Here is a 56,277-nt window from a genome sequence, read left to right as displayed (position 1 = left end):
GTCACGGCCGATATCGCGGTGGACGATCCCCTTGCGGATGTCGTCGCGAAGCTTGCCCACGACGAGCGGCAGACGCTCGCCGACACCGCCGCCGCCCTGGACACCATCCAGCTCGGCGCCGTGGTCACCGCCGCCGCCACGGCCCGCAGGATCGATATATACGGCGCCGGGGCCTCGTCCCTCGTCGGCATGGACCTGGCCCAGAAGTTCCTGCGCATCGGCCTGATAGCGCACGCGCACACCGACCCGCATCTCGCGGTCACCAACGCCGTGCAGCTGCGCGCGGGCGATCTGGCCATAGCGATAACGCACTCCGGGGCCACCGGCGATGTCCTGGAGCCGCTCCGGGCCGCCTTCGACCACGGTGCGACGACGGTCGCGATCACCGGGCGGCCCGACGGTCCGATAGCGCAGTACGCGGACCACGTCCTGACGACGTCCGCAGCGCGCGAGAGCGAGCTGCGCCCGGCGGCCATGTCGAGCCGTACGAGCCAGTTGCTCGTCATCGACTGCCTGTTCATAGGCGTCGCGCAGCGTACGTACGAGACGGCGGCCCCGGCCCTCTCCGCGTCGTACGAGGCGCTCGCGCACCGCCACAGCCCACGCGCGCCCCGCTGACGACCCACTCCAACTGTCCCGATCCCCACCCGAGAAAGAGCCGCCCCTCCATGAAGTCCCCGTACGGCGATCTCCGCGCGCAGCTCGACACCCTCGGCACCGAGGCGTTCCGTCCTGAGCTGGCCGAGATCGATCAGCTGCCCACCCTGGACATCGCCCGGATCATGAACGGCGAGGACACCACCGTCCCGGCCGCTGTCGCCGCGCAGCTCCCCCGGATCGCGGCGGCCATCGACGCCATCGCCGAGCGGATGGCCCACGGAGGCCGGCTGGTCTACGCGGGCGCCGGTACGGCGGGACGGCTCGGGGTGCTGGACGCCAGTGAGTGCCCGCCCACCTTCAACACCGATCCGGCGGACGTCGTCGGCCTGATCGCGGGCGGCTCCGGAGCGCTGGTGACCTCCATGGAAGGTGCCGAGGACTCCAAGGAACTGGCTGCCGCCGATCTGGCCGGCATCCGGCTCACCCGGGCGGACACGGTGGTCGGGATCTCCGCCTCCGGCCGCACGCCGTACGCGATCGGCGCCGTCGAGCACGCGCGCGGCCTGGGCGCGCTCACCATCGGTCTGTCCTGCAACGCGGGCAGCGCGCTGGCGGCGGCGGCCGAGCACGGCATCGAGGTCGCCACCGGCCCCGAGCTGCTCACCGGCTCCACCCGGCTCAAGGCCGGTACGGCACAGAAGCTCGTCCTAAACATGCTCTCGACGATCACGATGATCCGGCTCGGCAAGACGTACGGAAACCTCATGGTCGATGTCCGCGCCTCCAACGAGAAGCTGCGGGCCCGCTCCCGCCGGATCGTCGCGCTCGCCACCGGCGCCTCCGACGACGAGATCGAGACCGCTCTCTCGGCCACGAACGGGGAGGTCAAGAGCGCCATTCTCACCCTTCTCGGCGCGGTCGACGGCCCCACGGCCGAACGCCTCCTGTCCGATTCGGACGGCCATCTGCGCGACGCGCTGAAGGACGTACGCCCGAACTGAAAGCGCACACATGGCACCTGAAGGATCAACCGCAGGACCGGCAGGACCGCCCAGTGACCCCGGCGGTCCCATCGACCCCGGCGGTCCCAGTGGCCCCGGCGGTCCCATCGACTCCGGCGGTCCCAGTGGCCCCGGCGGTCCGGTGGGCAAGCACCGGGCCACCGCCGAAGCGCTCCTCCCTCTCGTAGGAGGAGCGGCGAATGTCGCCTCCGTGGCGCACTGCATGACCCGGCTCAGACTCGGGCTGCACGATCGTTCCCTGGTCCAGGAGGAGGCGCTGAGGGCGCTGCCCGCGGTGCTGGGGGTGGTCGAGGACGAGACGTATCAGATCGTTCTGGGCCCGGGGCCGGTCGCGCGGGTGACGCCGGAGTTCGAGAGGCTGGTGGCGGAGGCGGAGGCGGAGGCGCTCCCCGGTCTGTCTCCCGGTGCGCCTCCTCCCGGCGCCGATGCGCTGGCCGCGCGGGGGGCCGCGCTCAGGGCGGAGCGGAAGGCCAGGAACGCGACGCCGTTCAAGCTCTTCCTGCGCCGGATCGCCAACATCTTCGTCCCGCTGATCCCGGCTCTCATCGGCTGCGGCATCATCGCGGGCCTCAACGGCCTGCTGGCCAACCTCCATTGGCTGCCGTCCGTGGTCCCGGCGCTCGCCGCTCTGGCATCCGGTTTCATGTCGCTGATCGCCGTCTTCGTCGGCTACAACACGGCGAAGGAGTTCGGCGGGACACCGATCCTCGGCGGCGCGGTAGCCGCGATCATCGTCTTCCCCGGTGTCGCGAACATCGACGCGTTCGGCCAGAAGCTCTCCCCCGGCCAGGGCGGTGTCCTCGGGGCACTGGGCGCGGCGGCGCTGGCCGTATATGTGGAGAAGCGATGCCGGAGATGGGTGCCGGAGTCCCTCGATGTCCTGGTCACCCCGACGCTGACCGTCCTAGTCTCCGGCCTGGTGACCATCTACGGCCTGATGTACGTGGCCGGTGAAGTATCCACCGCCATCGGCGAATTCACCGGCTGGCTCCTGTCGAACGGCGGTTCCGGCGCGGGCTTCGTCCTCGGCGGGCTCTTCCTCCCCCTGGTGACGCTGGGCCTGCACCAGGCCCTGATCCCCATCCACACCACCCTGATCGAGCAGCAGGGCTACACCGTTCTCCTCCCCATCCTGGCCATGGCGGGCGCGGGCCAGGTGGGCGCGGGCGCGGCGGTCTATCTCCGCCTTCCCCGGAACGCCTCCATCCGCCGGACCATCAGATCCGCCCTCCCCGCAGGGCTCCTGGGAGTGGGCGAACCCCTCATCTACGGCGTCTCCCTGCCGCTGGGGCGCCCCTTCATCACCGCCTGCGTCGGCGGCGCCTTCGGCGGTGGCTTCATCGGGCTCTTCAACCAGCTGGGCGCGTCGGTCGGTTCGACGGCGATCGGCCCGTCGGGCTGGGCCCTCTTCCCCCTCCTGTCCGGCAACAAGGGCCTGGGCGAGGTGATCGCGGTATACGCGGGCGGCCTGCTCGCCGGTTACGCGGTGGGGTTCGTCGCGACGTACTACTTCGGCTTCACGAAAACGATGCTGAGCGAGCTGAACGTCGATACGGAGCCGGGGCCGGCCCCGCCCTCGCCTGCCCACTCTGCCACCTCGGCCACCACAGCCGCCTCGGAACCGAAACCGGAGCCCGGCTCCCAACCCGAACCGTCGAGGGTGTGAGAGCGGCTCCCCAGGGCGGGCGCACGCCACCCAGCCGCTCTCAACTGCCCTCGGCCGTCAGCCGTCAGCTCTCACAGCCTCGGCGGGCTCTTCTCAGCCGGCGGCGGTACGGAGGAACCGCAGCAGGTCGTCCACGCTGTAGCCCAACTGCTGGCCCCGGTCCGCCGCCATCAGCAGCAGTTGGGCGACGATCGCGGCGCCGTGGCCGTCCTGGCCGTCGCAGGACCACTCCCACAGGCCCTCGACACCGAGGTCGGTCATCAGCACACCGTGCTCGGCCCTGACCTCAGCGCACACCGGCGCCACAGCGTCGAGCAGGGTCTCCCCCGGACGCCGGCAGCGCAGGCTGAAGTACGTGTCCCAGTGGCTCGGCACACACCCCGGGGGCGGTGTCGCCGTGAGGCTGCCGTACCGGGCGTCGGTGAAGTGCGGAATGCCGGTCGCCGGGCAGTGAATGAGGTTGAACCGATGCGACTTCACCCCTTCCTCAGCCTTTCCCCCGACCCTTTCCTCGGCCTTTCCTTCGGTGCCGTCCGTCATACTTTTCCGCTCTCTTGTGTCCTGCGTTGCCATGAGCCCAGACCTCCACGCTCCGTATCGATTACCACCACACAGCGTGGCGAAATATGGCTAGCCTGAACAGAGCTTTCAGCCCAACACCGCGACATGCGTGACCGGGAGATCCCCATGCCTGGACAGAAACCACTCGATCCGTCGTCCTCGCCGCGCGCCATGCTCGGCTCCGAACTCAGACACCAGCGCAACGCGGCAAACCTGACCCAGGAGGAGGTGGGCAGGCCGCTCTTCCTCAGCGCCTCGTTCATCGGCCAACTGGAGTCGGGGCTGCGGCGGATGCAGATGGAGTACGCACTGCACTTCGACAAGACCTTCGACACGAACGGCTTCTTCGAGCGCCACTGCCAGGCGCTGAAGAAGTCGAAGTACCCGGACCACTTCGCGGAAGCGGCGGAGGCCGAGGCCATCGCGGTGGTCATCAAGGAGTACGCGCCGCTGCTGATCCCCGGGTTGTTGCAGACGGAGGCGTACGCACGAGCCGTATTCCGCGCGTATCAGCCAACAGCCATAGAGGATGTGATCGATGAGTTGATCGCGGCCCGACTGGACCGCGCGAAGCTTCTCAAGGATCCAACAAGGCCGATGGTGTGGACGGTCCTTGACGAGGCGATTCTGCGCCGACCAGTGGGCGGACCTGCGGTGATGGCGGCGACGCTACGCCATATCGCCAGGATGATCCGGCAGCGCAGGATCATCGTTCAGGTGCTGCCGTTCGGTGCGGGTGCGCATGCGTCACTTGAGGGCACCATCCAACTCTTGGCGTTTGAGGACGCGCCCCCACTCGCCTATCTCCAGAGCCTGGGATCAGGACAGTTGCTCGACGATCCAGCGTCGGTGGCCAGGCATGAACTGACCTACGATCTGCTCAGGGCCACCGCACTCTCGCCGGAAGCATCCTTGGCCCTGATTGAGTCAGTGGCGGAGGATTACGAACATGCAGAGCAGAAGCCCTGAGCACGACCTGAGCGCCGCTTCCTGGCACAAGTCCAGTTACAGCGGCGGCAGCGGCGGCAGCTGCCTGGAAGTGGCCCGGGGCTTCCCCGGCGCCGCTTCGTGGCGGAAGTCGACCTACAGCGGCGGCAGCGGCGGCGATTGCCTCGAAGTGGCCGATGGTCTCGTCGGCATAGTCCCCGTCCGCGACTCCAAAACCCCCACCGCCCCGGCCCTCATCTTCCGGGCCGGGGCCTGGGCCACCTTCGTCACCGAGGTCAAGGGCGACCTGGCATAGCCCCATTGGCGACTTGTCGCCAATGCCTTGAGCGGCGCGCACGCGGCTCCTAGCGTTGCTCGGTGTCACCACACCAGCACGAGCAATCGGGAGGCGGCATGGGCTGGGGAACCGGCAAGGGCGGCGAAGGTGGCGACGGGCGGCACAGCGGGAAGAAAGACCCCGGCACCGCCGCGCCGAATCCGGACACCAAAGGCAGTAGGCCCGACCCCAAGCACAAGGGCGAAGCCGAGAAGTGATCATCGACCAACAGGATTCGGAGCAGGGCGCGTTGAGCGGCCTGCTCCAGGCTGTCGACAAAGACCTCGGTCATCCTCTGGCGCCCGAGTGGCGCGCCGCCGCCGAGGCGGTGGCTCGGCATCGTTTTCTGCCCGAGCGGGTCTGGCTGGGGGACGGACACGGGGGTTACGCGCCCTGCGACCGGAGCGCCGACCCCGGCCGGTGGCTTCGGGCCGCGTATGCCGATGCTCCGGTGGTCACCCAGGTCAATGACGGTGCCCAGCCGGTCGACAGCGACAGCGACGGCATCTGGCCGTCGTCCTCCGCGTCGGCGCCGTCGATCGTGTTCCGCATGCTGGAGGAACTCGCCCTGGCGGACGGCATGTCGGTGCTGGAGATCGGCACCGGGACCGGTTGGAACGCCGGGCTTCTCGCGCACCGGCTCGGGGTCGGCAACGTCACCTCCGTCGAGGTGGACCCGGAGGTGGCCGCGCGAGCCCGTACCGCGCTCAAGGCTGTTGGGCTCGGCCCCGATGTGGTGTGCGGGGACGGGAGCCTTGGGGTGCCGGGCCGGGCGCCGTTCGACCGGACGGTCTCGACCTGCGCGGTCCGTTCCGTACCGCCCGCGTGGATCGCGCAGACGAAGCCCGGCGGGGTGATCCTCACCCCGTGGGAGAGCCCGTGGCTCGGGTGGGGGCTGTTGCGGCTCACCGTACGAAACGGTGCGGCCGAGGGGCGGTTCCAGCCCTACAGCTCGTTCATGCTGATGCGGGGGCACCGTACCGACCTGCGGATCTTCCGGGATGTCGTACGTGACGCCCATCAGCCCGACGAGTCCCGTACCGTCTGCCCCGCCCACACCATCGGCGCCGACGCGTGGGATCTGGGCTTCGCCATCGGCCTGTGCCTGCCCGATGTCTGGAAGACCTGGGAGGACGATCCCGGGGTGGACGGAGTCGTACGGCGGCTGTGGATCGCGACCACGGACGCGACATCCTGGGCGGCGGTGGATCACGCGGCGGATCAAGCAGGGGCGCCGGACGGCCCGTTCACCGTATGGCAGTACGGGGGGCGGCGGCTGTGGGACGAGGTGGAGGGTGTGTATCGCTGGTGGGTCGAGCAGGAGCGGCCGGGGCCTGAGCGGTTCGGGCTCACCGTCACAGCGGGGACCGCGTCGGCCTGGCTGGACGGACCGGCGCGGCTACTGCCTCGTACCGCCGCGCACGTACCCGCGCACGTACCCGCGCACGTACCCGCGCACGTACACGCACCCATACCCGCGCACGTCACTCGTCGCTGAGTCCGGAGCCCTCTCCGGGCTGCCGTCCGTCGTCGTCCTTCTGGGGAGCCAGCAGGGCGAGGAAGTCGCGGAAGGCGGCGGGCATGTCGACGATGTCCGGGGAGATGAGCCATTGCAGCTGGAGGCCGTCCATGGCGGCGACGAGCAGGGGCGCGGCGCGCTCGGGGGTGAGTCCGTGGGCCAGGTGGTCGCCGTACTCCTTGCGGAGTGAGTCGGCGAGCGCCGTACGGACGTGCTCGTAGCGGTTCTCGAAGAATTCGCGGGCCGGATGCCCCTCGGTGACGCTGTCACCGGCCAGGACGGTGAAGGTCTGGACGACGCCGGACCGGGTCGCGTTGTACTCGACGAGCTGCGCGAGGGTCTCCAACGGCCAGGGGTCGCCCTTGGTGGCGGCGGAGGCCATGTCCCACTGGTCGCGGGCCTCCAACACGGCGACCATCAGCGCCTCTTTGCCGGGGAAGTGGTGCAGCAGGCCCTGTTGGGTCAGCCCCGCGCGCTCGGCCACGGCGGCGATGGACGTCCCCCGGTAGCCGCGCTCGGAGATGATCTCCAGGGCGGCCTGGATGATCTCCGCGCGTCGATTCGCCGCCCGGACCGAACGCCCACCCTGCCGCACGCCGTCGTTGACTGCCATCGCCCGAGCCTAACGCTCCGCAGCGCGCACGTGAATGACGAACGCACAACGGCACCTACCGCAAATGAGGCCTCTGCGGGCACTATTTCAGGCAACATTCCGCTTTGCCTCAACGAGGAGGTCCGGCTGTGGATCAGGTCATTCCCCCCGCTGCCCCGGGATCGGTCACGGATGTCATCAGCAGCGCGGGAGCGCCTGCGGGTACCCGTGCCGTCGAAGACGTCCAGCACAGTGCGCACGGTGAACACACCGGCCCGGCAGCCACTCCGCCCGGCTTCGTCCCCAAGGTCTTCCTGGCGCAGTTCGGCCTCTTCGGCGCCCTGATGACACCGGTCCTCGTCACCATGGCGCTGCGCGTCGCCGAGGTGGATCCGGACAACAAGACCTCCAGCCTCAGCCTGGTGCTCGGTGTCGGCGCCATCTTCGCCCTGATCGCCAACCCGCTCGTGGGTCGGCTCTCGGACCGGACGACATCCCGGCTCGGCCGCCGCCGTCCCTGGCTGATCGGCGGGGTCGTCGGCGGGCTGACGGGGCTCGCGCTGATCGCCTTCGTACCGTCGATCCCGGTCATTCTCCTCGGCTGGATCATCACCCAGATCTGCTACAACGCCTCGCTCGCCACCCTCCAGGCGACCGTCCCCGACCAGGTCGCCCACCGGGACCGCGGCAAGGTCTCCGGTGCGCTCGGTGTCGCGCTCACCCTGGCCATCGTGGTCAGCGCGACACTCGCGGGGCAAGTGGCCGACGCCAGAGTGCAGTTCCTCGTACCGGCGGTGCTCGCCATCGTCCTCGTGGGCTGCTTCGCGGTGACGATGGAGGACAAGCCGCTGGCCACGGCCCCCGAGCCGTTCTCCGTCAAGGAGTTCGCGGGAAGCTTCTGGACGAACCCGGTCGAGCACCGGGACTTCGGCTGGGCCTGGGTCTCCAAGTTCCTGGTCACCTTCGGCATGATCGCGCCGACCTCGTACCTCGCGTACTACCTCACCGCCGACTTCGGCGTCAGCGACTCCGAGGTAGCCGCCAAGGTCTCGACGCTGATCGTCATCACCTACCTCTGCAACGCCGGCGCCGCGGCCGTCAGCGGCTGGCTGTCCGACCGGGTGGGTGCCCGCAAGCCCTTCATCCTCGGCAGCAGCCTGGTGGTCGTGGCCGGTCTGGTGGTGCTGGCGCTCGCGCCCGGCTTCACCGCCGTCGTCCTCGCGCAGGTCCTCATCGGGCTCGGTGGCGGCATGTTCTACGCGGTCGACCTCGCCCTGGTCACCGAGGTGCTGCCCGACCCGGACACCGCGGCCAAGGACCTCGGCGTCATGAACATAGCCAACGCCCTGCCCCAGAGCCTGGCCCCGGCCGTCGTCTCGGTGGTGCTGGTCGTCGCCGGAGGCGAGAACTACCCGCTCTTCTTCGCGGTCGCCGCGGCTCTCGCCGCGGTCGGCGCGCTGTCGGTGACACGCATTCGCGGCATCCGCTGAACCACCCGAGACCGCGGGAACGCCGAAGGGCGGCACCTCTTCGGAAAGAGGTGCCGCCCTCCGTCAGGACGGTTGATCCACTGGGGCCGGGGCCCCGGTCGATCAGAAGTCCATGTCACCGCCGGGCATGCCGCCACCGGCCGGAGCGGCGCCGGCCTTCTCGGGCTTGTCGGCGATAACGGCCTCGGTGGTGAGGAAGAGCGCCGCGATGGAGGCGGCGTTCTGCAGCGCGGAGCGCGTCACCTTCGCGGGGTCGATGATGCCTTCGGCGATCATGTCGACGTACTCACCGGTCGCGGCGTTCAGGCCGTGGCCGACCGTCAGGTTGCGGACCTTCTCGACGACGACGCCGCCCTCAAGGCCACCGTTGACGGCGATCTGCTTGAGCGGAGCCTCCAGCGCGAGCTTGACGATCGCGGCACCAGTGGCCTCGTCGCCCGTCAGCTCAAGCTTCTCGAAGACCGAGGAAGCCTGGAGCAGAGCCACGCCACCACCGGCGACGATGCCCTCCTCGACGGCGGCCTTGGCGTTGCGCACCGCGTCCTCGATGCGGTGCTTGCGCTCCTTCAGCTCGACCTCGGTCGCGGCACCGGCCTTGATGACGGCCACGCCGCCCGCGAGCTTCGCCAGGCGCTCCTGGAGCTTCTCGCGGTCGTAGTCCGAGTCGCTGTTCTCGATCTCGGCGCGGATCTGGTTGACCCGACCGGCGACCTGGTCGCTGTCACCGGCACCGTCGACGATGGTGGTCTCGTCCTTGGTGATGACGACCTTGCGGGCGCGGCCCAGCAGGTCGAGACCGGCGTTCTCCAGCTTGAGGCCGACCTCCTCGGAGATGACCGTACCGCCGGTGAGGATGGCGATGTCGTTGAGCATGGCCTTGCGGCGGTCGCCGAAGCCCGGTGCCTTGACGGCGACGGACTTGAAGGTGCCACGGATCTTGTTGACGACCAGGGTCGACAGCGCCTCGCCCTCGACGTCCTCCGCGATGATCAGCAGGGGCTTGCCCGACTGCATGACCTTCTCCAGCAGCGGAAGGAGGTCCTTCACGTTGCCGATCTTGGAGTTGACGATCAGGAGGTACGGGTCGTCGAGCGACGCCTCCATACGCTCCATGTCCGTGGCGAAGTACGCCGAGATGTAGCCCTTGTCGAAGCGCATGCCCTCCGTCAGCTCAAGCTCCAGCCCGAAGGTCTGGGACTCCTCGACGGTGATGACGCCTTCCTTGCCGACCTTGTCCATGGCCTCGGCGATCAGCTCGCCGATCTGGGTGTCAGCGGCGGAGATGGAGGCGGTCGAAGCGATCTGCTCCTTGGTCTCCACGTCCTTGGCCTGCTCCAGCAGCGCACCGGAGACGGCCTCGACGGCCTTCTCGATGCCACGCTTGAGGGCCATCGGGTTGGCGCCGGCGGCTACGTTGCGCAGGCCCTCGCGGACGAGCGCCTGGGCGAGCACGGTCGCGGTGGTCGTACCGTCACCGGCGACGTCGTCCGTCTTCTTGGCGACTTCCTTGACCAGCTCGGCGCCGATCTTCTCGTACGGGTCCTCGAGCTCGATCTCCTTGGCGATGGAAACACCATCGTTGGTGATCGTGGGGGCGCCCCACTTCTTCTCAAGGACGACGTTGCGCCCCTTGGGACCAAGGGTGACCTTGACGGCGTCGGCGAGCTGGTTCATCCCGCGCTCGAGACCGCGCCGTGCCTCCTCGTCGAACGCGATGATCTTGGCCATGTGAAGTGGTCCTCCCGGACAGATCGGGTCTCCCCCGCCTCGAACGCACGCTGCGAGCTTGGGGGAAGGATTGCTCCGGACCGCGCTGGCGCCCGCGACGGACGGCCTGAGAGCCGCTGGTTCCTTGCCCCATCGGCTCTTCGGGCCTCACCGACCCGGTCCTTAAGTTGTCACTCTCACCTGCAGAGTGCTAACGCCAATAATTAGCACTCGACCCCCGAGAGTGCAAGCGCCCGAAGGGCATCCTTGGGGGGGTGGTGGCCGGGCGACGGGTGGGCGCAAGCGCCCGAAGGGCGTCCTTGAGGGGTGGCGGGCGTCGCCCCTCCGCGAGGGACCACCGCACCGGGCACCGCACCCGCGACGCACGAGGGCCCGCGTCCCAGGTGCGGGACGCGGACCCCTCGTGCGTGAGCATGAGTACGCGTGTGAGTGCGTCGGTGGCCGATCGCGCCGGAATCAGACGGCGAGCTTGACCATGTCCGCCTGCGGACCCTTCTGGCCCTGCGAGATCTCGAACTCCACTCGCTGACCTTCTTCAAGGGTGCGGTAACCGTCCATCTGAATCGCGCTGTAGTGGACGAATACATCCGCACCACCGTCTACCGCGATGAAGCCGTAGCCCTTCTCCGCGTTGAACCACTTGACGGTGCCCTGAGCCATGCCTAACTCCCCTATTACTGGCCCTTGCACGGGGCCACACTTCGCGCCGGAACGCGTCGACCGCGGCTGAATGTATCTGCCCAACTGCCCTCTGCAACAGGTCAATCGGACGAGAAATCTGGCCGTGGCCGAAGGCGTGGCCGAACACGCATAGCGTTGAATTCGCAGCGATCCAGGGCAAGTCGGGCCGGACAAAGGCCACGTACCGCACAAACGACACCTGGAGTCGAGCCCCATGTTGTCGCGTTCTCGTATGCGCTCGGGAGCGAGTGACATCGGAGCGGCGCCGAAAAAGGAGGGGCGTTCCCCCACTCTAGCGTGCTCAATCATTCAGAATGGCCCCCTCCGTTTTCCCGGAGAGGGCCATTCCGATCACGCTCGTACGAAGATTTGCGCGACTCAGCCGCCCGCGACCGCCGGGATGATCGAGATGCCGGCGCCGGCGGGGGTCGCGGTCTCCAGGCCCTGTTCGAAGCGGACGTCGTCGTCGTTGACGTACACGTTGACGAAGCGCCGCAGCTTGCCCTGGTCGTCCAGGACGCGGGCGGCGATGCCCGGGTGGTTGGTCTCCAGGGACTGGATGACCTCGGAAAGCGTCGCGCCCTCCGCCGGGACTTCTGCCTGGCCACCCGTGTAGGTGCGGAGGATGGTGGGGATACGGACCTTGACGCTCATGAGGGTGCCTTTCCGGGAAGGGAAGGAAGATCGACGAAGGAGAGGTGGAAGATCGGCGAGGGGAGGAGAGCCGGACCGGGCGGGAGCCGGGTCAGCTCGCCGCGTCGCTCGCCAGGCCCGCCGCGCGGAACGCTTCGAGGCTCGGCCTGATCGTCGCCGTCGGCCCGGTCGTGGGTGCCACGGCGTCCAGGGTCTTGAGGCCGTCGCCGGTGTTCAGGACCACGGTGGTGAGGGTCGGGTCGAGGAGACCGGCCTCGATGAGCTTCTTCGTCACGCCGACGGTCACCCCGCCCGCCGTCTCCGCGAAGATCCCCTCGGTGCGCGCCAGCAGCTTGATCGCGTCGACGATCTGCTCGTCGTTGACGTCCTCGACCGCTCCGCCGGTACGACGGGCGATGTCCAGGACGTACGGGCCGTCCGCCGGGTTGCCGATCGCCAGGGACTTGGCGATGGTGTCCGGCTTCTGCGGGCGTACGACGTCGTGGCCGGCCTTGAAGGCGGCGGACACCGGCGAGCAGCCCTCGGCCTGGGCGCCGAAGATCTTGTACGGCCTGTCCTCGACCAGGCCCAGCTTGATCAGCTCCTGGAGCCCCTTGTCGATCTTCGTGAGCTGCGATCCGGAGGCGATCGGGATGACGAGCTGGTCGGGCAGCTCCCAGCCGAGCTGCTCGCAGATCTCGTACGCGAGCGTCTTGGAGCCCTCGCCGTAGTACGGGCGGAGGTTGACGTTGACGAAGCCCCAGCCCTCGCCGAGCGGGTCGCCGATCAGTTCGGAGCAGAAGCGGTTGACGTCGTCGTAATTGCCCTCGATACCGACCAGTTCACCGCCGTACACGGCCGCCATGACGACCTTGCCCTGCTCCAGGTCGTGCGGGATGAACACGCAGGAGCGGAAGCCGGCGCGGGCGGCGGCGGCGCCGACCGCTCCCGCGAGGTTGCCGGTGGAGGAGCAGGAGAGGGTGGTGAAGCCGAAGGCGCGGGCGGCCTCGACGGCGATGGCGACGACGCGGTCCTTGAAGGAGTGCGTCGGGTTCCCGGAGTCGTCCTTGATGTGCAGATCGCCGGTGACGCCCAGCTCGCGGGCGAGGTTGTCGGCCTTGACCAGCTTGGTGAAGCCGGGGTTGATGTTGGGCTTGGTGGCCACATCGGCGGGGACGGGCAGCAGCGGCGCGTAACGCCAGATGTTGTTCGGGCCCTCCGCGATGCGCTTCTTCAGCTCGTCAGGGGTGCCGCTCGGCAGGTCGTACGCGACTTCGAGCGGCCCGAAACAGCTCGCACAGGCGAAGATCGGCCCGAGGTCGAAACGCTCTCCGCATTCGCGGCAGGAAAGCGCGGCGGCGGGTCCGAGATCGATGGAGATCTTCGCGGCGGTCTCCGCGATGCCGGAAGTTTCCGCGGCGTCGGTACCGCTCTTGCCGTCATTCGTCCGGACGGTCTGCACAGCCATGATGGCGAGGCCCTTTCTCCTCATCTTCCTCGCGGCGTACTTCGCCACAAGACGGAATTGGCACCTTCCCCACCTGACCTCGCGGTCGGCGGGAGGGTTGCCGGGACTTCAACGGGCCGTTCCCTCTGTCCCTCTGGATGAGCGCTATGGCGCCGGACCCGGGGTCCGGCGCGTTTGTCACCACGGACCCCGGCATGCGGTGGTCATCGGTGTTGTTCAAGACTGTAACCGAAGGCGCGGACCGTTGAGATAGTCGTCCGCACCGCGAGATGGATCACATGTATCGCGGTTCTATGGATCAGCCCAGGGAGTACCGAACGTGCTGGAAGAGGTGGACCGCTGGCTGACCAGGCGTTCCTGGTCAGCTGCCGACCGTACGCCCGCCCGGTTGCTGGCGGCGAAAGCCGCGCGCGGCACCACGGTGAGCGTGGTGCTTCCGGCGCTGAACGAGGAGGAGACGGTCGGCGAGATCGTCTCGGTGATCCGGCGGGAACTGATGGCGAGGACAGAGCCGGGAACGGCCGGCGCGGCGGCAGGGCCGGGCGCGGGGCCGGTGCCGCTGGTCGACGAGCTGGTGGTGATCGACTCCGGCTCCACCGACCGTACGGCCGAGGTCGCCGCCGCCGCGGGCGCGCGGGTGGTGCACCGGGACGCGATACTTCCGCGGCTGCCCGCGCTCCCCGGCAAGGGCGAGGTGCTGTGGCGGTCGCTGCTGGTGACGAGCGGCGACATCGTGTGTTTCGTGGACGCCGACCTGCGGGAGTTCTCTGCGGACTTCGTCTCCGGGACCGTGGGCCCGCTGCTCACCGAGCCCGAGGTGCAGTTCGTCAAGGCGATGTACGACCGCCCGCTGGGCAAAGGCGCGGACGTGGACGGAGGCGCGGGCGCGGGTGGCCAGGGCGGGCGGGTGACAGAGCTGGTCGCGCGCCCGCTGCTGAATCTGCACTGGCCCCGGCTGGCCGGCTTCGTCCAGCCGCTGGGCGGTGAGTACGCGGCGCGGCGGTCGCTGCTGGAGCGGCTGCCGTTCCCGGTCGGGTACGGCGTGGAGCTGGGCCTGCTGGTGGACGCGCTGCACACGGTCGGCCTCGACGCGCTGGCGCAGGTCGATGTGGGGGTACGGCTCCACCGCCACCAGGACGACCGGGCGCTGGGGCGGATGGCGGCGGCGATCTACCGTACGGCGCAGCTACGGCTCTCGCGGGGGCATCTGGTACGGCCGCTGCTGACCCAGTTCGAGCGGGGCGCCGATGGTTTCGTACCGCGTACGCATGCCGTGGACACGGAGGAGCGGCCGCCGATGCGGGAGATCGCGGAGTACACGGCAGGCCGCGCGGCGTAACAGCACATTTTCGGATCAGCTGTCTAAATTAATGCCTTATGCACCCATTTTCTGTTGTGCGGCAGCAGCTGATCGGAACACTGGAAACACTGGCGGACGCGCACGGGCACCCCTACGGACAGCTCGCGCACACCGGCTCGACCGCCGAGCGGTTGTGGCTGCTGGGCGGGGTGGCACTGGCGCTGACGGGGGCGGGGGCAGTCGCGCTGGCCGCCACGCGCGGGCGCCGCGACTGAGAGTTGGCGTAGATACGCCCGTACGTTTGAGCGTTTCCCTGACGGGCTAGGTTTCGGCACATGGCCTCCGATCAGTCCGAGCAGTCCGAGCAGTCCGAAGGATCCACAGCGCACGCGAACCCCGCGCGGGTCCTCGTCGCGTCCAACCGCGGCCCCGTCTCGTACACCCTGCGGGCCGACGGCGAGCTGGAGGCGCGGCGCGGTGGTGGCGGGCTGGTGTCCGGGCTGTCGGCCATCGACTCGGACGCGGACGCCGTGTGGGTCTGCGCGGCGCTCGGGGACGGTGACCGGGAGGCCGTGCGGCGTACGGAAGGCCGCCTCGACCCGGCCGACACGGGTGGCCGGCGCGTCCGCATGCTCGGGATCGACCCCGGGGTGTACGCGGACGCGTACAACGGCGTCGCCAACTCCACGCTCTGGTTCGTCCACCATCTGCTCTACCAGACCCCGCTGGAGCCGTCCTTCGGCCCGGAGTTCCGCGCGCAGTGGGCGTCGTACGAGACGTACAACCGCGCCTTCGCCGAGGCCCTGGCCGACGAGGCGGCGGACGGCGCGGCCGTCCTCGTCCAGGACTACCACCTGGCGCTGGTGCCGGGGATGCTCCGGGAGCTCCGCCCCGATCTGCGGATCGGGCACTTCTCGCACACCCCGTGGGCGCCGTACGCATACTTCCGGATGCTGCCGGACGACATCGCCGAGCAGCTGCTGCGGGGGATGCTCGGCGCGGACCGGCTGGGGTTCCTGACCCATCGGTGGGCGGGGGCCTTCCAGACGTGTGCCGCGTCGGTGCTGGGCCGCTACGACTTCGTGTCGTACCGGCCGGAGGGCGAGGAGCCGCACATCCTCCATCCCCGGACGGGACCGAATCGGATGCGCACCACGCTCGGGGTGCACGGGCTGGGCGCCGACGCCGGCTTCCTGCGCGAGCGCGCGCACCGGCCGGACGTGGCCGAGCGCATGGTGACGCTGCGCGAGCAGATCGGCCGGGCGCCGGACGGGACGGAGCGGAAGACGATCGTCCGGGTGGACCGCACGGAGCTGTCGAAGAACATCGTCCGCGGTCTGTTCTCCTACCGGCTGCTGCTGGCCGAGCACCCCGAATGGCGCGGGCGCGTCGTCCATGTCGCCTTCGCCTACCCCTCCCGCCAGGACCTGGCGGTCTACCGCGACTACACGGCGGAGGTCCAGCGGGTCGCGGAGGAGGTCAACGCCGAGTTCGGTACGGACGACTGGACCCCGGTCGTCCTCCATGTCCGCGACGACTTCGCCCGCTCGCTGGCCGCCTACCGGCTGGCGGACGTCGCCCTCGTCAACCCCATCCGCGACGGGATGAACCTGGTGGCGAAGGAGATCCCCGTCCTCTCCGAGCGCGGCGCCGCGCTGGTGCTGTCGCGGGAGGCGGGCGCGTACGAGGAGCTGGGCGAGGACGCCCTCGTGGTGAACCCGTACGACATCAACGCCACCGCCGCCGCCCTGCACGAGGCCCTGACCCTGCCCGAGGGCGACCGCCTGGAACGCGCCAAACGCCTGAGCGCGGCGGCGACGGCGCTGCCGCCGCAGCGGTGGTTCCTGGACCAGCTGGAGGCGCTGCAGCGGGCCTGACCGGTCGCGCTCCGCCCACCCCGGGCGCGCGGCGCGGGAGCCGGTCCCCCGCAGCCGCGCGGCCCGGCCGCTCAGCCCAGGCGCGCGGCCACCGCCGCCAGGAAGTCGACCACCGCCGCCGGGCCCGGCAGGAGGAGGTCGGCGCGTTCGGCGAGTTCCGGGACTTCCGAACCGCTGCACACGAGAAGGCCGGGGTGGCCGTCCGAGCGGAGTTTCTCCACCGCCGCGTAGGCGGGCAGGTCGCCCAGGTCGTCGCCCGCGTAGAGGACCGTTTCGGCGCCCGTCTCGCGTACGTACTCGCTCAGCGCGACGCCCTTGTCCATGCCGGGCGGCCGCAGCTCCAGGACCAGTCGGCCGGGCTCGACGATCAGGCCGTGGCGGGCTGCCAGCTCGTTCAGCGGGTCGCGCAGGGCCTCGAAGGCGGCCTGTGGGTCGCCCGCGCGGCGGGTGTGGACCGCGACGGCCCGGCCCTTCTCCTCTATCCAGGTGCCGCGCCAGGCGCCGAACCGGTCGAGGAATCCGGGGAGTTCGGCGCGGACGGCGGCGACGCCCTCGTGCGGGGCGGGGGCGCGTACGGTGCCGGAGACCGCGTCCCAGCGCTCGGCGCCGTAATGGCCGAGGACCACCAGGTGCTCCAGGCCCGGCACACCGGCGAAGCCGCCGTACCGTACCGCCACTCCGGCCGGGCGGCCGGTGATCACCGCGACCGACGCGACATACGGTGCCAGCGCGGCCAGCGCCGGGACGGCGCGCGGGTGGGCGCGGGCCTGTTCGGGGTCGGGGACGATCTCGGCGAGGGTGCCGTCGAAGTCGAGGGCCACGACGGCCTTGTCGGGCCGGGCCAGAAGCGCGGCCAGGCCATCGACGCCGGCGGGGGTGGTCGGATGCGCGGGAAGGGGGTGCGGATTGCTGCCCATACTCCGACCTTAACGGCGTATCAGCGCCCGCGGAGGGCGTACGGAGGACAACAGGGCACCACCGGCGCGCACACCCCCGCCCTTCATCTGCGCTCTCTGCGCGCGTCCCTGACCCGGCGCAGTCTGTTCACCGTCACCGGGTCGTGCGCCAGGGCCAGCGGGTCGTCGAGCAGCGCGCTCAGCAGCTGGTAGTAGCGCGTCGGCGACAGGCCGAGCTGCTCCCTGATCGCGCGTTCCTTGGCGCCGGTGCCCGGCCAGCCGCGCCGCTCCACGGCGAGGACGGCGCGGTCCCGTTCGGAGAGCGAGGGCTCGTCGTCGGGACCACCCCCGTCGCCCGGACCACTCTCGTCAGAGGCGGAGGAAGGGGAATCGGAAGCGGTCATAGCCATGTCACGCTAACCCACGCGCTACTCCGAAACCCACCCGCTACTCCGACGCCTCCGCCGCAGCCGCGTCACGCGCGATCTGGCCGAGGACGCCCGAGGGACTGCCGCCGGGCTCGACCGCCTTGCCGATGTTCTTCTTCAGGCTCTCGGCCACGGTCGACCACGAGTTCTTCCCGTACGGGAAGAGTTCGGACGCGGACAGCGTGGCGAGGAACTTGTTCAGATCCGCGTACTTCGCGTCGCCGGCCATCTTCTCGCTCGCGCTGTACGTCACCGGCAGCTGGTCGTACTGCCCGACGAAGCTCAGGACGTTCTTGTCCTGGAACGCGAAGTCCAGGAACCGGCCGATCTCCTGGCGGTGGTTGTTCTGCTTGAAGGCCATCACCCAGTCGGTGGTGCCCATGGTCGACCTGGCCTTGCCGTTCACGCCCGGCAGCGGCACCGTACCGACCTTGATGCCCTGCCGCTTCGCCTCGTCGAGCAGCGCGGAGTTCCCGTTGAGCATCCCGACCTGGCCGCTGGTGAACGCCTTGAACGCCTGGGCGCGGTCGAGCTGGCCGGGGGCGACCGGGCCGGTCAGCCCCGCCCCGACGAGGTCCTTCTGGAGCCACCGGAAGGTCCCGATGTTCGCCTGCGAGCCGATGCTGTACGAGCCGTCCGCCGTGTCCGTGTAACCGCCGCCGCCTGCCAGCAGCCACATCAGGGTCTCGCTCTGCGCCTCCTCCGAGCCCAGCGGCAGCGCGATCGGAGTGGTCACGCCCAGCCGCTTGAGCGCCTCGGCGTCGGACTTGATGTCGGCCCAGTCCTTCGGGGCGCCCGTCAGCCCGGCGTTCTCGAAGAGCCGCTCGTTGTAGAAGAGCAGCCGGGTGGAGGCGGCGAAGGGCATCCCGTACTGGACGCGGTTGACCTTGCCCGCCTCGGAGAGCTGCGAGAGGAAGTTCGCCTGGGTGGGGATGGAGAGCAGCTCGTCCGCGCTGTAGAGCTTGCCCTGTTTGGCGTAGTTGGAGTACGAACCGATCTGCGCGATGTCCGGGGCCTTGCCCTCCTTGACCAGGGTGGCGACGTCCGTGTCGATGGTCTTCCAGGGGCGGATCTTGACCTCGATCCTGATCCCGGGGTTCTGGGCCTCGAACTGCGTCGCCAGCGCCTGCCAGTACTTCTCGGAGCTGTTGTCGGAGTTGGTGCCGTAATCCGCGGCGAGCAGCTTGAGGGTGACGTCGCCGTCCCCCGCTCCCGAACCGCCGCAGCCCGCCAGCGCCATAGTCATGCCCAGTGCGGCTATCGCCGCGGTCATTCCGTGATAGCGCTGTCGCACAGCTCTGTTCCCGCCTTTAGTTCCTTCGCGCGATCGAGGTCCGCGATGTCCGGCCGAGGCCGGACGGCCCTCTGGGCATCCCCATCGGATCCCGTGACGCACTGTTATCAAGCGTCCGAAGGAAACGATTTTCCCCCATCCGGAGGTTTGAGTGCTACATGGGGGCGGTTTCGCTTCGGCAACGTCTGCCCCGGCTTTCCCCTCCCTCTCTCCGTAAAGATCATCAGGAAGACGGCACGAAGACCGGCGGGAAGATCGACGGATAGTGGACTAGACCTCTTCCCCGTGTACGCGGGAGACTGACCCCGTGAGACACGTCATCGCCCTGGATGTGGGCGGCACGGGAATGAAGGGCGCCCTCGTCGGGGCGGACGGCGCTCTGCTGTACGAGGCGCGCCGGCCCACCGACCGGGGGCGCGGGCCCGAGGCCGTGGTGGAGTCCGTGCTCGGCTTCGCGGCGGACCTGCGCGCCCACGGCGTACGGCACTTGGGCCGGAGCGCCTCGGCCGCCGGGGTCGCCGTCCCCGGCATCATCGACGCGGAACGCGGCATCGCGCGGTACGCCGCCAACCTCGGCTGGCGGGACGTACCGCTGCGCGCACTGCTCGGGGCGCGGCTCGGCGGCGTACCGGTCGCGCTCGGCCACGACGTACGCGCGGGCGGGCTCGCCGAGGGGCGGCTCGGCGCGGGCCGGGGCGCCGACCGGTTCCTGTTCGTGGCGCTCGGCACCGGGATCGCCGGGGCGATCGGGATCGACGGTGCCGTGGAGGCGGGCGCGCACGGCGCGGCGGGCGAGATCGGCCATGTCGTGGTCCGCCCCGACGGCCCGGCGTGCGGCTGCGGCCAGCGCGGCTGCCTGGAGACCCTGGCCTCCGCCGCCGCCGTGTCCCGCGTCTGGGCGGCGGCGAGCGGCGATCCGGCGGCGGACGCGGCGGGCTGTGCGCGGGCCGTGGAGTCCGGCGATCCCCGAGCGGTACGGGTATGGCGCGCCGCGGTCGACACGCTCGCCGCCGGTCTGGTCACCGCGCTCACCCTGCTGGACCCGCGGGTCCTGATCGTCGGCGGCGGGCTGGCCGAGGCCGGGGCGACCCTGTTCGTACCGCTGCGGGAGGCGGTCGAGGCGCGCGTCACCTTCCAGCGGGTGCCCCGGATCGTCCCGGCGGCCCTCGGGGACGCGGCGGGCTGTCTGGGCGCGGGGCTGCTGGCCTGGGAGCTGCCGGCGGCCGGCCCGTCCCCTCTCTCCGTCCCCCTCACCTCGGAGGTAACCGCCTGATGCCCGCACGCGCCGGAGCCACCCGGAGCACCGTCACCGTCCTCGCCGGAGCGCGGGTCGTCCTGCCCGCCGGGACCGTGGACGGCGGGCGGGTGATCGTCGAGGGCGGCACCCTCGCGGCCACCGCTCCGGACGACGCCGTACGGCTGGACCTGCCCGCCGACTGGACGGTGGTCCCGGGCTTCGTGGACCTCCACAACCACGGCGGCGGCGGTGCCTCGTTCGCCTCGGGCTCCGTGGCCGACGTACTCACCGGAATCCGTACGCACCGCGCGCACGGCACCACCACGCTCGTCGCGTCCCTGGTCACCGGCGAGATGGATTCCCTCGCCCGGCGCGCCGGGCTGCTCTCCGAGCTGGTCGAACAGGGCGATCTGGCCGGGGTCCACTTCGAGGGCCCGTTCATCTCCCCCTGCCGAAAGGGCGCGCACAGCGAGGAGTTGTTGCGCCACCCCGACCCGGCCGAGGTGCGCAAGCTGGTCGACGCGGCACGCGGCACGGCCAGGATGATGACGCTCGCCACCGAACTCCCTGGCGGCGTCGAGTCCGTACGGCTGCTGGTGGAGCACGGTGTGATCGCCGCGATCGGGCACACGGACGCAACGTACGAGCAGACGGCCGAGGCGATCGACGCGGGCGCGCGGGTGGCGACGCATCTCTTCAACGCGATGCCGCCGTTCGGCCACCGCGCTCCCGGGCCGGTCGCGGCGCTGCTGGAGGACGCGCGGGTCACCGTCGAGCTGATCAACGACGGTACGCATCTGCACCCGGCCGCACTGGAGTTGGCGTTCCACCGCGCGGGCGCGGACCGGGTCGCCTTCATCACGGACGCGATGGACGCGGCGGGCTTCGGCGACGGGCGCTACCGCCTCGGCCCGCTCGATGTCGAGGTCAGGGACGGGGTCGCCCGGCTGGTGGAGAGCGGTTCGATCGCCGGCTCGACGCTGACACTGGACACCGCGTTCCGGCGGGCGGTGACCGTGGACCGGCTGCCGGTGGAGTCCGTCGTCCGGGCGATCTCCGGCAACCCGGCGAAGCTGCTCGGGCTGTACGACAGGATCGGCTCCCTGGAGCCCGGCAAGGACGCGGATCTGGTGATCCTGGATTCCGGATACTCCGTCAGGGGTGTCCTGCACAAGGGTGATTGGGTACGCGAGCCCCGGATCGAGACCCGCACCGGACCCCAAGCGCCCTGACAGTCAGGGCATTCCGGTTCACTTCCGATCTCCTCAACGACATATGCCGGACAAGTCGGCCGGGGGACTGGGCCGACCGCCTTCTTTTTGGGATGATCGGCCCCACAGTCGGCCGAGCGAGCGCGTTCCCAGGAGAAACCCGATGATCCTGACGGTCACGCTCAACACCGCGCTGGACATCACCTACCGTACGGACGGACTCGTCCCGCACACCACACACCGCGTCGGCGAGGTCGTCGAACGCGCGGGCGGCAAGGGGCTGAACGTCGCACGCGTGCTCGCCGCGCTCGGTCACGAGACGGTGGTGACGGGGTTCGCCGGCGGCCGAACCGGCGATGTGGTCCGGGAGTTGCTGGGCGGCTGCGGAGGCCGGGGTGTCGTACGGCCGGTGGACGCGCTGGTCCCGATCTCCGGGTCCACCCGCCGCACCATCACCGTCGTCGACGCGGCGACCGGCCGCACCACCCGGCTCAACGAGGCGGGTCCGACCGTCTCGACCGGCGAGTGGACGGCGTTCCTGAGCGGTTACGACCGGCTCGTGGCCGGCGCCGAAGCGGTCGCCCTGTGCGGCAGCCTGCCGCCGGGCATCCATGTCGGCGCGTACGCGGAGCTGATCCGCAGGGCGCGGGCCCTCGGCGTACCCGTACTCCTCGACACCAGCGGCGAACCGCTGCGCCGGGGCGTCGCGGCCCGGCCCGATCTGGTGAAGCCGAACGCGGACGAACTGGCCCAGCTCACCGGCGCCCGCGATCCGCTGCGCGCCGCACACGACACCCGCCGCAGGGGCGCCCACACCGTCATCGCCTCACTGGGCCCCGACGGCGTCCTCGCGGTCACCCCGGACGGCATCTGGCAGGCCACCCCACCCGCCCCGGCCCAGGGCAACCCCACCGGCGCGGGCGACTCCGTCGTCGCCGGAATCCTCTCGGGCCTCGTCGAACGCCTCCCCTGGCCCACCCGCCTGAGCCGCGCGGTCGCCCTGTCCACGGCGACGGTACTGGCCCCGGTCGCGGGCGGGTTCGACACCACGGCGTACGAGGAACTGCTCCCGAAGGTAAAGGTGACGGACCGCCGCCCGGGGGCGTGAGGCGCCGGGGACCAGGGGCTGCGAATATCTCGGATCCACCGGGCGTTCAGACGGATCCCCAACAGGCCGCGGACGATCTATCTGCCACACCAGAAATGGTTGACGGGCTTCCCTCGTGCACATGAGCACAGGGAAATCCCATCAACCGATCAGCTGGTCCGCCAGCCCTCTTCGAGGCTGAACTGATCCAGCGCGAATTCACATTTATTTCCGTCCTGGCAGGATATTCCGATGCTGTTGCTGCCCTCATTGAGCTGGACATTCGCCCACGTGTGGGTCCAGCCCTTGTCCCAGGCGCCCTCGGACGCCTTCGCGAAGTTACCCAGGTTCAGCGGTCGGGTCTGAGCCTCGCCGTTGATCGCGAGTGTGGCATCAGCATCCTTGCCAGGCACACCGAACGTCACATTGAGCGTGTATTTACCGCTCTTGGGGACGTCGAACGTCCACGTCGCGCCGGCGCCCGGGCTGTTCAGCAGTACATAAGCGCCGTTCTCACCCTTGGCTCCCGGGATATCCGTGGAAGTGGTCGCGGGAGAGGTGAGTTTCACGGTCGCCGCGTCGCTCCTGGGGAGTTCGCCGGAGGCCGCCGCGTCCGTTCCCTCGGAGGCGTCGCCGCTCGGTTCGGCCGACGGGGAGGTCTCGGCGGAGGGGCCCGCCGTGGGTGTCGCCGTGTCGTCCTTGGTGTTGTCGTCGGTGTTGGAGAGCAGCGCGGCCGTGATGCCTATCACTACCACCGCGACCACGGCGACGGCCGCTATCAGCAGTCCCTTGGTGTTCGGGCCGCCGCCGCTGCCGCGTCCGCGCTGGCCCGGGACCTGGGTGGGCGGGCCACCGAGATGGGCCTGCGAGGGGTGCGGCTGCTGGCCGTAGGGGGCCTGGCCGTACGCCTGCTGCTGGCCGCCGTACTGGGGCTGCTGCTGACCGTACGGGGCCTGCTGGCCGTACTGGGGCTGCTGTGGCGGAGCCGCCTGGCGGCGGTCGCCGACCGCCCTGACCTGGTTGTACGACGTCCTGGGCACGCCGGGCTGGGCGGCCGGGCCGGGGTAGCCGTAACCGCCCTGGCCGCGCTGGGCGGCTGCTGCCGCCTGGCCGTCCTCGTACAGATAGCCGAAGGGATCGTCGTCCTCGGGCTTGCTCGTGCCGTTGTTCCCGGCCGTCATCCCTGGTCACTCCTTACCATCTCGCCAGCGTCGCCGACCGGCCGAGCCTACCTCGAACAGGTAAGCCTACGGACGGGTCTTGAGCAGTAACAGCCAGTCTGCGGGCGCACGGTGAAGAACGGATAGCGGGCATGTCCCAGCCCTGTCCCGAACGTCGTGGAGGCCGTTCCGACCGCTATCCGGCGCGCCGGTGCACCTTGCGTGAACGCTTCTCCACATACATACGCTGATCGGCCGATCGCAGTACTTCCTCCACCGACATCCCGCAGGCCGCCCAGCTGATCCCGAAGCTCGCGCCGACCCTGACCGCCCTGCCGTCGACCCTGATGGGCGGAATGATCGCGTTCCGCAGCCGTACGGCGAGGTCGTCGGCGTCCGCCGAGCCGAGGCCGTCCGCGAGGACGACGAACTCGTCACCGCCGAGCCGCGCGACGGTGTCCCCGTCCCGTACGCCCGTGGTGAGCCTGCGCGCGACCTCGATGAGGACCTCGTCGCCCGTGTTGTGGCCGAAACGGTCGTTGATCGACTTGAACCCGTCGAGGTCGCAGAAGAGGACCGCGAGCCCCTTCGTCCCGTCGTCGCTCTCGCCCTCGCCGGGCGCGACCAGGTGCTCGTGGTGGTCGAACGGCCCGCCGACCGCCGTCCAGCCCACGCCGTCGCCGCGCAGACCGGGGCGCGGGGCGGGCCCTGCGGCGCTGTCGTACGCGTCGTAGCCATCGAACCCGTCATAGCCGTCATAGCCGTCGTACGGGTCGTAGCCGGGCTCGCGGACGACCCCGTCGTACCCCCCGTAGGCCGCGTCCAGCGCCTCGACCGCCGTCTCCCGCAGGGCGTCGGGGCGCGTGCAGAGCCGGGCGCTGAGGCGGGAGCGCAGCTCGGCGCTGTTGGGCAGGCCGGTGAGCGAGTCGTGCGAGGCCCGGTGCGCGAGCTGGAGTTCGCGGCCCTTGCGCTCCTCTATGTCCTCGACGTGGGTGAGCAGGAAGCGGGGGCCGTCGGTGGTGTCGGCGACCACCGAGTTGCGCAGCGAGACCCAGACGTAGCTGCCGTCGCGACGGGCGAGCCGCAGCTCGGCGCGGCCGCCCTCGGCGGAGGTGCGCAGCAGGGTGCCGATGTCCTCGGGGTGGACCAGGTCGGAGAAGGAATGCCGACGCATCACGTTGGCGGGGCGGCCCAGCAGCCGGCAGAGCGCGTCGTTGGTACGCAGCAGCCGGCCGTGCTGGTCGCCGCCCATCTCGGCGATGGCCATCCCGCTGGGCGCGTACTCGAAGGCCTGGCGGAAGGATTCCTCACTGGCCCGGAGCGCCTGTTGCTCGCGCTCGAGACGGACCAGGGCCCGCTGCATGTTGGCCCGGAGTCTGGCGTTGCTGATCGCTATGGCCGCCTGGGACGCGTACATCTGGAGCGCTTCCTGCCCCCAGGGGCCGGGGTGGCGTCCGCCGCGCGGCCGGTCGACGGATATGACGCCGAGCAGCTCGCGCCCGCCGCCGCGCGCGTGCGCGGGCGGGTCCTTGCGGGCCGCCGCGTACATCGGGGCGTAGAGCCGGTCCTGCGGGTGCCACTCGTCCTCGAAGCGGGGGTCGGGGCCCTCGGTGTACCACTGCGGGACGTCGTCCTCCAGCAGCACCCAGCCCTCGGTGTGCGGTATGAACCGCAGGTCGCCCCAGGCCTCGCCCATCGCGAGCCGCCGCTCCCAGGAGCTGCGCGACCCGACCCGGCCGGTGATCAGCGACTCGGCGGCGGCACTGCCCGCGAAGGCGGCGACGACGAGGTCGCCGTCGGCCTGGACGACGTTGACGCACGCCAGCTCGTAACCGAGCCCCGTGACGACACCGTCCGCCACGGTCTGAAGGGTGTCCGCCAGGCTTCTGGCGGTGTTGAGTTCGGCGACGGCCGCGTGCAGCTGCCGCAGGGTCGCAAGACGGACGTATGGCTCCGACTCGGTCTCCATTGCTCGCTCTCCCCTGAGACCTCGACAGCAACTCCAGATTTCTCATCGGCTACTCGTGTTGCACTGTCCTCGCCACTGAATCACAGGGAGCTGTACGCCAGGTACACAGGGTCAACAAATACCCTGCTCTGTGACTCAAGTCACACCATCATATGAATGATACGGAGTGCCTGATGGGAGCGCTCCACGCCTTTCGGTACGCAAATCCCGGGACCGGTGGAGGATTCGCGAGGGAACCGGAGGGGTCCCATTCCGGAGGTTTTCTGGTAGGGACATTCCTCTGGCACATGCCGATATCGATACCCGGGTGGCTGGATGCCGGGTGCCGGGTGCTGGCGCCGGATCCCCGCGTACTCGGGTGCCCGGGTGCCCGCGGGGCCGGGTGCCCGCAGGGCCGGGTGCCCGCAGGGCCGGGTGCCCGCGGGGCCGAGCCCCGGTCCTACCGGTCCTAGGCCCCCGGTCCGCCGCCGTCTGGTCCCCCGGCCCGATGCGGGCGGGTGGGCGGTCGCACTAGCGTCGGACCCGTGCCCCAGACGACCCGCGTTCCCCGGACTCCCCCCGCCCCCCGTACCGACGCCACGGCCGTACCCCATCCTGAAGGGGTGAGCGACGACGAGTTCCGCGCGGCCCTCGCCCGGCTGGCCGCGGGTGTGGTGCTGGTGACGGCGTACGAACCCCCCTTGAGCGCGGACGGGCCGCGCGGCGAGGACGCGGGCATGACGGCGACCGCCTTCATGTCGGTGTCCCTGGACCCGCCGCTGGTCCTGGTCAGCCTGCGCAACGGCTCCCGCATGGACGACCTGCTGGCGGAGCAGCCCCTGTGGGCGGTCTCCCTGCTCACCGAGAACCAGCGCAGGATCGCCGGCCGGTTCGCCATGAAGGGCCGCGTCAGCGACCGCCTCCTCTTCGCCGACGTACCGCACCGCAGGGGCGAGGCGAGCGGAGCACTGCTGGTCGACGGGGCGCTGGCGACCCTTGAGTGCCGTACGGAACAACGCGTCGTCGCGGGCGACCACACCCTGGTCATCGGGCGCGTGCTGACGGCGGACGTCTCGCGCGAGGGGGGCGGGCCGCTGACGTACTTCAAGGGCCGTTACCGGCAGCTGGGGAACTGACCCGGGCCCGGCGGGGAACAGACGGACCCGGCGGGCGGAGCCGGCGCTTTCATTCGCTTCCGGGAAGCCGGAAAGCCGGGAGAGCGGAAGGGCGCAGAGGCGCACGGAAGGGGCGCAGAAACCCGCGGGACCGGGGCCGGGGTCGGGGACCGAGGGGGAGAGGCGTCCTACCAGTCGCGGCCGGTGCGTCCGCGCTTCGTCTCGGCGCGCTGTTTCTTCTCGCGCAGCCTGCGCTCGTTGATCCCCCGTGGAATCTTCGTCTTCCGGCGCGCCCTCGGCGGCGGGGCCGTCGCCTCGGCCAGCAGGGCCGCGAGCCGCACGGACGCCGTCTCGCGATTGCGCCACTGAGAGCGGTGCTCCGAAGAGCGTACGGCGATCACGCCGTCCACCAGCCGGCTCGCGAGCCGCTCCAGCGCCCGCTCCTTCCAGACCGGCGGCAGCGCCTCCGTCCTCGCGAGGTCGAAGCGCAGCTCCACCTGCGAGTCGCTGGTGTTGACGTGCTGGCCGCCGGGGCCCGACGAGCGCGAGAAACGCCACATCAGCTCGGCCTCCGGAAGGGAGACCGAACCGCGGATGACATGAGGAGGCCCTGACATGCCCCCATCGTCCCGCGCCGCGACCGCTCCCGTCACCTTCTTTACCTGGCCGGTTCCGGGCCTCTTCGCTTGGCCGGTTCCGGGCCGTTGGGCAATCCCGGTAAAGAAAGTAAAGAGAGATGGAACCTCAGGGTCCTCCGCTCACGTTATGCGGGGTGACGGTAACTTCGGGACTGCTCGAAGCCCGCACGCGACAACGAAAGGGACATCCCCATGGCTGTAAGCCTGTCCAAGGGTGGCAACGTCTCGCTCACCAAGGAGGCCCCGGGCCTCACCGCCGTCACGGTCGGCCTCGGCTGGGACGTCCGCACCACCACCGGCACCGAGTTCGACCTCGATGCCTCGGCCATCGCGGTGAACGCGGCGGGGAAGGTCTTCTCCGACAGCCACTTCGTCTTCTTCAACAACAAGGCGACACCGGACCAGTCCATCGTCCACACCGGTGACAACCGCACGGGTGAGGGCGACGGCGACGACGAGGCGATCAACGTCAACCTGGCGGCGCTGCCCGCCGACATCGACAAGATCGTCTTCCCCGTCTCGATCTACGACGCCGAGACCCGCAGCCAGAACTTCGGCCAGGTCCGCAACGCGTACATCCGCATCACCAACCAGGCGGGCGGCGCGGAGATCGCCCGCTACGACCTGAGCGAGGATGCCGCCACCGAGACCGCCATGGTCTTCGGCGAGCTGTACCGCAACGGCGCCGAGTGGAAGTTCCGCGCGGTCGGCCAGGGCTACGCCTCGGGCCTCGTCGGCATCGCCACGGACTTCGGCGTCAACCTCTGACACCGGACCGCCCACGGGCGGATCGCCACGGGACCCCGGCCGCGCCGGGGTCCCGTGCGGGGCCGTAACCGGCGGTCCCGTCCGGGCGCTGCCGACCGGACACCCGGTCGAGCCCTCGGCCGGCCCTGCCCAGCATTCAGCCGGGTACAGGTCTCCGGGCGCCGTTCGGCCGGGCGGCGCTCAGTCGAGTGCGGGCTTCCCGTTCCCGTACAGCCAGGTGTCCCACACTCCGTCGAGCTTCTCGCCCGACTCCTTCTCCGCATACGCGGTGAAGTCGGCGGTGTCCGCGTTGCCGTGCCGGTGCGCGCTCGCCCAGCCCCGGACGATACGGAAGAAGGCGGCGTCGCCCACCGCTTCCCGTACACGCTGGAGGACCATGGCGCCGCGCCCGTAGACCGGCGCCTCGGAGATATCGGCCGCCGAGGGCGGATCGGCCGGGGGGAACGCCCAGTTGGCCTGGTCGGCGTACGCCACCTCGAAGCTGGTCTCGACGGGGATGTTCTCGGTGTCCGCGAGCCAGAGCCACTCCGCGTACTGCGCGAAGCCCTCGTTGAGCCACATGTCACGCCAGGTCTTCGGGGTGACGGAGTTCCCGAACCACTGATGGGCCAGCTCGTGGACGAGGGTCTCCGTGCTGGTCGGGCCGGGGAGGAACGGCCTGGTCTGGGTCTCCAGGGCGTATTCCGCGTCGTCCGGACGGCCGATGATCACGCCGGTGGAGGAGAAGGGGTACGGCCCGAAGGTCCGCCGCGCCCACTTCATGATCCGGGGGATCGCCTCGACCAGCCGCGCGCCGTCGCCGGCGACCGTCGGATCGACCGCCGAGTAGCCGGGCACACCGCCGCCCTTGGCCGCCGACGTCTCCTCCGTCCGGTACGGGCCGATGGCCACCGTCGCCAGATAGCTCGCCATCGGCTCCGCCACGTGCCAGTCGAAGGCGGTACGCCCGGCCACCGTGCGCCGGGAACGCAACTCACCGTTGGAGACCGCCGCCAGCCCTTCGGGCACGGTGACCTCGATGTCGTACGACGCCTTGTCGCTCGGGTGGTGGTTCCCCGGGAACCACGCCATCGACCCCGTGGGCTCCCCCAGCGCCACCACCCGCTTCCCCGACCCGAGCCATCCCTCGTGCGACTCGTCGGGGTCGGTGATCCGCCGGGGAACGCCCGCGTAGCGCACGACGGTACGGAAGGTGTCCCCCCGCCCGAGCCCCTCGCGGGGGCGCACCGTCAGCTCCGTGCCGGACCTGCGCGCCGTCGCCCGCGCACCGTCGACGGTCACGGACTCGACCTTCATGCCCGCGAGGTCGAGGTTGAACGCGGAGAGATCCTGGGTGGCGCGGGCGGTGATCTCGGCGGTGCCCCTGAGCGTGCCGGTGGCGGGGGCGTAGTCGAGGGTCAGCCCGTAGTGCCGTACGTCGTACCCGCCGTTGCCCAGCCCGGGGAAGTACGGATCACCCAGCCCCGCGGCCCCCGGCCGGCCCCGCACGGTCGCGGCGGCGGTGTCCGCCGTGGCCGGGGTATCCGGGGTGGCCGGGGCCGTATCCGAAGCGCAGCCGGAGAGCACGAGGAGCACGGTCGCGGCGGAAAGCGCACGCGGAACGCCCCGGAGAGGAGCCCGCGGGCGACCCCCGGGACGGCTCCCGGAACCGCTCCGGTCGGGCCCGGGACGGCTCCCCGGACTTCTCCGGTCGGGCCCGGGACGGCTCCGGTCGTGGGCAAGGGCACGGGGACTCGCAGGAGGCTGGCGCACCCCGGCGATCTTAGGCCCGGCATCCCCACGCTAGCCGCCCCGGGCGGCCCGGACCCGCCGACCCGGCCCCTCCGCCCCGGCCGGTCGTCCCGGCGTGACACCATCGGCCCGTGCTCGACATCGGCTACTCCCTCTCCCGCCGCTTCCCCGACCCGCCGCAGACCGACTACCGCCTCGCGGATGTCCGGGCGCTGCGGCACGACCTGTTCTGCGGGGATGTCTATCTGGCGGACACCAGCGCGGACCGTGAGGTGTCCACCGCCTGGGGATGGGTGCCGGTGCTCGACTTCGCCTGGGCGCTGTGCGACATCGTGGAACAGCTCGACCGGGACCCGCGCGGGAGCAGGGCGGCGAAGCCGCAGTACGCCGAGCTGGACTTCACGGAGTCGGCGGACCGTATCTTCTTCCAGCGGCGCTTCGGTCTGGTCGATGTGGAGGCCGACTGGATGCACGCCGACGAGCCGCCGCTCACCTTCAGCCACCGGCTGCTGCGCCGGGAGGCACGGGACTTCCTGCACGACCTGATCGCGGATCTCGCCGATATGCACGAGGGGCTGGCGGACAACCCGATCGTCTGGGACCTCCAGTCCCGCTTCCCCCGCGACTGACCCCGGCCGAACGTGGCCGCCACCCGCCGAACCCCGCCGAACCCGGCCGAACGCGGGCCGAGCACGGCCACAACCCGGCCGAACGCGACAGACCTCCCACCCCTCACCCCATGATCACGCTGCCGGCACAGACTTCCCCCATCCTTTCGCGCGCCGCCCGGCGTACACCCCGTGTCACCGGGAAGACGCTGTGTGCCGGAGCATCGCCAGGAAACGGCTGACCGTTTCCACCCCCACAGTCGTGGGTGTTGCGAGGACCGTCAGAGCCCAAGGCCCCGGGTCGGGGCCTCCGCCGTGTCCGAGCCCTGCCGGACGCCGCTGCCGGGCCGTACGTACACGCCGCTGCCGGGCCGTACGTACGCTCAACAGCCCGTCAGTCCTCCACGCGCACCCCGATCTGGGCCGCGAACGCCGGGGCCAGGTGCAGCAGTTGCGCCGAACTGATCACCGCCCCCGCCAGCCGGTCCAGGCCCTGGGCGATATCCAGCTCGGCGACCGTCCGCAGATCGACGTCCTTCATCCGGACCCCGCTCAGATCGGCCCGTCTGATCACGCAGTCGCGGAACTCCACGCGCTCCAGCTCCGCGCCCCCGAAGTCCGGCTCGGACAGGACGCAGCCCTCGAACACCACGTCCCGGAGCCGGGCCCTGCGCAGATTCGGATAGTCGATCTTCCCGCCCCTGATCAGCACCCGCTCCAGCACCGCGCCGTGCAGCTGAACCCCGCCCAGCCGCGCGTCCAGCACCTCCACATCACGCAGCGAGGCCCCCGCCAGGTCCGTGCCCACGCCCCGGACGCCGCTCAGCACACTGTCGATGAACCGCGCCCGCCCCAGCGCCGTCTCGTCCAACGCGCAGTCGCGCAGCGCGCAGTCGATGAACCGCGCGCCCGGCCCCTCCTGTCCCCCCAGGTCGAGATCCCTGAACTCCAGCCCGTCGTAGTCACCGTCCGGGTCGAGTCCCCCGCCGTACGGACTCAGGGGTGGCAGCCGCACCTCCGCCCTCTTCGCCGTGGTCGCCCCGCTCTTCGCCGCAGTCTTCCGTGCCATGTCCCCATGGTGGCGTACGGCACTGACAACGCGTCGATGTCACATTCCGGCGCCCGGTCTCCGTCACCTCTGTGAAAGCGAACGAGGAGAGCGAACGAAGGAGAGCCGCACATGCCGCACATGCCTTTCACCACTCGCGCCGACACCGACAGCACCCCGCACGACACCCCGCACGACTCTCCGCGCAAGCGGACAGAAAGCTGATCCGTTCGCCATCTCGGGCCTCGACGCCACCGGCTGGCGCGAGCGCGCGGTACGGCGGCGGGAGCCGCTCGCCACCGGCCGTACGGGCTCGGTCGACCCGCCCGGCACCACCTGGCGGGCCCGGCCCCGGATCGACCGCGGCGGCGGTGTCCTCCTCGTGGGCGACGCGGTGGCGGCACCCACGGGTGCTCTCCGAGATGGCGTTCACCAACGGCGCCGAGGCGGCGTCACCGGCCGTCCGCCACGCCGTACACAGCGGGCGAACACGTTGGTTCCATGATGTTCTGGGCAGATATCTCTGATCCCGCGGCGTAGGGAAAGACCCTGATGAGCGACCCGACGCACCCCCGCACCGCCCCCCGGCCCGGCACCTCCGACACCGACCCCGAGGCGCATCGCTGGTGGGGGCTGGCCGTTATCGCGATGGCTCAGCTGATGGTCGTGCTGGACGCGACCATCGTGAATATCGCCCTGCCGTCCGCCCAGCGTGACCTGGGGCTGTCCGACGGCAACCGGCAGTGGGTGATCACCGCGTACACCCTGGCCTTCGGCGGGCTGCTGCTGCTCGGCGGGCGGGTCGCCGACCTGGTCGGCCGGAAACGTACCTTCGTCATCGGTCTCATCGGGTTCGCCGCCGCGTCCGCGTTCGGCGGTGCGGCCCAGAACCCGCCCATGCTCTTCACGGCCCGCGCGCTCCAGGGCATGTTCGCCGCGCTGCTCGCCCCCTCCGCGCTCTCCCTGCTCACCACCACCTTCAGCGACGGCAAGGAGCGCGCCAAGGCATTCGGGATCTACAGCGCCATCGCGGGCGGCGGGGCGGCCATCGGGCTGCTGCTCGGCGGGGTCCTCACCGAGTTCCTGTCCTGGCGCTGGTGTCTGTACGTCAACGTACCCATCGCCGCGCTCGCCGTCTTCGGCGCGCTGGCCCTGCTGCACGACCGGGCCGGGCACAAGGAGTCGCGGCTCGACATCCCCGGAGCGCTGCTCGGCTGCGGCGGGCTCGTCGCCCTCGTCTACGGCTTCAGCGAGGCCGAGGCGCGCGGCTGGTCGGCGCCGCTCGTCCTCGCGCTGCTGACCGGCGCGGTCGTCCTGCTCGCCGCGTTCGCCTGGTGGCAGAGGCGCGCGGCCGGTCCGCTGCTGCCGCCGCACATCATCCGCGACCGCAATCGCGCCGGGTCGGTGCTCACCATGTGTCTGACGACGATCGGGATGTTCGGGCTGTTCCTGTTCATGACGTTCTTCCTCCAGAACATCCTGGGCTACTCACCGCTCAGGACCGGTCTCGCCTTCATGCCGATGTGCGCGATGATCATCATCGGGTCGACCCAGATCGCCGCCCGACTGCTGCACTCCGTACCCCCGCGGCTGCTCATGGCACCCGGGCTGCTGCTGGCGGCGGGCGGACTGTTCAGCCTCACCTTCATCGACACCCACTCGTCGTACGCGGGCCATATCCTGCCCGGCACACTGCTGCTCGGCCTCGGCATGGGGCTCACCTTCCTGCCCGTCATGTCCGTCGCCACCTCGGGGGTCGCGCCGAAGGACGCGGGAGTCACCTCGGCGACCGTCAACACCGCGCAGCAGGTCGGCGGCTCCATCGGTACGTCCCTGCTCAACACCATCGCGACGACCAGCACCACGGCCTATGTGGCGAGCCATCTGGCCCGGGCGGCGCGGGAGGGCGGGCTCACCCCGGCGGAGCGGACCGCGCTCGTGAACACCGGCACCGTCCACGGCTTCACCGTCGCCATCGGCTGGGCGGCCGTCATCCTGACGCTCGCCGCGTTCCTCGCCCTGCTACTGGTCACCGCACACGCTCCGGCCCGACGGGAACGGGCCCTGACCGACGCTTGAGCCCGGCGCCCCCAACGCCCCGAGCGCCCCCAGCGCCCCGTCCGTCAGCCGGAACACCGTCCACTCGTCCTGCGGCAGCGCCCCCAGCGACCGGTAGAAGGCGATCGTCGGCTCGTTCCAGTTCAGCACCGACCACTCCAGGCGCTCGTAGCCGCGCTCCACACAGATCCGCGCCAGCTCGGCCAGCAGCGCCCTGCCGTGGCCGCCGCCGCGCCGGTCGGGACGTACGTACAGATCCTCCAGATAGATACCGTGGACGCCACGCCACGTGGAGAAGTTGAGGAACCAGATCGCGAACCCCACCGGCTCGCCCTCCGCCGACTCCGCGATATGCGCGTACACCGCGGGCCGCTCCCCGAACAGCGCCTCGCGCAGCTGCTCCTCGGACGCGCGCGCCTCGTCCAGGCATTTCTCGTACGCCGCCAGCTCCCGGATCATCGCGTGGAGCACCGGTACGTCGGCGATAGTGGCAGTACGAATCATGGCCCCACCCTACGAAAACCGCGGCCGTCCCCGGTGGGCCCATGCCCCCACGGCCGAACGAGCGCGCGGGGGACGACGGGGGTGACGGCGCCGAGCGTGGGTTCCCCGAAGGAAAGTTCGCGGCCAGTAGCGTGAAGCGACTACCGTTAAATGCGGCTTCCGCACGAAAGGCACCGTTATGAGCACCCACGCGCTCCATGCCGATCACACGCACCAGCACGGCGAAGGATGCGGCCACGTCGCGTTCCCGCACGCGGGCCACACCGACTACGTACACGACGGCCACCTCCACCGGGTCCACGAGGACCACGTGGACGAGTGCGAGCCGGGCGACCACACCGCACATGGCGACCACACGCACCAGCACAATGAGAAGTGCGGACACGTCGCGGTACCGCACGGCGACCACGTGGACTACGTACACGACGGCCACCGGCACGCCGGGCACGACGGACACTGGGACGACCACTGACCGTAGCCGGCACGGAACGACGCCCCGGCCCCCGCTCCAAGTGGGGACCGGGGCGCGGTGAGTACGGCATACCGCCCGCGATTTCCGTAACAGTTCCCTGTGGAACGGGTTTGCCCGGATTCCCCCGTCGGAGGCCGCGGAGCACCCGCGAGCACCGCTCCAGGGCCGGAGAAGCCAAGTCGGAGGGCAGGGGATCTCAGTCGGTGCTCACCACCGCTGTCGCGGCCCCGGTCAGCCGCACCAGGTCCGCACACGTCGTTCGGAAAACGGTGTGCGGAAGTCCGGCGCCCGCCCAGATGTGGGGGTAGTCGTCGAGGTGTTCGTCGATCAGCGTGGGCAGAGGGCCGGGGTGGCCGATCGGGGCGATACCGCCGACGCCCTGGCCGGTGACTTCGAGGACGAACTCCGGATCGGCGCGCCGGATCCTGCGGTGGGCCACGCCCCGGAGCCGGGCCAGGAGACGGGTGTCGACGCGGTGCGCGCCGCTGGTGACGACCAGCAGCGGCGCGCCGTCGACCCGGAAGACGACACTGTTGGCGATGGCACCGACGGGGCAGCCGAGTTGGGCGGCGGCCGCCGCGGCCGTCGGGGCGGGGTCGGGCAGTTCCTCGACACGATCCGGAGCGCCGTGCTCGGCCAGGACTTCGCGAACTCTCCGGACTGCCGGGTGCATGAGTGTCCCTCCGTGGGGCCGCGGCCTCGATCAGCGGGGTGGCGAGCGCGGTCGGTCCCGGTCGTTACGTGTCTGGACGGTCGGTACCGCATGGGTATAGCACGCTCGCCGGTGGCCGAGGCGGAGGGCGATCAGCCGGGGAGGCGCCGGGTGAAGCCGATGCCCTGCCCGGCGAGGCGGGCGAGCGCCTGTTCCGACTCCTCGGCGCCACGGGCCGCGCGGGTCAGCCCGGCCGGCAGGAGGCCCCGCAGGATCTGCTCCACCCCGTCGGCCAGCGGCCGGGACACACAGCGCGCCATGGCGCTCTCCACGGCGTCGCCGACGGTGTCGAGGAGGTAGTGGCCCTCCCAGCCGTCCCCCGTGTCGCTCCGCACGTCGAGAGAGACGATCAGGACCGCACGGTCGCGGTCGTTGTCGGTGGTGGGGTACCGCGTTGCCAAGTCGTCCGCCAGCGCCGCTATTCCCGCGTCGTCGCCGCGGCGCAGCTCGGCGAAGACCGGTTCCCAGGCGCGCAGCCAGCCGTCCAGACGCAGCGTGCCCCGGACGAAGGTGTCCACGTGCCAGCGCGGGGGCACCCCGTACTGGTCGATGAAAGGCACGCTGTCGCGGTTCGGGTACACCTCGAAGGTCTCCTCGCCGATCGTCTGCCGGGTAGCGGCCTCCCACGGTCTGGCGACGGTGACCCGGGCACCCTCCGCGACGTAGCGGGCGGGCGTGCGCAGTGCTCCCAGGACTCCTCGGGGTGCCCAGCTGAAGCGGTAGCGGAAGGCGTTGGGGACGGCCGGCACTCCGCCGCAGTACGACGTGAAGCGGACCCGGGCGGGGGCGTCGCCCAACCGGGCGCGGGCCCGGCCGATCAGGCTGTGCGCGAAGAGATGGTCGATACCCGGGTCCAGACCGGCCTCCGCGAGGATCACGGTTCCGTTCTTGACGGCGGCCGGGGCGAGGTCCCGCATGGTGTCGGAGACATAGCTGCCGCACGCGAAATGGGCCTGCCGGTCGACACACAGGCGCAGCAGCTCGGTGTGTTCGGCGGGGGGGAGCATCGAGACCACGATGTCCCCCGGAGCCAGTGCGGCGCTCAGCGCCGCGGGGGTGAGGGCACGGGGAGCGACGCGCCCGGACAGACCGAGCCGGTCCAGGCTCTTCCCGGCGCGTTCGGCGCTGCGGTGCCACAGCAGCACCCTCGGGGCCGCTTCGAGGACGGCCGCGAGTCCACTGCCCGTGGACAGGCCCGCGCCCGCCCAGTGAACGGTACCGGTGGAAGCGATCGGTTCGGTCACGTCCGAATCCTTTCGTCGGGATGGCCGGTGGGCGTCGGGAGCACCGCGTGGAAGCGGTCCAGGCAGCGGCCCCACACGGAGGCCGGGTCGGCGAGGCCGGGAGCGAGGTCGAGGAGGTGGGGCAGCAGGTCCGCCGAGAAGCCCCGGCTGGCCTCTTCCGGCAGCAGCGAGGGGAGGTTGTCCAGGGCGATCAGGTCCAGCCCCGGTGCCGCGCGCAGCCGGTGCACCGGCTGCTCCCAGGTGGTCACCGTGTCGTAGATCGGCAGCATGTTGCACTCGGATCCGACATCGCAGGTGACATCGCAGATGGTGGTGAGCCGGCGGTACGGTGCGTCGAGGTCGCCCGGGGTCAGGAAAGGGGTGGCCGGCACGGTGCTGTGCACGGCGTTGACCAGGAGGTCGTGTCCGAGCAGGGCCCTGCGGTCGAGGTCGCGGGTTTCGGGCAGGTCCCAGCAGACCGGCGCGGTGCCGGTGGCGGTCAGAAGGGCGTCCCGCGCGCCGCGCCCGCACCGGCCGAGCGCTCCGGTGACCAGCGCGCTGATCGCCGGGTCGCCCGCCCGGCGGGCGAGCGTGGCGTCCAGCGCGCTCTTCGTGGTGGGGGCCGGTGGCGGGACCAGCCTGCCTCTGGCGTGCAGGACCGCGAGCGCGGCCCCGACGTATCCGGCCCAGTACCCGAAAGCCGCCAGGCGGCGCCCCCGGGCATCGGTGAGTGCCTCAAGGTCGAGCAGGGCGCCGCCGCCTGCCGCGAACCGCTCCAGCAGTCGCGCGGCGCCCGGCTGTCCCTTGTAGGCGTGGCCGAACATGATGTGACGGTGCACCAGCTCCGCGGGCTCGGCGGGCAGTTCCTTCAGGCCGACGACGACGGTCTCGTGCGGTGCGCCGGTCCATGTGCCCGGTTCGGCGGTCCGGCATCCGGCCGCCACGTAGGACGACAGCGGGAACACCCGCTGTGGAGAGTCCTCGACGGTCACCGGGACACCGGCGGCGACGAGTCGGCGGGTGTCCTCCGGTGTGATCGGGGCGCGTCGTTCGCTGGCCCGGATCTCATGGCGGATCCAGAGCGGGGGGGCATCGGTCATGGCGGTCGGTGGCTCCAGGTTGTCTCGGGCACAGGGCGGGTGGCGGCGCGGCGCGCGCCACTCACACGAGGTTGGCTTCCGGTCGGGTCTCCTGAGCGCCGAACCGCTCGGTACGCAGTGGGAACACATCAACGAACGGCTCGTCGCCGAGGTAGAGGTCGCGGATCACCTCGCCCACCGCCGGGGCCTGGAGGAATCCGTGTCCGGAGAACCCGGTGGCGTACAGGAAACGCGTTGGTCCGCCGGCTTCGCCGATCAGCGCGTTGTGGTCGGGGGTGGTCTCGTAGAGTCCGGCCCAGGCGCCGGTGGCGCGCGCGTCCAGCAGGGCGGGGACGCGCCGGCTCATCGCGGAGTACAGCCGTGGCAGCCAGGCGTCGGAGACCGTGGTGCGGAAACCCGGGGTCTCCTCCGGATCGGACATACCCAGCAGAACGCCCGGACCCTCGCCATGGAAGTAGAAGCTGGTGTCGAAGTCGATCGTCATGGGAACGTCGGACGGCATACCCGGTACCGCCCCGGTGACGGCGATCTGACGGCGTAGCGGCTGCACGGGAAGGTCCACGCCCGCCATGGCGCCGACCGAAGCCGACCAGGCGCCGGCCGTGCAGATGACGTCGGGCGTGACGATCCTCCCCCGAGAGGTGAGGACCGCCGTGATGTGGGAGCCCCGTGTCTCGATGCCCGTGACCTCGCAGTGCCGGACGATCACCGCGCCGTGCCGACGGGCGGCGTCGGCGTAGCCGCGCACCACCGCTTCGGGGGTGCAGTGGCCGTCGTCCGGGGAGAAGGCGGCGGCCAACAGCCCGTCGGTGCTGATCAGTGGGGACAGCCGCCGCGCCTCGGCCGTGTCGATCATGCGGCTCGGCACGCCCAAGCCGTTCTGCAACCGTACGCCCGCCTCGAACGAGGCCACCTGCTCGGGCGTGGACAGCAGAAAGAGGTAACCCACCCTGCGCAGGCCGATGTCATGCCCCGGCTCCTCGGCGAACCGGGCGAATGCCTCCAGGCTGCGGGCGCCGAGCCGGATGTTCAGTTCGTCGGAGAACTGCGCCCGGATTCCGCCGGCGGCCTTGGAGGTGGAACCGCACCCCAGCTGGCCCCGCTCGATCAGGACCACATCACGGACACCGGCGCGGCTGAGGTGGTAGGCGACGCTGGTGCCCATGGCACCGCCGCCGATGACGACGACCGACGCGCGGCTCGGCAGGCGCCCGCCCGGCTGGGCCAGACGCCCGCTCACCGCAGGGCCGCCGCACGCTCGTCGGCGGCCCGGGCCGCGTCGACGACGGCCCAGGCCGCCGCCGCGTCCTGCAGGCCGAGCCCCACACTGAGGTAGAGGACGATGTCCCGCTCGCCGGTGCGCGCGACCTGCCTGCCGGTCAGCACCCGCCCGAGGGGGACAAGGTCACCGGGGGCGAGGTCACCATCGCGGATCGCGTCGATCACCGGGCCGGTGTGCCCGGCGGCGGTCACCGGATCGTCCACGACGACCGTGGCGGCCCGTCGTACGGTGTGCGCGTCCACTTCGCGCCGGTCGGGCGCGAACGAGCCGATGCTCACCACGGTGGTACCGGGCGCCAGCCACCGTCCGAGCAGCACCGGATCCCGGCTGAGAGTGCAGGTCACCACCATCGGCACACCGTCGACCGCCTCCCGCGCGGTCGGCACCGCCTCGGCCCGTACACCCAGTTCGGCGGTGAGCCGTTCGGCGGCCAGGACACGGTGTCTCTCGGTGGGGCTCCAGACGCGCACCGCGCGAAGCGGCCGTACCCGCGCGAAGGCACGGGCGTGGGCCAGCGCCTGGGTGCCCGAGCCGAGCAGCCCCAGCTCGCCCGCGTCCGGGAGCGCGAGCGCGTCGATGGCCACCGCGCTGGCCGCGGCGGTGCGCAGGGTCGTCACCGTCGTTCCGTCCAGTACCGCGACGATGTGCCCGGTCCCGGGGTCGAGAACGACGACGACGGCACTCACGCTGGGCAGGCCCCGCTGCTGGTTGGCGGGATTGACACTGCCGAACTTGGCGACCGCGCCGGTGTCCGCCGAGAGGCGGGACAGATAGCAGAACGTCACACTGTCGTCGAAGCGGCTGGAGTGCATGATCTTCGGTGGCAGGTCGGCGGTGCCCTGTGCGAGAGCGGTGAACGCGCGGCGCTGGGAGGCGATGGCCTCGTCCATCCCCAGCAGCGTCGTGACCTCCTCGGCCGAGCAGACGAGCGGCCGTGTCGGCATGGATCCTCCTGGTTCTCCTCGGGGGTACGGATCCGGGGGCGGGACCGGCGGCGCGGCGGCCGGTCAGCGACGCGGCGGCGGCTCGTACCGCGACGGTGGTGGCGCGGCACCCTGCTCCCGGGAGGGCGGCGGTGCCGGTACGGGCCGGGGATCGGGCGACGGGGGACGGCGGGAGAGGACGCCCGTGGTGGCGCCGGTCAGGACCAGGGCGGCGGCGAGGAGTTGTGTCCAGGTCAGGCCGCCGCTGAGCAGGACGGCGGTGGCGACGATGCTCACCACGGGTTCCAGCATGCTGCCGATGGCCGCGCGGGTCGGACCGATCAGGGTCATCCCGAGGAAGAAGCAGAGAATCGCCACGACAGTGGAGACGAGGGCGAGAGCCAGCACCCAGAGCCATCCCCGGGGGGCGAAGTCGAACCGCAAACCGCCGGTGGCCACGCCGTACAGCAGGAAGGAGACCGACGCGGACGCCGAGACGCAGGCCGTCGTCACCACCGGGTGCACACTGCCGCTCACCCGGTCGCCGTACAGGATGTAGGCGGTGTAGACCCCGGCGGAGCCGAGCACCTGCAGGACGCCGACAAGGCTCAGGTCCGCTCCGATACGGCCCAGCACGAGCGCCACTCCGGCGAAGGAGGCCAGGATCGAGCCGAGGATGGCCCACGAGGGCCGCTCCCGGCCGATGACGGACGACACGATGGCCACCAGCGCCGGGTACACGTACAGGAGCAGGGCCGCCAGCGCCGGCGAGATGTGCTTGACGGACGAGAAGTAGAGCGCCGACTGCGCCATGTACAGGACACCGCCCAGCACGATCAACCGCAACAGGTTCGCCGGGCTCGGGCGGCCGGTGCGGCGGGCGTGGCGTACCGCGAAGGGGAGGAAGACCGCTGCCGCGAGGGCGAAGCGCAGGAAGAGCAGAGTGGTGAGGGTCAGCCCGTCACGGTAGGCGCAGGTGGCGATGACGGGCATGAGTCCGAAGCCGGTCGCCGAGACCCCGATGAGCAGGTAGCCCCTTACCATCCGCGTCCTTCTCCTTGGTCGAATGAGCATCCGGACGGGACCGGGGAGCCCGGTTCCCCGCGCCGCAGCTGTGAACCGATCAGCTCCATCAGCCAGGGGACCCGGTCGTACAGTGCGAAGTGGCCGCCGTCGTGGCGGACCACGGTGCAACTACCCACGGTACGGAGTCCCCATTCCGCCATCAACGCGCCTTCCACCAAAGGATCTTGACGACCCATCAGCACAAGCAGCGGTGGAGCCGTCCGCCATGGCCTCTCCCCGGGCTCGTGGCCGAGGGTCATCCGCAGGTCGGCGCGGAAGGCCGGCAGGAAGAACCGCGCGGCGATCGACGGGCTCAGCCCGGACGGCACACTGCCGAGGGACCGGAGCTCGGCCAGCAGCTCGCCGTCGGAAAGGCCGAGAACGCGACGGGTCCACGCGGGCTGGTGGTGCGGCGGGTTACGGCCGGACACCACGACCAGCGCGGGCTCCGGCAGGCTCTTCGGCTCTCCGGCGGCGACCATCTCGTAGGCGATCAGGGCGCCCATGCTGTGCCCCAGCAGTACGTACGGCGTCCGTCCCGCGACGGCGCGCACCGTCGCGGCGAAGTCACGGGCCGCCTCCCGCACCGACCGGGCGGCGGGCACGCCGGCCCGCGCCCCGCGCCCCGCCGGTTCCAGGGGGACCACCTCGACGCCGGGCGGGGCGTGCCGGTGCCAGTCGCGAAAGGCACGGGCCGAGCCCCCGGCGTGCGGTACGCAGAACAGCCGGAGCACCGTGTCCCGGTGGTGCGGTGCGGTACGGGCGGGGGAGAGGGGCGCGGTCACTTGTGGAAGACCTGCGGGTCGGCCATGGTCACGGTGACGGTACGGGGGCGCTCCCCGGGCAGCAGAAAGGAGTTGAGGGCCCGCCGGATGCGCTGGGCCGCGTCGGGCCGCGGATCGGTCACCGCCACCTCCACCTCCAGGAAGGAGTCACCGTCGTCGCCCACCCGCACCTTCGTCACGCAGCGCACCACACCGGGCAGGGCTTGTGCGGCCTGGCGGACGGAACTCAGGCAAACCTTCTCTCCTCTGATCATCACGAAGTCCGACAGGCGGCCCCGGTAGTACAGGTAGCCGTCGTCGATGTGGAAGACGTCACCCGTCGCGACGACCCCCGGGGCGGCCAGTGTCCGCCGGGCCGACGGGGCATCGGAGATCTTGCGTACCAGCGCGGTGTCGGTGGCGACCATGAGTTCACCGGTGCCGTCGTCATCGGGCTGTTCGCGCAGCCAGACGCGCGCCCCGGGCAGCGGCAGGCCGACGGAGGCGTACCGCCCCGGGGGTTCCGCGTGCGCGGCGAGGGTGGACACACGCGGGCCCGCCTCGGTCAGCCCGTAGGTGAGATACAGCTCGCCACCGGGGCGGTCCGCCAGCAGCCGGGCCACATGATCCGGCGGAACGCGGTCACCGCCGACGGTGAGCACACGGACGGCCGACGGCGTTGTCATGGGTTCCGCCAGCAGCCGCCGGACGATCGCCGGTGTGATGGACGAGTGGGTCACACCGTGATCCGCGATCTGCTTGAGGTATCCGGCCGGTGAGAAGGGCGGTCCGGCCACCACCACCCGGGCACCGCATCCGTACGCGGCCAGTACCTGCGCGACCATGGCGTAGGAGTAGTACAGGGGCAGGCTAACCAGGACGGTGTCGCCCGCGTTCATCCCGACGGCCCGGGCGTGCCGTTCCGCGTTGCGCAGCAGCGACGAGGCGCGGTGCAGACAGGCACTGAAGGCGCCGGACGTCCCGGAGGTCGACATCAGCACGTCACCCGCCCGGTACGGGGACGGGCCCCCGCCCTCGCCCAGCAGGACCGCCGCGCCGCCCGGGACGGGGTGGACGCCCGGGGCACCGTAGCGCCGCGGGTCCGGCCGGGCGGCGATCAGGGCCCGGGCCTCCAGCCGCCGGGCCAGCCCGCGGATGCGCGACGAAGGTGTCGCGGGGGCGACGGCGAGCGGTACGAGCCCCAGCAGCAGGGCGGACAGGTAGAGGCGCAGCATGTGCAGGGAATTGGACAGCGCCAGCAGCACGGCGCTTCCGGGCGGCAGGCCGAGCGCGGCCAGCGCGGCCAGCGTGCCGTCGAGTGACGGACCGGGATGGTCCGGCGCGTCGGCCCCGGCCGAGCGGTCCAGGAACTCGGCGACCCGCCGGTGCTCCAACACGTGGTCATCCGTCGGCCGGTATCGCGGGCCGGGCGCGGAGCCGCCCCGCCGGCGCTCCGACGGATGGTCATCCGGGGCAGACATCCGTGGTGTCCCTTCGTGGCCGCGGTCGCGCGGCGACGGTCGGCGGGCCGGTCAGCAGCTTCCGGGCGTGGCCCGTGCCATCGACGCCCCTGTCGTCGGGACCACCGGCCCGGAGCACTGCGCAACCCGCCGTGTGCGAGTCGCCGTCCCGCCGGTACGCGGCCCACAGCACGTACCGGGCCCGGCCGGTGCGCAGCCAGTCCCCGGCCACGGTCAGCGCGGTGTCCGCCGCCTCGTCGGAAGGAGCCTCCAGGACCAGGGACGGCCCCCGCAGACCGAGGGTGATACAGGTGAGTCCGGCCAGGATGCCGGGGTTGGAACCCGCGAACCGCAGAGGTGACACCCGGCCCCGCAGTGTGTCCCGAGCGATCCTGCGGTGCGTGGGCAGAGCCCCACCCTCGCTGGTGACCAGCACGGCAACCTCGTCGGGCTCGGCCAGGGCCTCCTCGCGGCAGGCAGCGAGCGCTTCTTCGGCGGCGGAGACGATCAGCCAGGCGACCGGGTCGGCGTAGAAGGACGGCCTGTCGCGCGTACAGGAAGCGGGGTCGGCGACGGTCAGGCTCGCGTGTCCGGCGACCGAGAGCGGCAGGACCGGGGCGCGGTCGGCGTACCCGGACGGCGTCGTCGGAACCGGACGGTCCTCGGCGGGCGGCCCGGAGGTGAACAGCAAGCAGGCGTTGAAGCCGCCGAATCCCAGAGTGAGGCTGATGCCCACTGTCCCGTGGACCTTCTCCGGCCCCCCCGAGGGCAGGCGCAGGGACAGCCCGGGCAGCGGGGAGACGAGCCCCGGCAGCGCGGGCACGCGTCCCTCTCGCAGCGCGAGCACGGTGGCCACCGCTTCGATCGCCCCGGTGGCGCCGAGGCTGTGACCGAGCGCCCCCTTGGTGCCGAAGACCACGGGAGCGGGCTCGTCGCCGAGGTCGCCCCGGCCACCGAGGCCGCCGGCATCGCCCCGGCCATCGAGGTCGCCCCGGCCATCTGGACCGCCTCGACCACCTCGACCACCTCGACCACCGAGATCGCCGAGATCGCCGAACAGCCGCTGCACGCTGGCCGCCTCGACCTCGTCGTTGAGCGGAGTACCGGTACCGTGCGCGCAGATCACGGCCACATCGCCGAGTCCGATGCCCGACCCGGCCAGCGCGCGGCGCACCGAGGCGGTCACCGTGCGCCCCGACGGATCGGGGGCGGTCAGCCCGGAGGCGTCGTTGGCCGAACCGGCGCCCCGCAGCGTCGCGTACACCCTGGCACCCCGGCGGCGGGCCGCGGCGGCTCCTTCCAGCACCAGGAACCCCGCGCCCTCGCCGAGGGTGATGCCGTCGTGAGCCACGTCGAAGGCGCGCGCCCCGGTGGGGCTCAGCGTGCCGAGCGCGGAGTGACCGAGCCGCTTGGCCTCGGTCAGTACGTCCACCCCGCCCGCCAGACATATCCGCTCGCCGTCACCGGCACGGATCAACGCCCGGGCCACCAGCAGGCTGTCGGACCCGGCCGAGCAGGCCGTGGTGACCACCACCGGCCGCCCACGGTGGCCGAGTCGCCGGGCCGCCGCCACGGCCCACTCCCGCGCCGGATCCTCGTAGTCGACGCGGGCATCGAAACTGGTGCCCGGGACAAGGGTCAGCCGCTCGTCGCCCGCCGACAGTCCCGCGTCCTCCAGCGCCGCCGCCATGGTGCGCGCCGAGAGGGCGACTTGGCGGTCCCAGGCTTCCGCGCCGCCGGGGCGGTAGGGCGGGGAGGCCACGGAGGCGGCCAGCTCGGTGCGTAGTCGGTACGGCGACGGCACAGGGGTGACACCTGTCGCGCCCGAGCACAGCTTCTCCCACACTTCCTGGAGGCCGTCACCCAGCGGGGTCGTCCAGGCCATGCCGGTGACAACGACCTCCTGCCCGGCGCTCACCACAGCTGACGGCCCAGGTCCGCGGCCTTCCTGCGGGTCAGCGTGGCGCGGAAGGCCGCGACCCGCAGGCCGTCGACGGTCGCCTGTGACGAGAAGAAGAACGTGTTGGCGCTCAGCCGGTCGGCACGTACGTCGAAGATCACCCGGTCACCGGGGACGACGGGCCGGGTGAACCGCGATCTCACGGAGCCGATCAGCGTCAGCTCGTCGTCGGTCAGTGGCCTGGTGCTCATCTGGTAGAGGATGATCCCGGACTGGGCGAACGCCTGCATCAGATGGCTCCCCGGGTAGATCGCCCGCTCGGGGAAGTGGCCCGCGATGGCATCGAGGTTGCCGGAGACGGACAGGACGCTCTTGAGGAACACCCCGGGCTCGTGGTCGGAGATCCGGTCGATGTAGATCATCGGGTGGCGGTGGCGCAGCCACTTCTTGATCTCCGAGAAACCGAGCTGCCGGTCAGCGGCCGGCTGGTCGGCGACCGACTGCGGCTCCTGCGACCGGGGAGCGGTCGGCTCCGTTCGTGGGGCCGGCTGCGGCTCCCGCGACCGGTTGGCGACCGACTGCGGCTCCTGCGACCGGGGAGCGGTCGGCTCCGTTCGTGGGGCCGGCTGCGGCTCCCGCGACCGGTCGGCGACCGGCTGCGGCTCCTGCGACCGGGGAGCGGCCGGTTCCGTTCGTGGGGCCGGCTGCGCTGTCGTGTCGAGCTGCATCGGGGACGATTCCTTTCAGAGCGTGACGAATGACCAGGGGCAGCGGCACCGCGCCGCCGTTCGTTGGACGGACGGCCGCGAAGGTGAGGGTCCCAGCGGCCAGTTCGGCGTGTGAGCCGTCCGCCTCCTCACGCAGCAGCCTGGCGGCCACCTTGATCCGGGCGGCCCCGACGTGCTCCACGACGACCTCCCCGACGACCGCGTCCCGATACACGCTCGGCCTGCTGTAGCGCACCGAGAGGTCTGTGACGGCGAGGTCGGCGCCGAGGTCGGCGAGCCGGGTCAGTCCCGCCCCGTGTTCCTCCAGGTAGTCGAGGACGAAGGTCTCCATGAGGGAGACGTAGCGGGAGAAATGGACGACCCCGGAGGCGTCGGTGTCGACGTGCTCGATACGGCGCCCCGCTGTCCGGGACGCGGGAGCCGGGGCGTCGGCCGGCGTCACAGGGTCTCCAGGAAGCGCCGGGTGCCCTCGCCGAGCCGTTCGACGATTTCGTCCGCCTCTGCCTCGGTGGTGATCAGTGGCGGGGCGATCCGCATGGTCGGGTACACGTAGCGCAGGCCACGGGACCGCTTTCCGGCACCGGCCATGAACTCGACGTACACCCCGGCCGTGAGCAGATGGGTGCGCAGGGAGTCCAGCCGTGCCGCGGCGGTCCCGGACAGCTCCACGCCGTGCATGACGCCCAGGCCACGCGAGTGCGTGTAGGCATCGGGGAAGCGCCGGACCAGCTCGGAACGGAGCGTCCCGGTCAGCCGGACGCCCAGCCGTGCGGAATGCTCGAGCAGCCCCGCGCGCACGAGGTGGTCGATGCCGTCGTGCATCACGGCGCAGGTCAGCGGCCGCAGATCGGAGGTGGATATGGTGCCGGTGGCGCGGGCGCGCAACTCCCGGCGGGCGATGACCATGGAGGTCGACAACGCCCCCATGCCCAGGCTCTTGCCGATCACGGTGATGTCGGTGGGGACCGGACCGTCCGCGTCCCGCATGCCGAACCAGCGGCCGGTCTTCGCGAAGGTCAGCACCTCGTCGGCAACCAGCCAGGTGGCGTTGTCCGCGCACATACCGGACAGGCTCCGCAGATACCCGGGCGGGGGCAGCAGGATTCCCGCGTCCCCCTGGACGGGCTCGACGAAAACTGCGAGCAACCGTTCGGAGTTGGCGGCGAAGTACTCCTCCAGCGCGCCCGGGTCACCGAACGGAATGTGGTCCACCCGCAGGCCGTAGTCCTGCTCCGCCGCAGGGCCCGGCAGACCCACCCGGTAGTGCCTGCGGTTGAGGAACGGCAGCAGGCCATGGGTCCAGCCGTGCCAGGCACCCTCGAACGCCAGGATGGTGTCCCGCTTCTCACGCCCCGGGCGGTGGCGCAGCCGCCTGGGGTCGAATCGCGATTCGAGGATCAGCCGAAGGGCCAGTTCCAGGCCCTCGGAGCCGGAGTTGCGGCCCGCGACATGGTAGGCGTCGGCAGGGAAGTGGTCCTGCCACAGCCCTTGGGCCCCGAACAGGTGGTCCAACAGGGCGGCCCGCTCGCGCGAAGCGATTTCGTCGGTCACATAACCGGTGTCGGCGACGGCCCGCCGCAAAGAACGCCGCACGCTGTCGTGGCCGGCGCCCAGACAGGCACTGCCGTAGCCGCCACTGGCGTCGAACAGGGTGAACGTCTCACCCCTCCGGGGTCCGGCGAGCCCGACCGCCTCCAGTGCGATGCCCCGGGCTCCCAGGCAGGCGAACGGCAGGGGCGGCCGACCGTAGTGGTTGTAGTGCATGGACTGGCTTCGCTGGAGCTGGTCGAGTTCGGCCTCGGTGAGCCGGGAGCTGACTGGCGCGGACAAATGACGTCTCCGTCCCCTGGGATGTGATTGGCGGAACGTTGAGTGCGCGTATACACGGCGCCGCGTGCCTCCCCGCAGCGTCAGCCGGAGGACTGGGCGGAGCTCTCCCGCTCTTTCAGCAGCCGTTCGACGAGACTGACGACCATGCCGAGGGTCCCGAAGTTCTCGGGGGAGAAATCGTCCTCCGAGACGGTGACGCCGAAGTTCTCCTCGCACAGGACGCGCAGCTCCACGAAACCGAGCGAGTCGAGCCCGTAGACATCCCGGAGACTGTCGTCCGCGTTCATCTGGCCAGCCGGAATTTCCACCATGAGCTCGGACGACAACATCCCCTTGACGGTCTGTTCCACATTCGCTGTGCTCACTGAAGACTCCTCTTCATCGGCCGGGACAGGACAGGACGGCGGCAGAGCGGCGCGGCGCGGCGGTATAAATACGTGAGTCAGCGGTAGGCCGTACCGCGCTTCCGGGAGGACCGGCCGGTGTTCAGCACCCGGGCCGCGGCGCGTGACGCGCAGCCGGTCTCCGTCTCCGCTTCTCACTGCACGCGGCATCTGGTGCCAACCGCATCAGACACCGCCGATGGGGCAGATCGATTCGCACGGGAAGAAATAACGTGCCTGATTCAACGGGGTCCCGCGTGATCGTCTCAAGTCTCTACGGGGAGGTTGGCGCAATTACTGTCTTGCGAGCCATCACGCATTCGTCAATACCTCAACGCATATGGCCCGCTCCGCAGGTCTCGGCGGAGAACAGGGCGTTCGGACGCTTCGTTACGAGCGTCGCATTCTCGCCATGTGATCAATTGAAATCCCGTCCCGGCGGCAGCGGACGCCGCACCCCCAGGCCGTGGGGACGGACCCGGGAAACGGATCGGGGCAGTCTTGCGGTGGGCCTCCGCCACCGGGCACCCTGAGCTTCGGCTGTGGCGCGCCGCACCCGCGCGCAGACCGTCAGGTTCCGCTGTCCGCGCTTCCGGCACCTGCGCTTCCGGTGTCTGCGTTCTGGACACCTGCGCTTCCGGTGCCCGCGCTTCTGTATCTGCGCTTCCGGCACCTGTGGTCAACTCACCCTTTTTTCCGCGGATTTCGCCTTCGCGGCCCGTGTGGTACGTCCGATCACCCGCACCAGCGACGCGCATACTCCCGCGGCACCCGGCACAGCGCGACCCGGTCGGCGGCCTGGTTCACGCCGGCCCACCGTGCGGCACCGAGCCGGCATACCCGCCCCGCCCTCACAACGGAGAGGCTCCCTTGGAAACGCCGTACGAGAACCCCGCGGAGGTCGCGGCGAGATACGTCGACAGCATCGACCGCGACCGCTTGGCGGCGTCGCTGGTCGATCTGATCGGCCTGCCGAGCATCAACCCCTTCGACGCGCTGCCCCACGACAACACCGGAGAGCGAAAGGTGGCCGACTACCTTGCCGGTCGGCTCCAAAAGCTCGGGTGGGCATGCAGGACGACGGAATTCGCGCCGGGCCGCCACAACCTGATCGCACGCTTACCCGGGGCCCGAACCACCGGGCCCGGCCGCTCTCTGATGCTGGCCGGACACATGGACACCGTCGAGACGACCGGTTATCCCGGGGCCCTTGCCGGTACGGTGCGCGACGGCAGGGTGTACGGGCGCGGAGCATGCGACATGAAGGCCGCGCTCGCCTGCTATCTCGAAGTCGCGGAGGTGCTGGCCGAGCGGGCGACCCCCTTGAACGGTGAGCTGCTGATCGCCGGCGTCGGTGACGAGGAGTACCGCCAGGAGGGTGCCAAGGCACTGGGCGAGTCCGGCCTGCGCGCGGACGGCGTCATCATCGGTGAACCAACCGAACTGAAGATCTGCCACGCCGCCAAGGGGCTCGCGGCCTACGACCTGACGGTCACCGGCACGGCCACCCACGGCAGCGTGCCCCACCATGGGACCAACGCCATCCTCACGGCGGTGGACCTGTTGAATTCCTTCACCGTCTACGGGGACCGGCTCGAACATCGCCACCACCACCCGCTGCTGGGACAGCCCACCGTCAACATCGGGGTCATCGAGGGCGGCACGAAACCGAACATCGTGCCTTCGCGGTGCCGCGTCCGGTTCAGCCGCCGACTGTTGCCGGGCGAGACCCCGGCCGCCGTACGGGCAGAGATCGCAGAGGCGCTCGGCACACCGGACGACCGGCGGTCCTGGGACCTCGGCGACGCCTGGTGGACCGTCGAACCGTACGAACTTCCCGACGGCCACCCCCTCGGAGAGGTACTCCGTGCCGCCGCGGCGGCCGGCCGGGTCGCCGACACGGCCCCCCACGGCTTCCCGGCCAGCTCGGATGCCGCGTACTTCGGTTCACCGGTTCTGCTCTTCGGGCCCGGCTCGCTCGCCCAGGCACACAGCCTCGACGAATGGGTGGCCATCGACGACATGGTCACCGCGACCGCCGTCTACCTCCGCGCCGCCCTGATGATGCCGAAGCTCGCGTCCGGAACATCCGGAACATCCGGAACATCCGGAACATCCGGAACATCCGAAAGAGACGAAGCACCGTGACGTCGCACGATGACACACCGCCCGAGAAGCTCGGGAAGGTCGTACTGGCAGGCTCCGTGGGCGCGCTGGTCGAGTGGTACGACTTCGCGGTGTACGCCTACCTCGCCACGGTCATGGCCCGCCTGTTCTTCCCCACGGGCGATCCCACCACCGCGCTGCTGAACTCCCTTGCGGTGTTCGCGGTGGGCTTCGTCCTGCGCCCCGTCGGCGGCGCCGTCTTCGGTCACTACGGCGACAGGTTCGGGCGCCGAAACGCTCTGTCCGCCTCGATCATCATGATGGCGGTGGCCACGCTGGCCATTGCGGTACTGCCCACCTACGCACAGGCGGGAATGCTCGCCCCGGTGCTGCTGGTGCTCGCCCGCATGGTCCAGGGCCTGGCGGCGGGCGGCGAGTGGGGAGGCGGCACAGCCTTCCTCGTCGAATACGCGCCCGCGGGCCGAAAGGGTCTGTACGGCAGCCTCCACCAGTTCGCCACCATCCTCGGATTCGTCTGCGGGATCGTGATGAGTACGTGGGTCAACGCCGCCTTCACCCGGTCGGCGCTCGATTCCTACGGCTGGCGGATCCCCTTCCTCATCGGCGCTCTCGGCGCGCTGGCCGGCCTGCTGATACGCCTGCGGATGGAGGACACGCCCGTCTTCCGGAAGCTGGAGCGAGGCCGGTCGGTGGTGCGTGCCCCGCTCAAGGAAGCCTTTGTACGGCACCGTGGAACCGTGTTCCTGGTCATCGGCGTCGTCCTGGCGTGGACGATCGCGTACTACGCCCTGATCGGCATGCCCAGCTTCACGGCGGGAACCCTCGGGGTGCCGCTGTCCACGGCGCTCGCCTGCAATCTGATCGCCATGGTCGTCCACCTGCTGCTCCTGCCCGTCACCGGCGCCCTCTCCGACCGGATCGGGTGGAGACCGCTCCTGCTCGGCTCCACCATCGCGCTCGCCCTCGTGGCGTACCCCGTCTACCGGCTGTTGGCACAGGGCACGTTCGGTAGCCTCGTGCTCGGCCAGGTCGCCTTCGCGAGCGTCCTCGCGGTCTTTTCCGGCCCCGCCCCCGCGGCACTGGCGGAGCTGTTCCCCGCACAGGTACGGCAGAGTGCGCTCTCCATGGGATACAACATCGCCACCGCGGCCTTCGGCGGCACCGCGCCGTTCGTCGTCGCATTCCTCGCCACCCGCACCGGCGATGTCCTGGCGCCGGCCTACTACGTGATCGCAGGCGCTGTCGTGACAACCGCGGTGCTCGCCCTCACGGCCGGATCCGCGGCGCGGACAGCACCGGGAGAGAACGCTCCGCGAGCACGGCCCACACGGAAACCGGGGAACCGCACGCCGTGAACGCCCGGCACACAGCCCACGCCGCCGGCCCCGTCACCACACACCACACCCACCACCCGTTCCCGTACCGCAGGGGCCACCGACACGTACCCCCTGTCGCCTCCGCCGCGCACCAGGACCACTCGCGCACGCACCGGACCGGACCACATGATCCAGCGCACCATCACCTCCCCTCGCACCACCCCAGAACAAGAGAAAGGCCGGGTCGGACAGGTCCGGCCCGGCTTCCCACGGAGCCTCCCGCCGGATTCGAACCGACGATCCACGCATAAAAAGTGCCCGGGGTTCACTCCGAGCCACTCCGGCTCACTCCGGCTCACTCCGGAAAGCCTGGTCGGGCCCGATCTTTCGGGCCTTTTCCTCCGGCTCGCTCCAAGGGTTCCAAGGGCGGATGCCCACCCGGCCTCAGCTGGCCATACACCATTCCCCCGCATTCAGCTGGATCCAGAGACCGTCGCCGACCATCCGGTGCAGGTACACGTTCATCTCATCCACCAGCTGCGGAGTGACGTGACCTTTACGCAGGCTCCACACGAGGCGGCCGTCGTCCTCGCCAGGAGAGCAGAGCTCGCCCGGCAGCAGCCGACGCGCAGGAACGATTTTCCAAACGGCTTCGGCGATCCCAAGGTTTTCGGCCGGACGCTCCAGCCTGCCGAAATCACTGTCACCGCCCCAGGTCTGCACCCACCGCTGCTGCCGGACCAGCACCGTGCGATATTTCTCGGCAAGCGGGTCCCTCATCTCATCAGTGATGTGGGACTGCCCGATCCGCGACCTGATCCAGCCAGGCCCCTCATCGAGGAAGACTGCGCGGCCCTGGGGCAGCTCGCTGTCCGGGACCACTTCACTGATAACTCGCGAGGCCCTGATGATCATTTCTTTTCCTGTCGCGCCGGTTCCGCTCAAAAGCTGACAAAGCGTCAGTGATCGATTTCATTTTCGATACCACGAAGGGACATCTTGCACAAAAGTAAAAGTTTTCGCCAGCAGATACTAAAGACCGGAAATAATGATCTTGATGAGCTATTCCCCCTCGCCTGCCCGACACTGACAGTGAGGCATGACAGAGCCCGGGCCGTTCCGCGACAGGAGCATGATCCGGCCGGGGCTCTCGTCCCGTCCGCGGTTCACTGCCGGCAGCGGGAGCGCGGCGATCTCGGTGGTACGCGGGGATCGGCTTCCGGTTCGGCTGTCTCGGGTACGCCCCCGCGATCGCGTTCGAGAAGCGATGCCGCGACTACAGCTTCGAGGCGGGAGAGCTGCGGATGCTCGCCAGCCCGGTTCGGGTGCCCGAGGCCGACGGCACGTTCATCGAGCTGGACACCCTTCGCGGAAGAACACGACGTCGACGCGGCACCGACCGACGTGTGCGCCGTCCCGGCCGGTCTCGGCATCACAGACACGGATCCGACGTGAGAGAAGTACACGGACACGGTCCGCCTCGCCCGGACACGACGAAGCGCCTCTCCACCCGGCCCGAAGACCGGACGGAGGGGCTTGGCGGGGGCTGCCGGATTCGAACCAGCGTCCTCTTCCATGCCGTACGGGCGCACTACCTCTGCGCTACGACCCCACCGCGACGCGATCACCATCAGACCGCGCGCGGTGCGTACAGCTCAGCGGTAGAGAGCGATGACGCTGGTGCCGACACCAGCCAGACCCGCCAGGACGGCGAGGCCGGGAAGCGGCCAGCGGGCTCGTTCGAGGGCGGCGAGGCGGGTCTCCAGCTCGGCGATGTCCTTCTCCGTCTGCCCCGTGCGCTGGAGCGCGGTGTCCAGGCGGCCGTTCAGCTCGGCGAATCCGGTCGTGACCGCACCTCTCAGTCTCTCCAGTTCGAGGGCGGCGTTCGCCGACTCGGGCGGGATCATCATCTACATCCCCCTCACGAGCGACGCGGAGTTGGCGACGTCCCGCCACCTGGCGGCCAGGCCCTTCAACAGGGCGCCCGCCGCCGGGCCGCCGAGCGCGGCGGCCTGCCACATCGCCAGGTCGAACGGGGCGGTGAGGCCCCGGCCGCCGACGGACGCCTGGAGGAACGTCGACAGCACCCGCTCGGCCAGGTCGCGGGCGTAGGTCCGGGCGGACTTCAGGACAGCGCTCACCTGCGGGGGAAGCGAAAGATCAGACATGGAGGGTTCCTTCAGGAGGTGACGGTGAAGCCGCGCGCGCAGGCGAGGTTGGTGAGTGATGCCTTGCCGGGTATGCGGTCGGCGGCGCCACCGGTGCAGCCGAAGCGGCGCCGCCATGCGACGCAGACCCGGACGGTGGCGGCGCCGAAGTGCCGATTCTCGCCTCGCTCCACCTTTGACAGGTGCCCTGGGCCAATGGCGGAGCGCTGGGCAACGGTCCTCGGGCTGAGCCCATGTGCGACCCGGACCGCGCGCGGCGCCAGGAGATCCTGCAGCGAGGATGGTTTTCCTTGCATGGCTGAAACCTAACCATGCACATGGCCTACAGGCAACTAAATCCGACGCCACCGATGGATCATCCTTGTTCGGGCGTTGCCCAGCGGCCTACACTGCGGGGATGCCGAAGGCCACTCCCTCCCCCATCCCCACCGCCCGAGCCGCGTTCCGGACGGCGAATGAGGTCGTCGCGTACAACCTGGCCCGGGCTCGTCGGACCAGAGGATGGACTCAAGCCGAAGCCGCCGACCGACTGCAAAAGAAAAGCGGAAAAACGTGGAACGCGGCCACCCTGGGGGCAGCCGAGCGGACAGCGAAACTTGGCCGAACACGCCAGTTCGACGCCAATGAACTACTCACATTCAGTCTCGTTTTCGATCAACCGATCGCGTATTTTTTTCTCCCACCAGATATCGATGAAGAAGAAGTTGTAGTTTTTCTTCACAATCGCGTGGAAGACTCTTCTGCCGCACCCTCCGGGGTTGACGAACAAGAGCTGCTGCGGGGCGCCATCCCACTCAAGTTCTCTGCCGAGCTGATCGATGGAGTAAACCGAGTTCTCGCCAAGAGGGACCAGACCTGGAGCCCTGGAACGGCCAGAATCGAGGGGTTCAGGCCAGAGGAAACCGTTGGCTGGAGTGACGCCACGACTTCTGAGGAGCCCCACCAACATACTGGGCAAGCGAAGCAGACATCGCGCATTGAACGCCTTACAGATGATGCCATTGGGGCGGCGGATACCGACAGCCACAGCACAATCCGACACTTCGCGACCGACGCTGTACACAAAATTTTTGCGGAGGAATTTGACGCCCTGACAAATGCGATCACAGAGAAGGTTGTGCGGCGCCTTCAAAGAGAAATCAGATGATAACCCTGCCCCGGACACGCGAGGAGAGGGAAAGTCCCATGAAAGGTTCGATACACACGCCGCTACTGCCGCAGTGACGACGGGAAGCCGCTCGGCAGTTCCTGCCCGCGACGCAGGACGACCGCCCAGGACTGGGACCACAGCAAGCCGATCAGCCCGCGCCCGACGCCGACGCCGCATCCGGTAAAAGCAAAAGCCCCAGGTCACGGCGAGTGAGTCCTGAGGCTTCTACAGAGCCGCCTTCGGGATTCGAACCCGAGACCTACGCATTACGAGACCGTGAGCGTTCGTGTTGCGTGGTGCCCGGTCATGCCGCCGGGTGACGTTTCGCCTGATCAGAGTACGTGCGGCTGATTGGTCTGTGCTCCCTCGTATTACGTCGTCCAAAGGCGTCCGGCCACCGGCTGGCCACCAGAGGGGGCACCGATGACGATACGAAGAGGCACCACGCGGGTTGTAGGTCTTCCACAATGCCTCCTGCAGCCAGTCCTGTTCCCTGCGGAACCACTCCCAAGAGCGCTTCAACCGTAGCCGGTACGGACCGTCTTGCTGGTAAGTGGTCACCGCCCGCAGGTTCACGTCCGCCGACTGATCGCTCCGCCGCCGGGTCTGGCGACGCCTGTCTCAGGCCAGAGACTCCTCATCCATTCCCGGCCTCACCGGAGACAAGGCGCTGGCACTCGCCTCCCTCGTGGCGGCTGGACGCTGACACCCCCGAACTCGTCGCTGATGCTACGCCAGGAGCTCTCGTCACCGTGCGTGATGCTGGGTGGGTGCGGTGCACCGTCCCAAGACAGGGCGGCTCCTCCTCCGTCTGGAATACCTCTCTGCCCGTTTTGATTGCTTTCCCTTGTACTGATCGTGGGAGGGGAACGCTGGTGGCCGACCTGATGCTGTTCCGGCAGGATGCCGATGGCCGGGATGTCGAGCTTCATGGCTCGACGGTGGCGCTGGAGGTGGAACTGCAGCGTCGAGTCGAGGCGGGGATGGAGGCGATGCTCGGCATCCGGTTCCTGGCTTCGGAGTACCCGACCGGACCGTGGCACCGAGGTCGGATCGACACGCTCGGGCTCGACGAGAACAACACCCCCGTGGTGATCGAGTATAAGAAGGGCTCCGACAGCGGCATCATGTCGCAGGCCGTCTCCTACCTGTCGTGGCTGGACTCGGCACGTCACGAGTTCGAGGCCCTGGTCAAGGGGAAACTGGGCACCGAGGCGGCCGAGGCGATCGACTGGCGGAACCCGCGGATGGTCTGTATCGCGGCCAGCTTCTCGCACCACGACCGGGTCGCGGTGCACCGTCTGCACGAGCAGATCGACCTCGTGCGCTACCGCATCTTCGACGGCGGGCTGCTGGGCCTGGTGCTGGTCGAGTCCGCCCTGGGTTCTCCCCGTACCGTACTGACTCGGCGTCAGCGGCAGGAAAGGAAGAAGGCCGGTACTAGCGGCAAGGCCGTGAAGTTTGCGGGTTGGGTTGGGTTGTCAAGGGCCTGCGGGCGCGAGGATTTCGATGCGGGTGGTGGCTTTGTAGCTGGTCCGGTCG

The 56,277-nt window shown here is 70.4% G+C and carries 54 protein-coding genes, 1 pseudogene and 1 riboswitch (1 of these 56 only partly in view); of the genes and pseudogenes, 23 read left to right on the top strand and 32 right to left on the bottom strand.

Annotated features, from left to right (window positions below; all coding sequences use genetic code 11):
• The 3 genes from ACIP8W_RS18980 to ACIP8W_RS18970 form a co-directional block, all read left to right on the top strand.
• Positions 1 to 618 carry the 3' portion of a MurR/RpiR family transcriptional regulator gene (locus ACIP8W_RS18980; RefSeq protein ID WP_402152727.1) on the top strand. It extends 357 nt beyond the left edge of the window, so the window shows 618 of its 975 coding nt (coding positions 358-975); its start codon lies off the left edge, out of view; the stop codon is at positions 616 to 618.
• A 50-nt stretch (positions 619 to 668) separates the two neighbouring features.
• Positions 669 to 1,601, top strand: a complete 933-nt coding sequence (gene murQ / locus ACIP8W_RS18975) for an N-acetylmuramic acid 6-phosphate etherase (protein WP_402203757.1) — start codon at positions 669 to 671, stop codon at positions 1,599 to 1,601.
• A gap of 142 nt (positions 1,602 to 1,743) precedes the next feature.
• Positions 1,744 to 3,288 (top strand): PTS transporter subunit EIIC, encoded by a 1,545-nt coding sequence (locus ACIP8W_RS18970; protein ID WP_401951280.1) that lies wholly within the window; start codon positions 1,744 to 1,746, stop codon positions 3,286 to 3,288.
• A gap of 93 nt (positions 3,289 to 3,381) precedes the next feature.
• Here the strand turns inward: ACIP8W_RS18970 and ACIP8W_RS18965 are convergent, their stop codons facing one another.
• Positions 3,382 to 3,768 carry an amidase gene (locus tag ACIP8W_RS18965; protein WP_401950659.1) on the bottom strand — a complete coding sequence of 129 codons (387 nt, stop codon included), beginning with the start codon at positions 3,766 to 3,768 and terminating at the stop codon, positions 3,382 to 3,384.
• Between the two features lie 207 nt (positions 3,769 to 3,975).
• Between ACIP8W_RS18965 and ACIP8W_RS18960 the strand changes: the two genes are divergently transcribed.
• From ACIP8W_RS18960 to ACIP8W_RS18945, 4 genes are all read left to right on the top strand, one after another.
• Complete coding sequence (locus ACIP8W_RS18960; RefSeq protein ID WP_401950656.1) at positions 3,976 to 4,818, top strand: helix-turn-helix domain-containing protein; 843 nt, start codon at positions 3,976 to 3,978, stop codon at positions 4,816 to 4,818.
• Positions 4,799 to 5,092 carry a DUF397 domain-containing protein gene (locus tag ACIP8W_RS18955; RefSeq protein ID WP_401950653.1) on the top strand — a complete coding sequence of 98 codons (294 nt, stop codon included), beginning with the start codon at positions 4,799 to 4,801 and terminating at the stop codon, positions 5,090 to 5,092. The genes ACIP8W_RS18960 and ACIP8W_RS18955 overlap by 20 nt, the downstream gene beginning before the upstream one ends.
• 98 nt (positions 5,093 to 5,190) lie before the next feature.
• The gene (locus tag ACIP8W_RS18950) at positions 5,191 to 5,331 is read left to right on the top strand and encodes a hypothetical protein (RefSeq protein WP_401950650.1); all 141 of its coding nucleotides are present in this window, start codon (positions 5,191 to 5,193) and stop codon (positions 5,329 to 5,331) included.
• Positions 5,328 to 6,611 carry a methyltransferase domain-containing protein gene (locus ACIP8W_RS18945; RefSeq protein ID WP_402203755.1) on the top strand — a complete coding sequence of 428 codons (1,284 nt, stop codon included), beginning with the start codon at positions 5,328 to 5,330 and terminating at the stop codon, positions 6,609 to 6,611. The genes ACIP8W_RS18950 and ACIP8W_RS18945 overlap by 4 nt, the downstream gene beginning before the upstream one ends.
• On the opposite strand, the gene ACIP8W_RS18940 is transcribed toward ACIP8W_RS18945, so the two are convergent.
• Entirely contained in the window at positions 6,598 to 7,245 is a 648-nt protein-coding gene (locus ACIP8W_RS18940; RefSeq protein WP_402203753.1) for a TetR family transcriptional regulator, read from the bottom strand. The genes ACIP8W_RS18945 and ACIP8W_RS18940 overlap by 14 nt on opposite strands.
• A gap of 128 nt (positions 7,246 to 7,373) precedes the next feature.
• Between ACIP8W_RS18940 and ACIP8W_RS18935 the strand changes: the two genes are divergently transcribed.
• Positions 7,374 to 8,714, top strand: a complete 1,341-nt coding sequence (locus tag ACIP8W_RS18935; protein ID WP_401950641.1) for an MFS transporter — start codon at positions 7,374 to 7,376, stop codon at positions 8,712 to 8,714.
• A 102-nt stretch (positions 8,715 to 8,816) separates the two neighbouring features.
• Here the strand turns inward: ACIP8W_RS18935 and groL are convergent, their stop codons facing one another.
• The 4 genes from groL to thrC form a co-directional block, all read right to left on the bottom strand.
• Positions 8,817 to 10,442, bottom strand: coding sequence for a chaperonin GroEL (gene groL / locus ACIP8W_RS18930; protein ID WP_030353342.1), 1,626 nt, complete (start codon positions 10,440 to 10,442; stop codon positions 8,817 to 8,819).
• Between the two features lie 456 nt (positions 10,443 to 10,898).
• Positions 10,899 to 11,102, bottom strand: coding sequence for a cold-shock protein (locus tag ACIP8W_RS18925; protein ID WP_005315736.1), 204 nt, complete (start codon positions 11,100 to 11,102; stop codon positions 10,899 to 10,901).
• A gap of 399 nt (positions 11,103 to 11,501) precedes the next feature.
• Positions 11,502 to 11,777 carry a ubiquitin-like small modifier protein 1 gene (locus ACIP8W_RS18920; protein WP_401950638.1) on the bottom strand — a complete coding sequence of 92 codons (276 nt, stop codon included), beginning with the start codon at positions 11,775 to 11,777 and terminating at the stop codon, positions 11,502 to 11,504.
• Positions 11,778 to 11,868: 91 nt separating this feature from the next.
• Positions 11,869 to 13,224: a threonine synthase gene (gene thrC / locus ACIP8W_RS18915; RefSeq protein ID WP_402203750.1), complete on the bottom strand. Its 1,356-nt coding sequence runs from the start codon at positions 13,222 to 13,224 to the stop codon at positions 11,869 to 11,871.
• A 17-nt stretch (positions 13,225 to 13,241) separates the two neighbouring features.
• Positions 13,242 to 13,368: riboswitch (SAM riboswitch) on the bottom strand.
• Between the two features lie 175 nt (positions 13,369 to 13,543).
• Between thrC and ACIP8W_RS18910 the strand changes: the two genes are divergently transcribed.
• The 3 genes from ACIP8W_RS18910 to ACIP8W_RS18900 are packed head-to-tail and all read left to right on the top strand — an operon-like array spanning position 13,544 to position 16,401.
• A complete protein-coding gene (locus ACIP8W_RS18910; RefSeq protein ID WP_401950632.1) occupies positions 13,544 to 14,563 on the top strand; it encodes a glucosyl-3-phosphoglycerate synthase in 1,020 nt (339 codons plus the stop codon).
• 56 nt (positions 14,564 to 14,619) lie between these two features.
• Complete coding sequence (locus ACIP8W_RS18905) at positions 14,620 to 14,799, top strand: hypothetical protein (protein WP_401950629.1); 180 nt, start codon at positions 14,620 to 14,622, stop codon at positions 14,797 to 14,799.
• A 60-nt stretch (positions 14,800 to 14,859) separates the two neighbouring features.
• Complete coding sequence (locus tag ACIP8W_RS18900) at positions 14,860 to 16,401, top strand: trehalose-6-phosphate synthase (protein ID WP_402152598.1); 1,542 nt, start codon at positions 14,860 to 14,862, stop codon at positions 16,399 to 16,401.
• Positions 16,402 to 16,472: 71 nt separating this feature from the next.
• On the opposite strand, the gene otsB is transcribed toward ACIP8W_RS18900, so the two are convergent.
• From otsB to ACIP8W_RS18885, 3 genes are all read right to left on the bottom strand, one after another.
• Complete coding sequence (gene otsB / locus ACIP8W_RS18895) at positions 16,473 to 17,318, bottom strand: trehalose-phosphatase (RefSeq protein ID WP_401950623.1); 846 nt, start codon at positions 17,316 to 17,318, stop codon at positions 16,473 to 16,475.
• An 83-nt stretch (positions 17,319 to 17,401) separates the two neighbouring features.
• On the bottom strand, positions 17,402 to 17,701 hold the full coding sequence (locus ACIP8W_RS18890) for a DUF3263 domain-containing protein (protein WP_402203747.1): 300 nt from the start codon (positions 17,699 to 17,701) through the stop codon (positions 17,402 to 17,404).
• Between the two features lie 43 nt (positions 17,702 to 17,744).
• Complete coding sequence (locus ACIP8W_RS18885) at positions 17,745 to 18,998, bottom strand: extracellular solute-binding protein (protein WP_402203745.1); 1,254 nt, start codon at positions 18,996 to 18,998, stop codon at positions 17,745 to 17,747.
• Positions 18,999 to 19,326: 328 nt separating this feature from the next.
• On the opposite strand from ACIP8W_RS18885, the gene ACIP8W_RS18880 reads away from it, so the two are divergent.
• The 3 genes from ACIP8W_RS18880 (at position 19,327) to ACIP8W_RS18870 (ending at position 22,575) form a co-directional block, all read left to right on the top strand.
• Entirely contained in the window at positions 19,327 to 20,292 is a 966-nt protein-coding gene (locus ACIP8W_RS18880) for an ROK family protein (protein WP_401950616.1), read from the top strand.
• Complete coding sequence (gene nagA / locus ACIP8W_RS18875) at positions 20,292 to 21,488, top strand: N-acetylglucosamine-6-phosphate deacetylase (protein WP_401950613.1); 1,197 nt, start codon at positions 20,292 to 20,294, stop codon at positions 21,486 to 21,488. Before ACIP8W_RS18880 ends, nagA begins: the two co-directional genes overlap by 1 nt.
• Before the next feature lie 142 nt (positions 21,489 to 21,630).
• Positions 21,631 to 22,575 carry a 1-phosphofructokinase family hexose kinase gene (locus ACIP8W_RS18870; protein WP_401950610.1) on the top strand — a complete coding sequence of 315 codons (945 nt, stop codon included), beginning with the start codon at positions 21,631 to 21,633 and terminating at the stop codon, positions 22,573 to 22,575.
• A gap of 149 nt (positions 22,576 to 22,724) precedes the next feature.
• Here the strand turns inward: ACIP8W_RS18870 and ACIP8W_RS18865 are convergent, their stop codons facing one another.
• A complete protein-coding gene (locus tag ACIP8W_RS18865) occupies positions 22,725 to 23,735 on the bottom strand; it encodes a carbohydrate-binding protein (RefSeq protein WP_401950607.1) in 1,011 nt (336 codons plus the stop codon).
• Positions 23,736 to 23,910: 175 nt separating this feature from the next.
• Positions 23,911 to 25,683 (bottom strand): diguanylate cyclase CdgB, encoded by a 1,773-nt coding sequence (cdgB, locus tag ACIP8W_RS18860; RefSeq protein WP_401950605.1) that lies wholly within the window; start codon positions 25,681 to 25,683, stop codon positions 23,911 to 23,913.
• A 602-nt stretch (positions 25,684 to 26,285) separates the two neighbouring features.
• On the opposite strand from cdgB, the gene ACIP8W_RS18855 reads away from it, so the two are divergent.
• Entirely contained in the window at positions 26,286 to 26,798 is a 513-nt protein-coding gene (locus ACIP8W_RS18855; RefSeq protein ID WP_401950602.1) for a flavin reductase family protein, read from the top strand.
• Positions 26,799 to 26,965: 167 nt separating this feature from the next.
• Here ACIP8W_RS18855 and arfB read toward each other — a convergent pair whose 3' ends face one another.
• A complete protein-coding gene (gene arfB / locus ACIP8W_RS18850; RefSeq protein WP_401950600.1) occupies positions 26,966 to 27,394 on the bottom strand; it encodes an alternative ribosome rescue aminoacyl-tRNA hydrolase ArfB in 429 nt (142 codons plus the stop codon).
• Positions 27,395 to 27,607: 213 nt separating this feature from the next.
• Between arfB and ACIP8W_RS18845 the strand changes: the two genes are divergently transcribed.
• Positions 27,608 to 28,183: a TerD family protein gene (locus tag ACIP8W_RS18845; protein ID WP_401950597.1), complete on the top strand. Its 576-nt coding sequence runs from the start codon at positions 27,608 to 27,610 to the stop codon at positions 28,181 to 28,183.
• Positions 28,184 to 28,363: 180 nt separating this feature from the next.
• Here the strand turns inward: ACIP8W_RS18845 and ACIP8W_RS18840 are convergent, their stop codons facing one another.
• Positions 28,364 to 29,749 (bottom strand): M1 family metallopeptidase, encoded by a 1,386-nt coding sequence (locus ACIP8W_RS18840; RefSeq protein ID WP_401950594.1) that lies wholly within the window; start codon positions 29,747 to 29,749, stop codon positions 28,364 to 28,366.
• Between the two features lie 296 nt (positions 29,750 to 30,045).
• Here ACIP8W_RS18840 and ACIP8W_RS18835 point away from each other — a divergent pair, with 296 nt between their 5' ends.
• Complete coding sequence (locus ACIP8W_RS18835) at positions 30,046 to 30,543, top strand: hypothetical protein (protein ID WP_401950591.1); 498 nt, start codon at positions 30,046 to 30,048, stop codon at positions 30,541 to 30,543.
• A gap of 373 nt (positions 30,544 to 30,916) precedes the next feature.
• On the opposite strand, the gene ACIP8W_RS18830 is transcribed toward ACIP8W_RS18835, so the two are convergent.
• Positions 30,917 to 31,591 carry a pentapeptide repeat-containing protein gene (locus ACIP8W_RS18830; RefSeq protein ID WP_401950588.1) on the bottom strand — a complete coding sequence of 225 codons (675 nt, stop codon included), beginning with the start codon at positions 31,589 to 31,591 and terminating at the stop codon, positions 30,917 to 30,919.
• A 531-nt stretch (positions 31,592 to 32,122) separates the two neighbouring features.
• On the opposite strand from ACIP8W_RS18830, the gene ACIP8W_RS18825 reads away from it, so the two are divergent.
• Positions 32,123 to 33,649 (top strand): MFS transporter, encoded by a 1,527-nt coding sequence (locus ACIP8W_RS18825; protein ID WP_402149351.1) that lies wholly within the window; start codon positions 32,123 to 32,125, stop codon positions 33,647 to 33,649.
• On the opposite strand, the gene ACIP8W_RS18820 is transcribed toward ACIP8W_RS18825, so the two are convergent.
• A complete protein-coding gene (locus ACIP8W_RS18820; protein ID WP_402203742.1) occupies positions 33,593 to 34,132 on the bottom strand; it encodes a GNAT family N-acetyltransferase in 540 nt (179 codons plus the stop codon). The two genes, ACIP8W_RS18825 and ACIP8W_RS18820, sit on opposite strands and share 57 nt — an antisense overlap.
• A gap of 178 nt (positions 34,133 to 34,310) precedes the next feature.
• On the opposite strand from ACIP8W_RS18820, the gene ACIP8W_RS18815 reads away from it, so the two are divergent.
• Positions 34,311 to 34,604: a hypothetical protein gene (locus tag ACIP8W_RS18815; protein ID WP_401950581.1), complete on the top strand. Its 294-nt coding sequence runs from the start codon at positions 34,311 to 34,313 to the stop codon at positions 34,602 to 34,604.
• A 196-nt stretch (positions 34,605 to 34,800) separates the two neighbouring features.
• Here ACIP8W_RS18815 and ACIP8W_RS18810 read toward each other — a convergent pair whose 3' ends face one another.
• From ACIP8W_RS18810 to ACIP8W_RS18750, 13 genes are all read right to left on the bottom strand, one after another.
• Entirely contained in the window at positions 34,801 to 35,277 is a 477-nt protein-coding gene (locus tag ACIP8W_RS18810; protein WP_401950578.1) for a YbaK/EbsC family protein, read from the bottom strand.
• Between the two features lie 131 nt (positions 35,278 to 35,408).
• Positions 35,409 to 36,560 (bottom strand): saccharopine dehydrogenase family protein, encoded by a 1,152-nt coding sequence (locus tag ACIP8W_RS18805; protein ID WP_401950575.1) that lies wholly within the window; start codon positions 36,558 to 36,560, stop codon positions 35,409 to 35,411.
• Complete coding sequence (locus tag ACIP8W_RS18800; protein ID WP_402149347.1) at positions 36,557 to 37,639, bottom strand: saccharopine dehydrogenase; 1,083 nt, start codon at positions 37,637 to 37,639, stop codon at positions 36,557 to 36,559. Before ACIP8W_RS18800 ends, ACIP8W_RS18805 begins: the two co-directional genes overlap by 4 nt.
• Positions 37,640 to 37,700: 61 nt before the next feature.
• Entirely contained in the window at positions 37,701 to 38,846 is a 1,146-nt protein-coding gene (locus tag ACIP8W_RS18795; protein WP_402203831.1) for an NAD(P)/FAD-dependent oxidoreductase, read from the bottom strand.
• 29 nt (positions 38,847 to 38,875) lie between these two features.
• Positions 38,876 to 39,865: an ornithine cyclodeaminase family protein gene (locus ACIP8W_RS18790; protein ID WP_401950569.1), complete on the bottom strand. Its 990-nt coding sequence runs from the start codon at positions 39,863 to 39,865 to the stop codon at positions 38,876 to 38,878.
• Positions 39,866 to 39,928: 63 nt separating this feature from the next.
• Positions 39,929 to 40,888: a DMT family transporter gene (locus ACIP8W_RS18785; protein WP_402203739.1), complete on the bottom strand. Its 960-nt coding sequence runs from the start codon at positions 40,886 to 40,888 to the stop codon at positions 39,929 to 39,931.
• A complete protein-coding gene (locus ACIP8W_RS18780; RefSeq protein ID WP_402203737.1) occupies positions 40,882 to 41,694 on the bottom strand; it encodes a thioesterase II family protein in 813 nt (270 codons plus the stop codon). The genes ACIP8W_RS18785 and ACIP8W_RS18780 overlap by 7 nt, the downstream gene beginning before the upstream one ends.
• The gene (locus ACIP8W_RS18775) at positions 41,691 to 43,070 is read right to left on the bottom strand and encodes a class I adenylate-forming enzyme family protein (protein WP_401950561.1); all 1,380 of its coding nucleotides are present in this window, start codon (positions 43,068 to 43,070) and stop codon (positions 41,691 to 41,693) included. The genes ACIP8W_RS18780 and ACIP8W_RS18775 overlap by 4 nt, the downstream gene beginning before the upstream one ends.
• 67 nt (positions 43,071 to 43,137) lie before the next feature.
• Entirely contained in the window at positions 43,138 to 45,051 is a 1,914-nt protein-coding gene (locus ACIP8W_RS18770; RefSeq protein ID WP_402203735.1) for a beta-ketoacyl synthase N-terminal-like domain-containing protein, read from the bottom strand.
• Positions 45,048 to 45,473, bottom strand: coding sequence for a 3-hydroxyacyl-ACP dehydratase FabZ family protein (locus ACIP8W_RS18765; protein ID WP_401951275.1), 426 nt, complete (start codon positions 45,471 to 45,473; stop codon positions 45,048 to 45,050). The genes ACIP8W_RS18770 and ACIP8W_RS18765 overlap by 4 nt, the downstream gene beginning before the upstream one ends.
• Positions 45,474 to 45,507: 34 nt before the next feature.
• Positions 45,508 to 46,203: an acyl-CoA thioesterase gene (locus ACIP8W_RS18760; protein WP_402203734.1), complete on the bottom strand. Its 696-nt coding sequence runs from the start codon at positions 46,201 to 46,203 to the stop codon at positions 45,508 to 45,510.
• On the bottom strand, positions 46,200 to 47,591 hold the full coding sequence (locus ACIP8W_RS18755; RefSeq protein WP_401950553.1) for an aminotransferase class III-fold pyridoxal phosphate-dependent enzyme: 1,392 nt from the start codon (positions 47,589 to 47,591) through the stop codon (positions 46,200 to 46,202). Before ACIP8W_RS18755 ends, ACIP8W_RS18760 begins: the two co-directional genes overlap by 4 nt.
• An 80-nt stretch (positions 47,592 to 47,671) precedes the next feature.
• Entirely contained in the window at positions 47,672 to 47,956 is a 285-nt protein-coding gene (locus tag ACIP8W_RS18750) for an acyl carrier protein (RefSeq protein ID WP_401950550.1), read from the bottom strand.
• Between the two features lie 888 nt (positions 47,957 to 48,844).
• Between ACIP8W_RS18750 and ACIP8W_RS18745 the strand changes: the two genes are divergently transcribed.
• Together ACIP8W_RS18745 and ACIP8W_RS18740 are read left to right on the top strand one after the other, a co-directional pair.
• Positions 48,845 to 50,122 (top strand): M20 family metallopeptidase, encoded by a 1,278-nt coding sequence (locus ACIP8W_RS18745; protein ID WP_402203732.1) that lies wholly within the window; start codon positions 48,845 to 48,847, stop codon positions 50,120 to 50,122.
• A complete protein-coding gene (locus ACIP8W_RS18740; protein ID WP_401950544.1) occupies positions 50,119 to 51,456 on the top strand; it encodes an MFS transporter in 1,338 nt (445 codons plus the stop codon). Before ACIP8W_RS18745 ends, ACIP8W_RS18740 begins: the two co-directional genes overlap by 4 nt.
• Positions 51,457 to 51,861: 405 nt before the next feature.
• Here the strand turns inward: ACIP8W_RS18740 and ACIP8W_RS18735 are convergent, their stop codons facing one another.
• From ACIP8W_RS18735 to ACIP8W_RS18720, 4 genes are all read right to left on the bottom strand, one after another.
• A complete protein-coding gene (locus ACIP8W_RS18735) occupies positions 51,862 to 52,332 on the bottom strand; it encodes a hypothetical protein (RefSeq protein ID WP_401950541.1) in 471 nt (156 codons plus the stop codon).
• 740 nt (positions 52,333 to 53,072) lie between these two features.
• Positions 53,073 to 53,327 (bottom strand): hypothetical protein, encoded by a 255-nt coding sequence (locus tag ACIP8W_RS18730; RefSeq protein ID WP_401950538.1) that lies wholly within the window; start codon positions 53,325 to 53,327, stop codon positions 53,073 to 53,075.
• Entirely contained in the window at positions 53,328 to 53,585 is a 258-nt protein-coding gene (locus tag ACIP8W_RS18725; protein WP_402203730.1) for a hypothetical protein, read from the bottom strand. It abuts the gene before it with no gap.
• A gap of 11 nt (positions 53,586 to 53,596) precedes the next feature.
• Positions 53,597 to 53,758 carry a hypothetical protein gene (locus ACIP8W_RS18720; protein ID WP_401950532.1) on the bottom strand — a complete coding sequence of 54 codons (162 nt, stop codon included), beginning with the start codon at positions 53,756 to 53,758 and terminating at the stop codon, positions 53,597 to 53,599.
• A 224-nt stretch (positions 53,759 to 53,982) separates the two neighbouring features.
• Here ACIP8W_RS18720 and ACIP8W_RS18715 point away from each other — a divergent pair, with 224 nt between their 5' ends.
• On the top strand, positions 53,983 to 54,732 hold the full coding sequence (locus tag ACIP8W_RS18715) for a hypothetical protein (RefSeq protein WP_401950529.1): 750 nt from the start codon (positions 53,983 to 53,985) through the stop codon (positions 54,730 to 54,732).
• 878 nt (positions 54,733 to 55,610) lie between these two features.
• Positions 55,611 to 56,277: pseudogene (locus ACIP8W_RS18710) on the top strand (hypothetical protein); the annotation flags it as partial.

The organism is Streptomyces sp. NPDC088554 (assembly GCF_044752945.1).
Lineage (GTDB): Bacteria > Actinomycetota > Actinomycetes > Streptomycetales > Streptomycetaceae > Streptomyces.
The sequence above is the reverse complement of the archived record's forward strand: the minus strand, read 5'-3'. Positions and strand labels throughout refer to the sequence as shown.

Coding starts and splice junctions, on each gene's coding strand:
- murQ (WP_402203757.1), top strand. CDS start 669: ATGAAGTCCCCGTACGGCGATCTCCGCGCGCAGCTCGACACCCTCGGC.
- ACIP8W_RS18960 (WP_401950656.1), top strand. CDS start 3,976: ATGCCTGGACAGAAACCACTCGATCCGTCGTCCTCGCCGCGCGCCATG.
- ACIP8W_RS18955 (WP_401950653.1), top strand. CDS start 4,799: ATGCAGAGCAGAAGCCCTGAGCACGACCTGAGCGCCGCTTCCTGGCAC.
- ACIP8W_RS18950 (WP_401950650.1), top strand. CDS start 5,191: ATGGGCTGGGGAACCGGCAAGGGCGGCGAAGGTGGCGACGGGCGGCAC.
- ACIP8W_RS18940 (WP_402203753.1), bottom strand. CDS start 7,245: ATGGCAGTCAACGACGGCGTGCGGCAGGGTGGGCGTTCGGTCCGGGCG.
- groL (WP_030353342.1), bottom strand. CDS start 10,442: ATGGCCAAGATCATCGCGTTCGACGAGGAGGCACGGCGCGGTCTCGAG.
- ACIP8W_RS18925 (WP_005315736.1), bottom strand. CDS start 11,102: ATGGCTCAGGGCACCGTCAAGTGGTTCAACGCGGAGAAGGGCTACGGC.
- ACIP8W_RS18920 (WP_401950638.1), bottom strand. CDS start 11,777: ATGAGCGTCAAGGTCCGTATCCCCACCATCCTCCGCACCTACACGGGT.
- thrC (WP_402203750.1), bottom strand. CDS start 13,224: ATGGCTGTGCAGACCGTCCGGACGAATGACGGCAAGAGCGGTACCGAC.
- ACIP8W_RS18900 (WP_402152598.1), top strand. CDS start 14,860: ATGGCCTCCGATCAGTCCGAGCAGTCCGAGCAGTCCGAAGGATCCACA.
- otsB (WP_401950623.1), bottom strand. CDS start 17,318: ATGGGCAGCAATCCGCACCCCCTTCCCGCGCATCCGACCACCCCCGCC.
- ACIP8W_RS18890 (WP_402203747.1), bottom strand. CDS start 17,701: ATGACCGCTTCCGATTCCCCTTCCTCCGCCTCTGACGAGAGTGGTCCG.
- ACIP8W_RS18885 (WP_402203745.1), bottom strand. CDS start 18,998: ATGACCGCGGCGATAGCCGCACTGGGCATGACTATGGCGCTGGCGGGC.
- nagA (WP_401950613.1), top strand. CDS start 20,292: ATGCCCGCACGCGCCGGAGCCACCCGGAGCACCGTCACCGTCCTCGCC.
- ACIP8W_RS18870 (WP_401950610.1), top strand. CDS start 21,631: ATGATCCTGACGGTCACGCTCAACACCGCGCTGGACATCACCTACCGT.
- ACIP8W_RS18865 (WP_401950607.1), bottom strand. CDS start 23,735: ATGACGGCCGGGAACAACGGCACGAGCAAGCCCGAGGACGACGATCCC.
- cdgB (WP_401950605.1), bottom strand. CDS start 25,683: ATGGAGACCGAGTCGGAGCCATACGTCCGTCTTGCGACCCTGCGGCAG.
- arfB (WP_401950600.1), bottom strand. CDS start 27,394: ATGTCAGGGCCTCCTCATGTCATCCGCGGTTCGGTCTCCCTTCCGGAG.
- ACIP8W_RS18845 (WP_401950597.1), top strand. CDS start 27,608: ATGGCTGTAAGCCTGTCCAAGGGTGGCAACGTCTCGCTCACCAAGGAG.
- ACIP8W_RS18830 (WP_401950588.1), bottom strand. CDS start 31,591: ATGGCACGGAAGACTGCGGCGAAGAGCGGGGCGACCACGGCGAAGAGG.
- ACIP8W_RS18825 (WP_402149351.1), top strand. CDS start 32,123: ATGAGCGACCCGACGCACCCCCGCACCGCCCCCCGGCCCGGCACCTCC.
- ACIP8W_RS18820 (WP_402203742.1), bottom strand. CDS start 34,132: ATGATTCGTACTGCCACTATCGCCGACGTACCGGTGCTCCACGCGATG.
- ACIP8W_RS18815 (WP_401950581.1), top strand. CDS start 34,311: ATGAGCACCCACGCGCTCCATGCCGATCACACGCACCAGCACGGCGAA.
- ACIP8W_RS18810 (WP_401950578.1), bottom strand. CDS start 35,277: ATGCACCCGGCAGTCCGGAGAGTTCGCGAAGTCCTGGCCGAGCACGGC.
- ACIP8W_RS18800 (WP_402149347.1), bottom strand. CDS start 37,639: ATGACCGATGCCCCCCCGCTCTGGATCCGCCATGAGATCCGGGCCAGC.
- ACIP8W_RS18790 (WP_401950569.1), bottom strand. CDS start 39,865: ATGCCGACACGGCCGCTCGTCTGCTCGGCCGAGGAGGTCACGACGCTG.
- ACIP8W_RS18785 (WP_402203739.1), bottom strand. CDS start 40,888: ATGGTAAGGGGCTACCTGCTCATCGGGGTCTCGGCGACCGGCTTCGGA.
- ACIP8W_RS18735 (WP_401950541.1), bottom strand. CDS start 52,332: ATGATCATCAGGGCCTCGCGAGTTATCAGTGAAGTGGTCCCGGACAGC.
- ACIP8W_RS18730 (WP_401950538.1), bottom strand. CDS start 53,327: ATGATGATCCCGCCCGAGTCGGCGAACGCCGCCCTCGAACTGGAGAGA.
- ACIP8W_RS18725 (WP_402203730.1), bottom strand. CDS start 53,585: ATGTCTGATCTTTCGCTTCCCCCGCAGGTGAGCGCTGTCCTGAAGTCC.
- ACIP8W_RS18715 (WP_401950529.1), top strand. CDS start 53,983: ATGCCGAAGGCCACTCCCTCCCCCATCCCCACCGCCCGAGCCGCGTTC.